This is a genomic window from Roseburia amylophila, from assembly GCF_025567465.1.
In the GTDB taxonomy this organism is placed as follows: Bacteria; Bacillota; Clostridia; order Lachnospirales; family Lachnospiraceae; genus Roseburia_C; species Roseburia_C amylophila.
Genome location: NZ_JAOQKI010000001.1, coordinates 1 through 57,671, shown reverse-complemented (window position 1 = coordinate 57,671; position 57,671 = coordinate 1). Strand labels below are relative to the sequence as shown.

The window sequence follows — 57,671 nt, the reverse complement described above, 5'->3', positions numbered from 1 at the left end:
TTAATCATACACTTGGACATTTCATAAGAAAGCTGTTCATAAGATTCCAACTCAAGCTCACTCAGGTAAACAAGAATCGGATAATATTTATAAGGAGTCAGTTTATCTTCATCAATAGCTCTTTCCAGAGGATATTCAATACATTTCTTTCCAAAGAAGCTATATAAAAGTGCTGTTCCTTCGTCATCTCTGTGTCTTTCAAGTGTTGCTGATAATGCCAGCCTGTAAGCAAATCTGTCATCCAAATGCTTGGCATAGCTTCTTGCTCCAAAATTATGAGCCTCGTCCACCACCAGTAAAATCGGACTCTTAATTTTATCTATTCTCTCCTGAAAGTCTGGACTTGCAAATGTAACATTCGTTGTCACCACACAGAGGAATCTTTTATCTCTTCTGATTTTCTGATCCGTTATTGCCTTGGAGAATTTCTTTCTCCAATCCTTGTGGGCTGGATCACCATAAGCAATAATAGGCTTCATGTTGAATTTGACAATATCCTCAACCCACTGCTCTACCAGATGCTTGTATGGAGCTACGATGATTACAGCAAGATCATCATTAAGATCTTCTGAAAGTTTTGAAATGGCACCAAGACCGGTATAGGTTTTGCCTGTACCTGTTGCCATATCAAAAATTCCTCGATAGTTTTCACCTACCCAAGCAGCAATGGCTTCCTTCTGATATTCATGTAGCTCAACATCTGCTGGTATTCTTGCTCCTACCTGAGCTCCAGAAGAATTACTCATCCCTTGCAATATACTTCCATAAGCAAGGATTCTTCTTTTGAACTGCTCATGATCAATATCAAAATTTGGATCCTTATTCCTGTATTTCTCAATAAGAACATCGGAAATATTTGGAAATTCCAAAACCTTAAGGCTTGGCTCAACATTATTCCACATGGAATAAAAGGCATTTTCCTTTAACTTAACTCTATCAGCTTCAGCCTCTCTCCAATCACAGAATACATCTATAGTCTCATAATTGATGGACATCGCTGTCATAGACTCATTCATGGATCCAGAAAAAGCAACATGATTTCCGTCTTTATCTTCCAGAATTCCCATCTTCTCATGGTACATTCCAATTTCATTGTCCTTATCAGTATAGGCAATGCGAATATCAAGGATTCCATCTGATATAAGATGTGCCAGAAGATTCAAGCGCTCCATAGAATAGTAATCCTCATGTTCATCAGACAACTGACGTATGAGCGCCCCCTCTATTATCTTCTGTCTATTCTCATATCCTTCCTTGATAGCCTGAATATCGTCATCAGACAAATACGGTGAGGCAACTATTTCAATCTTTCCACCATCTTTAGCCATATCAGCTATTCCCTTTGATATTTCGACAAGGGCTGAAGACGAAAAGAATCCCACTGCACGCTTATATGATGTTGACTCATGAAGCAGCGGAATATAAAAATCCTGCACCACATTATCAATCAAGGACCGGTATTCGCTTTTTATTATCTTGTCCTTTAAGCTCACAACACTCCTCCTACAACTCTGAATCTATATAATCCAAAGCTTGTTCTAACTCTGCAAAATCTTTATCTGTCGTAAAATAATTAACACTGAATCTGATCGTTCCCGCTGGAAATGTTCCCATGAACTGATGTGCCAGCGGTGCACACTGTAGCCCTGTTCTAACAGCAATTCCACACCTGTCAAACACTGGTCCTGCACTGTCGCTGCTTATTCCTTCTATGATGCAAGAAACTATTCCCACATAATTACATGAGTCATAATTTCCAATTATTTTAATATAGGAGTATCTGCTTAAAAGGTCTATCAGCTTCTTTCGATTCTCAGCTTCTTTTTTTCTTATGGCATCAATAGTAACTTGTGCTGACCATCCAAGAGCTGCATTTAATCCGGCTATACCAGCAATGTCCTGTGTCCCCATCTCATATTTCTGTGGTAAATCTTCCGGCATATCCTGATTTGCAGATTCATATCCGGTACCGCCAAATATTACTGCCGGAAATTTCACCGCTGGATTCATCACAAATCCAGATATTCCAGTTGGGCCATACAATGTTTTATGTCCTGCAAATACAGCAAAATCTATAGTGGTAAGGCCTACGTTCAAATCTACCAACCCAGCAGTCTGTGCCATATCCACAAGGGTTATGGCTTCATACTTCTTAGCCAGTGCGAAAATATCCTCTACCGGTGCAATAAGTCCAAACACATTGCTAGCATGACTAACAATAACAAAATCAGGTTTAACAGTATCAAACTGATATCTGATTTTTTCCAGGTCATACACCATACCCTTTGAAACAGTCAGCTGTGTGATCTTGATTTTCTCCTGCTCTTCAAAATGATGAAGTGTTCTGGTAACTGCATTATGCTCAAAGGGGCTGATATAAATATTAACAGCTCCTTTTTCAATAATGCCCTGAATAATAATATTCAATGCGATTGTTGCCGTTGGTTCAAATACAACCTGCTTTGCCTGACAATGCAAGAGCTCCTGAATCTTCTTTCGTGTATCTCCAATTAAAGCTCCTGCACTCTGCGCAAGCTTATAGTTTCCACGTCCAGCATTCGCTCCGCTGGAACGATAAAAGCTATCCATGAAGTCATAGACGCAATACGGCTTTGGGTATGTAGTTGAAGCATTATCAAAATATGCCACTTGTAACACCTCCCTTAGCACATTTTCTTTAATATATCCATGAGAATCTGCCTCTTCTCCTGTTCTGAAATAGAATATCCCATTGAATCTATCTCAAACAGAATCGAATTATACAGAAGCTTTCCTCTCTTACTTGTTTCAACTCTATCAAATCGTTTTACTTCTGATGAACCATCATCACTGCGGAATTTGATTTCATAAGTACTTTCAGCACTGTCTTCACATTCAGACTCACTGCTTTGGAATTCCTCAGCAGTCTTTTTGTACATTGCAAGATTCTCTTTGAAACGTTCTAAAGTATCATCATCCCAGTCTTCAACTCTGAGACCCGTTGCAGCCTTTGCTAATCTGGCAACAAATGTCTCTTCATCATTTGTTACTTCCTTAAAAAGTCCCAGGCATTTGTTTGTTCCATTTTCAAAAAGCTGCTCAAATACATGCAGATCCAGTGTTTCACACCAATCCTTTATTACAGATGATAATGATGTCCTTTTCAACTTGGCTCTGTTTGCAGCGATTGAGAAGATTTCTTTGGTCTGCTTTATCAGCTCAACCTTGAGCTCAGCTATTTTACCATCATAGTAGTTTTTAGCATTCTCAATATTCTCTGCAAGCCCTTCGTTGAAATCTCTATATCCAAAGGCTTCAGGAAGTTTCTCAAACAACAACTCATGACCGTTAAGATTCAGTTTAAGCAGCTTAACCATCTTAAGGTATCTCTTGCTTGATTCCTTGTCGCCAATTCCTTTTGACTCCTTAGCATATCTTGGCAGTGACAGGTACCAGCGCTTCATTGCAGATGCTACAAAATCATAAGCACTAAGATTCTTTTCTGCCTCAATAACATAATTGCTGAAAATCTCAGAAAGCTTACTTACAAATTCCTGTTTTTCAGGATTCCATTCTAGGAATACCAGTGTGTAATCTTCAGGACACGCGTTAATCATCTGCAAGGTATCAGCAGATAATGGCAACTGTCCCAAATCATTCTGCAGAATAATGTCCTCACTAAATTCATGAAAGACAGCTGCAATATATATTGGAATAACTCCACTCCTAATACCTATATGATATTCCGGAGCTGTAAGCACATTATAAAGTTGATCAAAGGATGCTGTACCCTTCTTTTTGGCATCCATGACAAAGGAAACAATTGCGTCAAGCACGCCCTTCATCAGCTTATCCGATGGAGCCAGGTTGATTCTGGTACCCTCCTGATCATCGAGAAGAACCTCTTTTCTTACAAGTGTGCTTCTCATAATAGAAACTTCCTGTCCAGTTCCGGTAAGCCCAAGATTTGACTCCAAAACATTTCTGAGAAGGCCTGAAAGGATCTTATTTCTGCTATTATTTGCGATTGAGGTAATCTCATCCTTATTGATTGCCTCATTGTTAATAACTGGTGTCTCAAAGAAAGTACTAAAGCAAATGTCCGATGCAAGCCCTGTCAAAGCAGCCTTACGTAATATGCTCTTCTCTTCGCCGTTGTAAATATATACAGACTTGTAATCTTCAGGATGGGTGTAACCACTGATAAATTCACTGATTACATCTCTTAAATCCTCATATATTACTTCATACTCTTCAAAAAGAACTGTATCCTCTTTTGCCTTATCCCTCAATGCGCTTGCTGCTTCAAACTCCTGCAGGATTTTTCTAATAGCAGTAGATTTCTTCGGCATTATGAAAATAAATCTATCGCATCCCCGGCTAGTCTTTAAGATTTTATTCTTTATTTCCTTAATAGACTCAGGGTTCTCACAGATAATAGCATATACCACACCATCTGCATTGATATCCCCAGCCTTTTTCACCCAGTCAATATCACCTTCAAGTTCCTGCTCTTCAATGAACTCAAACTCAAAGTAGCGAATCATCTCTTTCTCATCATTATATTTTGATGGATAGAGGTAGTTATCAATATTTAAAGCATTCAATGCGCTCTTCAAGGAGAATGAAGGAGTCAAAGCTGCGATAGTATCTGATATCTTCTGTTCTACGTCCACACCAGATGTCTGCTTCAATTTCAGATAGTCATTACTTCGCTTCAAATAAATCACATACTCATCCTTGATAAGATGCTCAATTGCAGCTTCAATCTCAGCAGGCTTGTATTCCATGCTGTAGATTCCGACAATCTCCTCTTTAATAGGCTTCAGCTTATCAAACTGTCCCAACAGATATATCAAAGAAATCGTCTTTACTATCTTGCTTTCAAGAATCTGATCTTCAATCTGACCAAGAATAGTCTTTGTCAAAACATAGTTCTTATGAAGTTCTCCTGCAAAAGGTTCCTTCTGTAGAACCGGATCAAAGTAATCAAAAATAAGATCGGGTGTAATGACTCTGAAGTCCTTATCCTTTAATCCCCTCAAGAATGCTGGTAGAGTCGATGTTCCATCAGCAGACAGGAAGGTAAATAATGTACGTTCATTCTGTGCTACACGTTCAGAAAGTCTTGGGAGAATGAATGTTGAAACCGGATGTAGCGGGTAGCATTCATATATTGTTGTCTCCAATTCCTTCTGATCTGTGTCACTGAATATTGCATGCTCAGCATATCTTGACATTAACTGATCAAATCTAGCTTTATTATTATCTTGGAAATCTTCCCATTTATCTCTGTCCTTAATGATAACAGTAGATATAATCTCATATGTCTGAGCAAAGTTATTGTTCAAATGAATGTGACGGAATCTTTCAGAAACGCCACGCCAACCATCAACCTTTGCCTTTGGCAACTGATCAATATAGTTAGATATCTCTTTGTGAGAAATCAACAATAAATGCAACTCATTCTCACTACTTCGATTACATTTCTCAGCGAAATCCTGCAACATCTTTGTGTCACTAACAGAGGCTGCTGTGATGTTAGACTCTAGGAACTTGCTGAATTCATCATAGACAACATATATTCCCAGATATCCACGCTGCTTGAGGCTCTTTACAACACTCTCATACAACTCCACAACATCAAATCCCACAAACGGATTAAATATACTTCCCGATGTAAGTTTAGGATAAACCTCTTCAAACTCGCTGTAGATTGCAGCATTGTAATCGTTTAGTTCAGAAATAAAAGCATCCACTGGAAGACTTATTTCTTTCTTGAATTTATCGTAAGTCTTCGGATAATCAGCTTTCCACTTCTGTATGGCATTAATAGCAGCCCTGTAATTGGTCTCTGGCATGATATCTAGACCATTCTCATCAAGCGTTCTCTGCAATGCAAGAAGAAAAGCCTGTGGTAAGCTGCCACTTGTTCCATTAATGATAACCGGCAGAATCCTATTTTTCTTATCTGAATAGTAATTATCAACCAGCTGCTTCAGCTCTGGATCCTCATTGATTTTCGGCATCAAATGTGTAAACAAAGAGCGGTCTCTTTGCATAAGCACCGAAAGAATGGTAAGTATAATGTGAGACTTACCTTTTCCATATGCTCCTACAAGAACTCGCGCTCTTTCCGTTGCATCAAGAGCTGTACTGCTAAGTATGTCCTTTAACAACATCAATGCCGATTTTGTCGGTATGAAATTCTTTAATTTGTCATCATTATTCAGGTCGTATCCTATATTTACTGAATACTGAAAGCCTGACGCAACAGAAATCATTTTGCTCATGAATTTGTTTCCTCTATATCGGCATAATATTTTTTAACGCAGTCAATAAAGCTACGTTTATGTAATACCCGAACAACATCCAATCCTGCTGTACGGATAATCTTAATCTCTCCAAGCTTCTCCACTTTATGGAGCAAGGAAAGCATACAAATCGAATCAAGGTTAAATACCTTACCAATATTCTTCTCAGCGGATAGAAGCTCATTTAATGCAATCTCTTCTCTACCATTTGACTGTTCTGCAATAACTGCCATAATTACCCACGGATTAAAGCTTCTTGCCATTGGTATGGACTTCTTGTATGTATAATTGCCTCGCTCTTTACTCAGAATATCAATAAGGCCAAGCTCTCCGAATGGACAATTAATATTATTCTCTGGAGAAACCTTATTGGGATCAGACTTATACCTTGGCACATATGTATTAACAATGCAGGCAAAGTCATCGGTCAATGATCTGATAGCTACCGTTGTACCATCCATCTTCAATTCATTCTGTATCTGAGCAACAAAATCATCCTTGTTGAATTCTTTCATAACAAATCTATTGAAGAAGTAATACCAGGATGGAGCCATCTCTTCATCAGTTACAAGCTTATAGTGGAGAAGATAAAGTGTCCCTAATTCCTCTGTATAAGGATCATTCTCATGTACCAGCTTTCCAAAATCAGTCAGGGATTGATTCTTCTTACCAGTCTTCGGTTCTTTCGTCAGGCCCACTGCCTGAAGCCAATATCTAAGGGATTTGACCATATTGGCACCGATTCCAAGAACATCCATCGGATTATCATCTTTGTCAGTAAAAACATCTGGCTTCTGCGATACATAGCGCATGCCTTTACTAAGCCATCCCTTTCTAATAAAGAATGTTTCATGGGCTCGAAACTTCGTAGCCATCCCTCTGTTCCTCCTAATCCTTTGTCCGTAAATATTTGTCCATCATGCAGCCACCTCTGAGATATTTGGCAGTCACGCACATTTTGCAATGAACACATTTTTCCGGATCAATATAATATCCGTCTGCTGAAATCGAAATCGCCCCTGCTTTGCAAAGGGATTCACATTTCAAGCATTTTCTACATGCATTAAACTTCCTAACTTGATATCCAACCATATGCTGTAAATCGTCATGATTCTTAACATTCATGGTTCTGATTTTTACAGCAAACTCATATCCGCCCTGTTCAAAAGGCTGCACTGACAGAATAGGAACATTCGTCCTTATATCGAGTACCAGCACCTCATGCAATAGCTTCTGACCCAGCTCGGGAGCCACTCTTCCAAATGGTGTGAGCATATTTAAAAACTCATCATCCATCGGACGTACCAAGCGATAAATCTTTGCATGATCTTCAGTTGTGCAGTTCGTAAAGCGAATTTTCACATCACCCGCTGCCGCAAGACCATTACCACCTTGTCTTGCCTTCCATGCGCCAGAATCCACGTACTCTTCTGCATCAGGCTTTCCTATCTTTCTTGCAAAATCTATGAGAAAATTCCTCCATGCCTTTGCTTGCTCTGGCATATAAATTCTTGAAAGAAACTGTGCTCTCTGGTTATTGTTAGGACAACACCAACATCCAACTCTGTCATAACCCAAACGGTAAGCATCATTGAAATCAATCTTTTCAGCCAAGATATATAGCCATATATCCATATCCTTCCAGAAGAATATTGGAGACGCTACTGTCTGCTGCTGAATTTTTACTGACTCAGCATCATCCTCAACCCTGTTATACTTACTTCTACTTACAGACTCCGATTTTCTAATTCCATAGAAGGTCAGAATGCGTTGATCCCTATATAAGGAATTAATTACTCTGGTAATCGGTCCTGTCTTAAACATAGAGCAACACCATCTCATCATTCTAGCTGGTGGTCCTATATCCTCACACACATCTCTGAATACCTGCTCATGATTTTCAGCAATCTTAAAAATAGACTGCGGATTATTCTTTCTATAGCGCTTGGCATACTCAATTGTGAGTGGAAACTCAAGCGTAGTATTTCCAAAAATGTGCACCAGTGATGGATCACTCAATGCTTTTATTGCCACATCTGCAGTTACAGTGGAGTCTTTTCCACCCGAGAACGATAGGACTATATTCTCCTCCGGAAACTTAGCCGCCGTTTTCCTGACAAATGTATGCGATTCGTCAATCAGATAGTTCAACCTTGTCCTATTCGCCTCGACAAAAGCATCTATGTAGCGATCAAAAGCTTCATAGGAATTATTGTCCTTATTTCTTTCAAGCTTCTCTATATATTCGTCAGCATTTGCTTTCTGAAATAACTTGTTAGGCAAAGCAACAGACTTGCCATTTATATAGTATCTGTTGTTGGATGCCCATACAGATTCATTTATCCACTGATGAGGTTTCTTCTTCAGCAAAATCTCAATCAGTAACCTTTCTTCGGGGAATACGGGTCTAATATCTGCAGCAAGATATTTCATCGGCTTGCCACATCTTTGGCAGATTCCTTTGTCCGCTTGATTCACTTCCTGCATTACCGGGACTCTGCAATTATCGCACCAGTAAACTTCAGTAGGATAATCTTCGACTGTCTTCTCACCGCAGATTGGGCACTTTTCTTCATTTGTCTCTATATTACAGTTCTTACACCACACAAAAATGCTCCTTGCAGTTATTTTTCTTGTACGTCGTCATCATCCGGTACGTAATCAACAATATCGTGAATCTGACAATCAAGCGTCTTACAAATCTTATCAAGAACCTTTGTCGACACATCGCCACCTTTTCCCATGGTAGCTATTGCATTTGTTGACACATGCGCTTGCTCATGTAGATCTGTCCTGTTCATTTTTTTATCAATAAGCAGTTTCCATAATTTATCGTAGCTCATTGCCATAGTCGTTTTTAACCTCTCAAAACGGGCTGTTTTCTTATAACATATATATAGCCTTATTATATCACGGCGGTCTTTTTTTTCAAGATTTTCTTGGAAATTTCAAGATTTTCAAGATTTTCTATCAGAAGCCATCTCAAGCCCGACTGTCATAGGTCTGTATTCTTTTCTTTTTGTCATAGTTTGCCTCCATTCATCATAACCAATATGTCATATGGTCAATCTGAAGCTGACACAGTACCTGACATCAGATTTTCAGTTATGAGATTTTAGAAGACGCCATCTTTCATCTCTATCCGTCCATTTTATGGTTAAACAAAAAGGACTATTCCACAAAAGCCTTTATTTCCTGGTTTTCTCGAATTAGTCCTTTTATCGCATAATCATCTATGATAATAAGTTCATCGTCTGTAACAGCCAACATATTTTCTCCATCATTATATAGAATACGCTTAACCATGCTCTGACTTTAGCTACCTGTATTCTGTTCTGATTGTGTCTTCTTTGTCTTTACTTATAATAAAATTCCATTCCTCGCCAATCTGATATCTATCTGTCCTATTCTCTTCAGTCGGAATATTCTCATTCTTTTTAACGTGATTAACATTCCATTCCTCAACATCTTTCACATAATCAGCATATTCACCTTTAGCCGCATAATAAGTACTATAAAAATCCCTTACATTATCATAACCATGTCGTTGCACAATAGATGACAAATAGCGTTTCATATTATCAATCTGTTTGTTCAGTTCATATATTTGATTCTGCAACCCTCCACGCTTTCGTGCCTTAAATGCACCATTACATTCTGACAATTCTATCTCCAGCTCGCTGCGTTTATGCTCCTGCGCAAATATTGCTTCATTTTGCTTTTGTAATTCATCATAAATATTCTGAAGACTTAGGTATTTTTTTGCAAGTGGTGACATTGTTGGCATTGTTGGATAAGTCTTCTCGAACACATCGAATCAGCCCTTTAAAACGTCTTAATAAAAATCCGTTTTAAAGGTATAAAGAAAGACCACTCACTTTCAATTTTTCTTGAAAATGAACGGTCTTTCACGCTTCTGTTATTTAGTTGAATGATAAAAATATTACTTTTCCTTTGATGTGTTTCCGAAGCCGCAGTCCAATACCACAGACACATTTACTCCATCAGAAATTGCCTTTCTGTATGTTTTTCGGTCACTCTGGTCAAACCTGAAAAACCTCTCAAAGTGCCTAAAATCAAGGATTCTTACAAATCTGTCCGATGTAGTGCAACTATTGTCTCTATATGTACCGTATGGCCGAACTGATCTACCGGCTGCACCTCCACGAGGTCATATCCATGGCTGCAAAGATATTTCAAATCCCGGGCCAGGGTTGCGGAATCACAGCTTACATAGACGATACGCTGTGGTGCCATCTCACACATCATGGCAAGGAGGGATTCCTCGCAGCCTTTGCGTGGCGGATCCACTACGATAACTTCTGCACGGGCTCCTTCGCCATGGGCGGCACAGTATGCCGGATAGACTTCCTCTGCTTTTCCAACAAAAAATTCTGCATTGGAGATGTGGTTTCGAAGAGCATTCTCTTTGGCATCTGCGATTGCCTGCGGTACAATTTCCACACCGTAAACCTTCTTCGCTTTCTGTGCCAGAAATAAGGAAATGGTTCCGATACCGCAATATAAATCCCAGACCGTCTCTTCGCCGGTGAGATTGGCATATTCCAAAGCTTTGTTATAAAGCACCTCTGTCTGCGCCGGATTTACCTGATAGAAAGACTGCGGAGAAATCTGAAAAGAAATCGTTCCGATATAATCTGTAATGTAACCCTGTCCATATAGGGTATAAGTTTCTTCTCCTAAAATCACGTTGCCCCGGGATTCATTGATATTTACAGTAATACTTGTCATTCCCGGCAAATCTTTTAATACTTCAATAAAACTTTCTGCATGCGGCAGCTTCTTTCCGTTGATGACAAAGCAGACCATCCACTCTCCGGTTTTCTCGCCGTAACGGATTAAGATGTGGCGGACGCAGCCTTTTCCGGTTTTCTCATCATAGGCACTGACGCCATAGGATTTCATGGTGTCTAAAATAAGGGACAGGATTCTTCCGTTGCCTTCCTTTCCCAAAAGGCAGTCCTGCACCGGAATAATGTTGTGGGTTCTGGACGCAAAAAAGCCTGCCACCAGGTTGCCTTCTTTATCATAACCCACCGGAAACTGTGCTTTGTTCCGGTAGCGGTAAGGCTCCTGCATGCCAAGTGTTGGTAAGACCTTTGGATTTTCAAATCCGCCGATATGCTTTAAGTTGTTGCGTACTTTATTTTCCTTAAACTTAAGCTGGCTCCCATAAGAAAGTGCCTGGATCTGGCAGCCACCACACCGCTTATGCTCCGGGCATGGCGGGGTTGTCCGCATGGTGGATTCCTTAAGAATTTCCATCAGGCGGGCATAGCCATAAGTTTTTTTCATCTTCATGATTTTGGCACGAACCATGTCTCCCGGCAGAGCATCCTTGATAAAAAGTGTGATGCCTTCCGTTCTTCCGATACCTTCGCCGTTAGTTCCGATATCGTCAATGGTCAGTGTAACAATGTCATCTTTTTTCATATTTCTTATATACTCGATCTGCGGATGTTCGATTCAAACAGACGGTTGAATCCCTGCCACTGAGTATCTCCTTCCGGTACGTTTGCCAAAAGCTCACGCATGGTCTCCATCTTTGCATCAATATTATCTGCATAGCTTAATGCTACAGCTTCCGGTAATGCCGGCTTCTTCGGGGAACCATACTCTAACTCTCCATGATGTGCCAGAATACAGTGTTCCATCTCATGTGCCAGTTTCACCGGGAAACCATCGATGGTCTTAATGCGCTCTGCAATTTCCATGGCACCAATCATGATATGTCCTAAAAGCTGTCCCTCGTCGGTGTAATCATTTTCCGGGAAAGTAGAAAGCTCTTCTAACTTTCCGATATCGTGAAACATGGCGGCACAAACCAGTAAATCTTTATTGAGAATCTTATAGTTGTCAGCAAAATAAGCAGAAAGCTTCGTTACGCTTAAAGTATGCTCTAAAAGTCCGCCCACAAAACCGTGATGTACGCTTTTTGCTGCAGAATGGAATTTAAAACGTTTTGCAAAATCTGCATCCTCGATAAAAAAACTGCCTGCCAGTTTCTTAAGATATGGATTCTTCATCTGCTTAATATATCCAAGTAACTGCTCATACATTTCATCTACATTATATTCGCTGACCGGAAGATATTCCTTTGGTTCATACTCTCCCTCGGCTGCTTTCCGGACCCTCTTTACATTTAACTGTAATGCGCCCTGAAAACTTGTGATATCTCCCACTACATTGATGTAATCAAAGCGGTCAAAATCATCAATTCCCACAGAGCCCGGCTCCCAGATTTTTGCATCCAGTGTGCCTGTTTTATCCTGTAAAATCAATGCTTCATAAGGCTTACCTGCCTTCGTCAGCGCTGACTGCTTATTTTTACAAAGATAGATTTCATTTACTCTTTCGCCTTCGCGTAATGTTTCAATATAATGCATAATTTTCCTCTTTCTATTTTAGTACACCAACGGTTGCAGAACATTCGATTTCTACATAGCCTGCTGCCCCCTGGCGTTTTATGGTAATCTTTACAACATCTCCCGGAGTCTGCCCGGATAACACATTCTTATATGCCTGCGCTGTCTCTACATTTTCTCCGGCAATCTTTACGATGACGTCACCGCTTTGCAAGCCTGCCACCATCGCCGGGGAATCAATTCTCACTGATTTAATATATACGCCCTTTGGTATGTCATATTCCTTTTCAATGTCAGATGTTACAGAAGTCAGTTTCAGTCCAAGATACGGAATATCCTGTCCATTGGAAAGCTTCTCGATAATGTCTTTCAACTGGGAAACGGAAATTGCGGTCAGCGTATTCTCATCGCCGCTGCTGTAATCCTGCATAACAATTCCAACCACTTCACCAGAGAGATTGACCAGTACACCACTTCCCTGACTACTGCCCACAATATCTGTTGTCAGTACATTGTAGTTTGCATCAAAGGTGGAAATGCTGTTAGAAGTCGATGTAATATTTCCTGTCAATATGGAGAAATTCGTTCCCAGCGGACTGCCCAGTGCCAGCACAACGCTGCCCCGTGTGGTCTGAAGTGAATTTCCAAGCACTGCCACTTTAATTCTGCCCAGAGTGCTTTCTTCGATGTCGGAACGTTTTACATTTAAAATCGCAATTCCGGTATTTCCGTCATAGTTTTTAAGCTCCGCTTCTACGGTGCTGTTATCAAGGAAGGTCACATGAATGGATTTTGCTCCGCTTATGACCTTGCGCTCTGTCATAATCAGAAGCTCCTGACCGGTATCCGCAATAATGACTCCACTTGCCTGTCCCTGTCTCTCATAAGGCGTGTTAAACCAGTCCACATCACTGGTCACACCTGTCACCGTAACAATGGACTTATTTGCTTCGCTTCCAATCGCATAAAGCTTACTCTGTAATTTCTGATATTCCTCCGGTGTAAGCTCTTTTAAGCCTTCTTCTACATCCGGCTCGTCTACACCTGTCTCCGTGGAATTTGTCTCTTCTTCCGTATCCGGCTGTACCTCTTCATCTTTCGGGATGCTCACCTTGATATCCTCCGGCTTATTCAGCCACTCTTCCATCACCGGGCGCATCCATGTAAATACAAAACAGGATACAAGTCCAAAGACAACCGCAAGCACAACCGTAAATGCCATTTTTAAAATAATACGTCTCTTATTTAACGGCTTGTTCTTGATTTTCTCTTTGATAAATGCAAATTCCTCTTTTTCATTTTCTGACATAGGGAATCCTCTTTTCTACTGTAAATACAACCATTTTTAATTATACTTTCTATCTGCCTATGTTGCAACATTTTTTAAAAAAGATGCCGGAATGTAAAAAACGTGCCAATTTCGTCATTTATCCGGAAACTTATTTTCAACCGCCCTTTTCACCACAATCGGTTTGGGGTATAATAGAAGCAGTGATTTTTAGTACATTTTATGGAGAATATTTATGAATCAAAAGGTTTTAAGAACATTAGAATATAATAAAATTGTAGAGCGGCTCGCGGAGTATGCTTTCGGTGCGGATACCAAGGAACGCTGTCTTTCCCTGCTTCCTTCCACCAGCCTCTCAGAGATTACCAATGCACAGCAGCAGACTAAGGATGCCATGAACCGCAGCCTGAAAAAGGGACGGCTTGACTGCTCCGGTATCAAACCGCTTTCTTCCGCCATCCGGCGTGTGGAAATCGGCGGAACCATGAATATCGAAGAGCTTCTCGGCCTCTGTAAATTATTAGAGACTGCCCGCCGGGTCAAAGCCTATGGCAGAAAGGAACGGGAAGATATTCCATCTGATTCCCTGAGCGAACTTTTTGATGGTTTAGAACCTCTTAGTCCTCTTTGTGATGAGATCCGCCGCTGCATCATTTCTGTGGATGAAATCAGTGATGATGCCAGCAGTAATTTAAAATCCATCCGCCGTTCTATCCGCTCAACCGGCGACCGTATCCATGCGCAGTTAAACCAGATGTTAAATAACCAGAATGTCAGAAACTGCCTGCAGGATTTTGTCATTACCATGCGTAACGGCCGCTACTGTCTTCCAGTAAAAGCCGAAGCCAAATCCCAGATTACCGGTATGGTGCATGACCAGTCCTCCAGCGGTTCTACTCTTTTCATTGAGCCAATGGCTGTGGTAAATCTGAACAACGAATTAAAAGAATTATCCATCAAAGAGCAGGACGAAATTGCCGTTATTCTTGCCACTTTATCGGCAAAAGCAGGGGAATATATTCCTGCCATTGAAACCGATTATCAGATTTTAACAGAGCTTGATTTTATATTTGCAAAAGCAGCTTATGCCTTGGAATACAATGGAATTACACCGCATTTTAATACAGAACGGAAAATTCGTATTTTAAAGGGCAGACACCCTCTGCTGGATGCAAAAAAAGTAGTTCCTATCGACATTTCCTTAGGCAGCGATTTTGACCAGCTTGTCATTACCGGACCGAATACCGGTGGTAAAACCGTTTCCTTAAAAACTGTGGGACTTCTCTCTCTGATGGGACAGGCGGGACTTCCGATTCCTTCCGGAGACCGCAGTGAGCTTGCTGTTTTTGACGATATTTTTGCAGATATTGGAGATGAACAAAGCATTGAGCAGAACTTAAGCACATTTTCTTCCCATATGACCAACATTATCCACATTTTAAAAGAAGCCAATGAACATTCCCTGGTTCTCTTTGATGAGTTATGTGCCGGAACCGACCCTACGGAGGGCGCTGCCCTGGCAGTTTCTATCTTATCTTATTTTCACAGTCGAGGCATCCGTACCATGGCGACCACCCACTACAGTGAGATTAAGATTTATGCCTTAACTACCAGTGGAATTGAAAATGCCTGCTGCGAATTTGATGTAGAGACCTTAAGTCCGACTTATCGTCTTCTCATCGGTATTCCGGGAAAAAGTAATGCCTTTGCAATTTCCAAAAAACTCGGTCTTTCCGATACTTTAATTGAGGATGCCAGAACCCGTATCAGCAGTAATGAACAGAATTTTGAAGATTTACTTTCCGACCTGGAAGCAAGCCGCATCACCATAGAGAAAGAACAGGCCGAAATCAACCGTTACAAATCAGAAATTGCTGCATTAAAACAGCAGTTAAAGAACAAGCAGGAAAAATTAGATGAAAGCCGGGATGCCATTCTTCGTAAAGCAAAAGAAGAAGCAAACCAGATTCTGCAGGAAGCCAAAGATACTGCAGATGAGGCAATCCGTAATTTCAATAAATATGGCACTACCAGACCTTCCATTCAGGAAATGGAAAAACAGCGTACCAATATCCGGGAGAAAATGGCTGCCAATGAGAAAAAGAGCTCAAAGGAAAAAGATACTGCCATCTACAATCCAAAGGTTCCAAAGAAGCTTCGTATCGGTGACAGCGTAAAAGTATTAAGTATGAATTTAACCGGAACGGTACACTCCCTGCCGAATGCAAAGGGTGACCTCTTTGTGCAGATGGGAATTCTCCGCTCCCAGGTAAACATCAAGGATTTAGTACTAATTGAAGATGCTGCTCCGGGCAGCAAGAAATATGCCAAGACCGGTGCCGGAAAGCTTAAGATGAGTAAATCCGCTTCTGTTTCCACAGAAATCAATCTGATTGGAAAAACAGTGGATGAAGCTATTGCTCTTTTGGATAAATACTTGGATGATGCTTATCTTGCACATCTTCCTTCCGTGCGCATCGTACACGGAAAAGGAACCGGTGCCCTGCGCAGTGCCGTACAGAGTCATTTGAAACGACAGTCTTATATCAAGTCCTTCCACTTAGGAGAATTTGGTGAAGGAGATGCCGGTGTTACCATTGCAGAATTTAAATAAATCAAGTATATGAACTACGTAAAACAGAAAGGAAGTTTCCTATGGCTGCAAAACAGAAAATTTTAATTGTAGATGATGATGTTAATATCGCAGAACTGATTTCCCTGTATCTCACGAAGGAATGCTTTGATACAAAGATGGTTCATGATGGGGAATCTGCTTTGAAAGAATTTGAAACCTATGCACCAAATCTGATTCTTCTTGATTTGATGCTTCCGGGCATTGATGGTTATCAGGTATGCCGTGAAATCCGGGCAAAAGCAAATGTTCCGATTATCATGTTATCTGCCAAAGGTGAAATCTTTGACAAGGTTCTCGGACTGGAGCTGGGGGCAGATGACTATATCATGAAGCCTTTTGATTCCAAAGAACTGGTTGCCAGAGTCAAGGCGGTGCTCCGCCGCTACCAGCCGGTGAAGCAGGAGCCTGTACAGCCGGATTTAAAATGTGTTACTTATCCGGATCTGGTGGTCAATCTTTCCAACTATTCCGTAGAATATTACGGCAAAACAATTGATATGCCGCCAAAGGAGTTAGAGCTTCTTTATTTTCTTGCATCCTCACCGAATCAGGTATTTACCAGAGAACAGCTTTTAGACCATATCTGGGGCTATGAATACGCAGGCGATACCAGAACCGTTGACGTTCATGTAAAAAGACTTCGTGAGAAAATTAACGATCATACCGCCTGGAGCATTTCTACGGTCTGGGGCATCGGATACAAATTCGAGGTTAAAGAATGAAGAAACGACTTTATCTGAAGCTGCTGATTGGATATGTGATTTTTGGCATTCTCGGCTTTATTCTCGTATCCACCTTCAGCTCCCACTATACTTATGAATATATTGAAGATACCGAAGTTGACCGGCTTTACAAGGAAGCCAATATGATTGCATCTACCTATGCTTCAAACTATTTCAATGAAGATATTACGGTAGATGACTTGCATGACAGTCTTACCACCCTTAGCACTTATCTTTCTTCAGAAATATGGGTCATGAATACAGATGGTGATATTCTGATTAACTCCAATGCATCTGTGGACATGGACCACCTGACACACATTGACGGATTTAATGTGGCAGATTTTGGCAGCAAATATTACACCACCGGTTCTTTTTATAATTATTATGACGATACGCATCTTACGGTATTTTCGCCGATTACGATTAATTACAAGGTGCGTGGATATGTGCTGATTCACCAGCCACTTTCCGTAATCACGCACCATCATGCACATTTACTGAATATTATGTACCTGACTCTGCTTCTGATTTTTATCTGTGCAACCCTGTTACTGATTATCATTGGCTTCGAGGTCTACATCCCAATCCGCAAAATGATTAAGGGTGCTGATGCTTTTGCCGAGGGCAATTTCAGTTATAAAATTCCGGTACATAAAAATGATGAAATCGGCTATCTTGCCGCTTCTCTAAATTATATGGCAAATGAGCTGAATACCCTGGAGGATGACCAGCGTAAATTTATTTCCAATGTCTCCCATGATTTTCGTTCTCCGCTTACTTCCATCAAAGGTTATGTGGAAGCCATGTTAGACGGAACGATTCCACCGGAGATGCAGGAAAAATATTTAAATATCATTGTTTTCGAGACAGACCGTTTGTCCAAGCTCACCCAGAGCCTCTTAGAGTTAAATAAATACGGCAGCCACGGCACAATGTTAGACGTCAGCGAATTTGACATTAACCAGTTAATTAAAATGACCTGTCTTACCTTTGAGGGAACCTGCAAAGCCAAACGGATTTCCTTCCACCTGATTCTTGCCGGTAAAACACTTTATGTAAAAGCGGATATGAGCAAGATTCAGCAGGTGGTTTATAATCTGATTGACAATGCCATCAAGTTCAGCCACCATGATTCTGAAATCACCATTGAGACCACCAAGAAAAGCGAAAAAGTATTTGTTTCTGTCAAGGATACCGGCATCGGAATTCCAAAAGACAGCCAGAACAAAATTTTTGAGCGTTTCTACAAAACCGACCTGTCCCGTGGAAAGGACAAGAAGGGTTCCGGTCTTGGACTCTCTATCGTAAAAGAAATTATTCAGGCACATGATGAAAATATCAACGTCATCAGTACCGAAGGAGTCGGCACAGAATTTATCTTCACCCTGCCGGCAGCCCAGCGTGAAGAGTTATAAGGCAGTTTTATAAACCATCTATATAGGCTTTCCTGCTGCTTATTTGAATTATTTTACAAAGCTTTTAATCTTTGCATAAATGTTATCTGCATCCAGCCCATATTTTTTAAGCAGTTCCACTGCCGGTCCGGACTCGCCGAACGTATCGTTGATTCCGATTTTTAAAACCTGAGTCGGAGCCTTCACCGCAAGTGCATCACATACCGCGCTTCCAAGTCCGCCAATCACGGAATGCTCCTCTACCGTGACAATTTTGCCGGTCTCTTTTGCTGCTTTAACAATCAGGCCCTCATCGAGTGGCTTGATTGTATGAATGTTAATCACCTTTGCCTCGATACCGTCTTCTTTCAGTTTTTTGGCAGCCTCAAGGCTATTGCTCACCATTGCACCGGTTGCAACAATTGTCAGATCCTTTCCCTCGCGAAGAATTTCGCCTTTTCCAATCTCAAATGTATAATCTGACTCATTGTGGATGACTGGAAGTGCCAGTCTGCCAAATCGTAAGTAGACCGGTCCTTCATACTTATAGGCCGCCTTCACGGCTACACGTGCTTCCACATCGTCCGCCGGGCTAATCACAACCATACCTGGAATCGTCCGCATCAAAGCAATATCCTCGTTGCACTGATGTGTTGCTCCGTCCTCGCCGACGGTAATTCCTGCATGCGTCGCACCAATCTTCACATTCAGATGCGGATATCCGATAGAATTGCGTATCTGCTCAAATGCTCTTCCTGCTACAAACATCGCAAAAGAACTGATAAATGGAACCTTTCCACATGTAGAAAGTCCTGCTGCAACACCAGTCATATTTGCTTCTGCGATCCCACAGTCAATAAAACGTTCCGGATATGCTTTCTTAAATACAACAGTCTTGGTGGCAGCTGCCAGGTCTGCATCTAAAACAACAAGATTTTCATGCTCCCTACCCAATTCGACCAATGCATTGCCGTAACTGTCACGTGTCGCAATCTTCTTTACTTCTGACATAATGCTTCACCTGCTTTCTCTAATTCTTCCATTGCTGTCTCATATTCCTCTTTGTTCGGTGCCTTGCCATGCCAGCCTACCTGGTTCTCCATGAAGGAAACACCTTTTCCTTTGATCGTCCTGGCAATAATCGCAGTAGGCTGTCCCTTGTGCTCACGGGCTTTCTTGAAAGCTGCTGCAATCTCGTCAAAGTCGTTTCCGTTGATGCTGATCACATGGAATTTGAATGCTTTAAATTTCTCGTCGATTGGATATGGGGAATTGACCTCTTCTACCGTTCCGTCAATCTGTAAGTTATTGTTGTCCACAATTACAACCAGATTGTCAAGCTTGTGGTTGGCAGCCAGCATGGAAGCCTCCCAAGCCTGACCTTCCTGAATCTCTCCGTCACCGAGCAATGTGTACACACGGTAATCCGCATGATCCATCTTACCCGCCAGAGCCATACCTACGGCTGCGGAAATGCCCTGTCCAAGTGAACCGGATGACATATCCACGCCCGGTATATGCTTCATATCCGGATGTCCCTGCAGGAAACAGCCTACATGACGAAGGCCTTTTAATTCTTCTTTATCAATATAGCCACGCTCCGCAAGGGCAGAATATAATCCCGGCGCTGCGTGTCCCTTGGATAATACAAAACGATCTCGATCCGCTTTCCCAGGATCCTTCGGTTCAACATTCATCTCCTCAAAATAGAGATAAGTCAATATATCCGCTGCGGATAATGATCCACCTGGATGACCGGAATGTGCATGATACACAGCGGTCACAATATTTTTACGCACCTCATTTGCTGTCTTTTTTAATTCGAGTTCTGTCATGCTGACTCCTTTCTACCTTCTACTTTTCACCCGTTGCCAGACAATCTGCAATCAGTCCGGCAAAACGCTTTGCATCCCATGCAACCCTTCCTACATATAAGCCATCAATATCCGGCTGTACAAAAAGCCTAGTAGCATTCTCAAGATTCACACTTCCGCCATACAGTGCCGGAACAACATCTGCGGCTTCGCCGTACAGTTCTCTTAATGTCTCTCGGATCACATGATGCTTTTCCTGTGCATACTCCACTGGTGCTGGTATACCATTGACACCAATCGCCCATACCGGCTCATATGCAATCCATACTTTATCCAGATCCTCTGCCGCAATTCCATGCAGACCAACCTTGATCTGTGTACGCAGTACCTCATCTGCGATACCGTACCCTTTCTCTTCTTTCGTCTCGCCGATGCATAGAAGACCGGTAAAGCCGTGCTTCATCGCGGCGAGCATCTTCTTGTTTTCCTCAATGTTGCTCTCTCCAAAGACATGTCGGCGCTCGGAATGACCTACCATTACAAGGTGAAGGTCAAGTTCCTCTAACATAACCGGAGAAATCTCACCGGTAAACTGACCTTCATCCTCCCAGCACATATTCTGTGCACCAAGATGGATTTCGGACTGATCCGTACTTTTTGACGCTGTTTCCAAAGACGTGTAAGACGGCAGAATGAACAATTCCATATCCGGATTCTGCATGCAAAGCTCTCTCGTTCTGTCTGCCAGCTCCTTCAGATAGCTTTCCGTCTGTGCGACATTCTTATACATTTTTAAATTACTGCCAAAATATTTCTTTCGTTTCATATGCTTTACCTGCTTATCTATTCTGATCGTACTCCACAAACGCATCAACTTTCGGCTGTGAAGCACATCCCTTTACAAATTCGTTCTCGAAAAACGCCTCAACTAACAGTTCTCTTACTTTGCTTCCAGTTGTAAAAGCTCCCATGCAGATGATGTTTGCATCATTACTCAAACGCGCTCTTTGTGCGGAATAAACATCCGAAACCAGTGCCGCGTATGCACCTTTTACTTTATTTGCGGATATGGACATTCCGATTCCGGTTCCGCAGATTAAAATTCCTCTGTCGTACCCACCGGAAGCGACTGCTTCGCTGACCTTAATGGCCACGTTTGCATAGATTGAATCTTCACTTCCGAAATCCTCTACAGTTCCGTATCCCTTCTTCTCAATAAATGCTATAACCTCTTCTTTTTCCTTCTGTGCGTTTGGGTCGCATCCGATTGCTATCTTCATATTACTTATTCTCCTTTCACAAATTCTCTCATGCTCTGGAAGATCAACCATGTTGAGGTTGCACCTGCATCCTGGAATCCCAATGCTCTCTCGCCGAGTGATTTTGCTCTGCCAAATCTGGCGATACAATCCTTCGTATTTTCCACTCCGCGCAATGCGCCTGCCTCTGCCTCTTCGAGCATTTTCTCCAAACCTTCGGTGTAATGCTGCTGCATTGCTTCTACCGCTGGTGCCAGCGCATCAACCATTGTTTTGTCTCCGACGCTTGCCTTGCCACGCTCCTGGATGGCTTTCAGACTCTTCTCTTCCATTGCCTTTAAGTCCTCAGCAGTAAGGTAGTCTTTGCTCTCCGTACCAAGAGCACCTTCCAGATAAAGGCTTCCGAAGATAACACCGGAAGCACCGCCCATGCTAAGAAGCATTGCTTTACCGGCTTCCTCAAAGATACTGTATACATTTTTCTCGCCTTCCATATCAAGAAGCACTTCCTTCACATTTTTCATGCCAGTCGCCATACCGATTCCATGATCGCCATCTCCAATTGCACTGTCCACCTCGGTCAGATACGGCTCATTCGCCAGAATCTTATCCGCGATATACAAAAGCATCTGTCTGCAGTCCTCTGCATTTAACTTCTCGTAATGCTTTCCTCTCACATAAGTGCTTGCTATCCGCTGCTTCTTTTCTTTCTTCTCTTTCTTTGGTGCTGTATCTTCAATCTCATCCGCCACTTCTCCAACAGGCTCAACCGCTCCCTTTGCGTAGAATGGACAATAGCATGGCATATCGTAATATTTCCTGAGTTCATCGTCCAGTTTCATCAATGTGATAGAAAATCCACCCATTTCCTGACTGGTACAGTAGTTATTTAAATCCGTGTCATAAATCCCGATTCCATCTTCTTTTAACAGTTCGTTTAACTTACGGAACACGATTGATAGTTCTAAAATTGTTGTGGAACCTAAGCCGTTGACCAAAACACATACTTTGTCACCACGTTTCAAGTCTGAATCTTCCATAATCTGACGGTACATTTTCTCTACCAGAACATCTGCCGGTTCCCATTTGGTTCTCTCTACACCTTTTTCACCGTGAAGTCCCATTCCGTATTCAATCTCGTCCTCACCTAATTCAAAGATGGGCTTGTCCGCTCCCGGAAGCTGAGCCGGTGCTGTGGCTACTCCGATTGTACGGGTATTGTCTCTTGCCTTCTCCGTAATTCTTGTTACTTCTTCAAGTTCTAATCCTGCATCACATGCGGCTCCGGCAATCTTAATCACAAAGACATCACCTGCGATGCCTCTTCGGTCTCCCCTTCGCTCCTTTGGTGCACTCGCCACATCGTCCTGTACACGCACATGTGCGGTCTTGATTCCTTTAGCATTCAGGAACTCTTCACCCATATCAAAATTCAGATTATCGCCTGCATAACAGCCATATACAAACAAAATTCCTTTGCCTTCATCAATGCTTTTTCCAGTTTCGTAAATATTCTTCGGATCCGGTGAAGCAAAAATGTTTCCACAGCATGCAGCATCGGCAAGTCCTGCTCCTACAAAACCGGAAAACATCGGTTCATGTCCACTTCCACCGCCGATAATCAACGACACTTTGTTTTTTCTTCTGCATCGGCTGATCACACTGTTTACTTCAGGATGTTTGTAATACATATGATGATACGCCGCAATAAAGCCTTCCATCATCTCCTCTACAATGTTATCAGGATCGTTTATAATCTTTCTCATTTCTACCTCCATACCAGATTTTAATAGCTGGGGGAGTATCCCGGATACTCCCCCAGTTTTTTAGAACCACCAGTTTGTACAGTGCAATGTCATTGTGTTTGCGCAACCAATCACTGTAAACAGGATTGTATTCATGAGTGCTCCAATATAAACCTTTCCAGTCTTCTTATAGAATCTTCTGGAAATGATGGTGCACACAGTCAGGTTAATGAATAATGGCCATGTAAGCATTACGCGTGCACTATCGAGTCTTACAACTCCTTTTGAGATCAGTCCTGAGTACTGGTAGACCCAGATGCATACAAGACCAATAATGTTTGCAAGGCACATCAGTAATGTATTTAACCACTCTTTTCTTCCTGCCACCATATTGCAAAGGTTCTGACACAGTGCATTTGCAAAGTAGAATACTGCAACTAATGGGATAAATCTTAATGCAATCAGGAGCGATCCACTTGAAGGCCACTTGATCACATAGCTGATAAAACGGAAATCTACTCCGAAGAAGTACTTCGCAAAGCCTGCAACACCATATCCAAATCCAATTGATGCAAGTACGATTAAAATAGTCTTACCTACATTGGACCTGCTCATCTTTAAGTTCCAGTCAGCAGGTTTTACACCATTCTTCTTACTAACCAGGAAATAACCGATTGCGAAGAATGCTAATCCAAGGAGTCCTGCCGCACCTGTCCACATACCCTGTTCTAATGTTAATCCCTGTGGCCAGATCTTCGTTCCGAAGAGTGATCGTGTCGCGAAATCTGCTCCCTTGTGGGCACCAATCCACTGCTCTAATGGAATCATGAATGTTGCCGGAAGTAATCCGCCTAATGCTAAGAATACCCAGTAAATTACATTTCCTTTGACACCCTTTGGTGCTGTCGGAACGTAGATGTCGCTTTCCTTCTTGGCAAGTAATGTACCAAAGAAACCGGTTGTTAATAAAATACTTGCAAATGCATATACCGAGAGGAAGAATCCGATTACACCAATGGTATTAAAGAACCACTTGTACTGGATTGTAAGGCTTCCTGCATCAATGTAATTCGGTGCTTCAAAAGCATTCTGGAAGAAGTCAACCAGATTTGATGTTGTTGCCAATGAGTAATGGTTTAAAATATGTGTCTCATAAGGCTGATATAAAGCACGGATATATTTCTCCTCAGAACCCTGTACAGTTCCTTCGTAGATCTTACCAACTTCAACATCATCGCCTTCCTGCAAATCATAATTATCAAGCTCGTTAATGAGAACTCTTGCATTGGCTGACTTATAGAAGTTTTGCGGTCCACCGGCTTCTGTCTGATAGTTGTTCTCATCTAACTGTCCGGCATCAATACCATAATCGACATCGTAGTATAACGGAATCTCGTCGCCGCTGTCCGGTGTGTCATCCGGATCATAATTTAAATGATCCTGCCATACACCATCAATGTTTAGCTGCTGATTTCCCATAAGGAATACTGCTGCTACCTGATTTACACCACCGTTTGCTTCCTGAATCTTGTTGTAAGCAAGGCAGGCATTCGCCATCTTACCGCCAAGAGAATGTCCTGTGATACCGATCTGATCCTTATCTACAAATGAAAGGCTGTTGTAAGCGTAATTTACAACATCACACATTCCTGATCCAGGAGATGTAGAAATATCCTCAAATGCAGAACCCGGGTTCGCGGTTACTGTAAAGAAAGCATCCATTGGGTTGTCTTTGTAGTTATCGGAATCTCCATGTCCGTCACAGTCCATGGACAATACAACAAATCCTCTCTTTGCAAGTTCCAGACAGGTGTAATCCTGTGTCTCTTTTGCATCGAAACTACCATGTAATGTTACAACACACGGTGCAGGCGTCTCAGCCGTTGCATTTTCCGGTTTGTACATTACGAGTGCTATCTTGTGTCCGTTTGCATCCTCAATACTAAAGTTCTGTACTTTGATGTGTCCAAAGTTCGTATTGACGAGACTTGCGCCGATCATACTGATCAAACAGATGATAAGTGCTACGACAAGCAGTCTCACATACTTTTTTCTGCTTAAATTTACCATATCGTTCTCCTTTACTTTTGTATATTGTAGTGCACTTCATACGTTGTAATTATTTTTTACCACGAATTTTTATGTACATCAAATCCAAATTTGTTAGTTTTTGAACAATTTCTAACATTTTTATATTTTTTGTTACTTCGCACATTTTCTCAATATTTCTTTATTTTCCAATATTTTCTTAATATTTTCATTTTATCAGTATAACTATTTTCCACAATCCAAATATTGTTTTTTTGTATATTTTTCATGAATCAAACATTTTTGAACATTTTCTAACATTTTCAAGTTGTATTATGTTATACTTTATACAAATAACTTGTGATTTTTTTAATGAGAGGTGAACATATTGAAGAAAAAGGAGCAACGAATCAATGAAATCTATTCCTTTTTGCAGGAATCACCTTCCCTATCGGTCAAAGATCTCTCGGAAATGTTAAATGTATCCGAGATGACGATACGGCGGGATCTGAAATATTTAAAAGAGAATAACCTGCTTGTGCGCAGTCACGGAATCCAGTTGCCGGTCAACGACAAGTCTATGATTACAAATATTGAAAGCGAATACACGCTTCACTCGGAACAGACGAAGTTTGCGAAGGAAAAGCAGATGATAGGACAGTTTGCCGCGTCACTAATTCAACCGAACGACACCATCATCCTCGATTCCGGTACAACGATTGCAGCTATGGCATATTTTATTCCGGAACATATTAATCTGAATATTACATGTTATAACTACTATACATTAACGCAGCTTTTCCCAAAGGAAGGCATCCAGCTCACGTTAGCAGGCGGTCTGCTGCACAAGGCAGATCAGATGTTTGAATCTTCCTATGCCAATGAACTGATCAGAAGCCGCCGCGCCAGCAAGTTCTTCCTTGCTGCATCCGGTATTCACGAAGCACTCGGCATCACCTGTGCGCACAACTATGAAGTTCTGACGAAAAAGGCGGCAATGAGCTCTTCTCTTTCCACAATTCTCGTAGCAGACTCCAGCAAGTTTGGACTGGTACGTTCTGCTTTTGTTGCACCGCTCAATTCCGTCGATGCAATTGTCACAGACAGCGGCATTACGGATGAATGGAAAAACATTATTCAGGATATGGGTATCAAACTTTATATCGTATAGGAGGAGGATTTTTACCATGACACAGCATATAAATTTACCTAATTGCATCGTTGCGCAATCCGGCGGTCCGACCGTTGCAATCAATGCCAGTCTTGTGGGCGTCATCTGCGCATCTATTGGACATTATGGAACAGTCTACGGTTCGATCAATGGTATTCTCGGTATTCTGAACCAGCATTACTTAAATCTTACGGAGCTGGCGGCTTCCGGCAAAGATACATTACAGCGGCTTGCAACTACACCGGCCATGTATCTGGGCTCGTGCCGCTACAAATTAAAGGATTACCATGAAGATGCATCTGATTATGAGAAGATTTTTGCACAATTTAAGGCTTTAAACATTAAGGCATTTTTCTATATCGGTGGAAATGATTCAATGGATACCGTGTTAAAACTTTCCTCTTATGCTGACTCAATCGGCAGCAATATTCAGATTATAGGCATCCCAAAGACCATCGACAACGATCTTATGATTACCGATCACACTCCGGGCTTTGGCTCTGCTGCAAAATACATCGCATCTACACTCCTTGAGATTGCGCATGACACGATTATTTATCCAGTTAAAAGCGTTACGATTATCGAGATTATGGGACGCGACGCCGGCTGGCTGACGGCTGCATCCGCACTCGCTCGCAATTCATATTGCAGCGCGCCGCACCTGATCTATCTTCCGGAGAGTGATTTTAACACCGAAAGTTTTGTTGAAGATGTGCGTGATCTTCTCACCGTGCAAAACAATGTGATTGTCGCCGTCTCAGAGGGAATTCATGACAGTAACGGCAACTACATCAGCGCTGGAGAAAACTCTTCCGACACATTCGGTCACAGCCAGTTGAGTGGCGCCGGAAAAGCTTTGGAACTTCTGATCAGGGCAAGCCTTCCTGTCAAGGTCCGCTCCGTTGAAATTAACATCCTGCAGCGCTGCGCAGTGCATCTCTCCTCTGCCACCGATTTAAAGGAAGCATTCTTATCCGGAGAGAAAGCCGTATCGTTGGCTCTGCAGGGTGTCACCGCTTCGATGGTCATTATGAAACGAACCTCTGATGCACCCTATACCATTACATACGACTACGCAGAGATCAAAAATATAGCAAACGAAGCGAAATCCGTTCCGCGCGAATGGATTAATGCCAGAGGCAACAATGTCACGTATGAGATGCTTACTTATCTCACCCCGCTGATACAGGGCGAAGTTCCGATTGCATATCACAACGGACTTCCAAACTATATGGATGTATCACATCTTTCGTCTCAAGCATAAATTTCCCAGTAAACGATTGGATGCGCTCACCCTTATTTTTGATTTAGATATAGAAAATGCTCCCTCCTAAGTAGTAAGTGATTTTATTATTTCACTTATCTACCCAGAAGGGAGCATATCTATCTACTGTTAATTTAAATTCATCTCTTATTTTCCGCTCGGAAGATATGGGCGCAGACATCCTGCCATCTGTGAGATTGGCATGGACTGTAAGAATACACGACCCGGTCCGGTTACTACGGTATTGAATACTCCCTCTCCACCAAACATGATATTCTTAAGGCCAGGTACGGTCTGTATGTCGATAGAACAGGAAGAATCCATTGCTGCAAGATATCCTGTGTCTACGATAATTGACTGGCCAGGCTGAAGCATATACTCTTTGATATAGCCGTCAAATTCAACAAATGCCATTCCCTGTCCAGAAAGTCTCTGCATAATAAATCCTTCTCCGCCAAAGAAACCAGCTCCTACTCTCTTCTGGAAAAATACGGACAATTCAACTCCTGAAGTAGATGCTAAAAATGCTGACTTCTGACATACAATATCTGAACCTGGCTGAATCTCAAATGCCCGGATACATCCCGGAAAACTGGATGCAAATGCAATGGTTCCCTGACCATTCATTGCAGTGTATGTATTTACAAACATGCTCTCTCCACTAACCATTCTTCCAAATATTTTTCCAATTCCGCCGCCCACCGTATTCATCTGCATATTCGGAGACATCCAGGACATTGCTCCCTTTTCGGTAATCATCATTTCGCCTGACTCTAATTCACAGACTACAACCGGCATTGGTTCGCCTTCAATATTAAATCTCATTTCTAAACCCTCCTGCTGATTTGCATAACATTTTCATGAACCTTTTTCATTATAACAATATAGGAGTGGTCTGCCAATATATTCTATTAATTTTTTATCCGTTTTCTGCATCCAAAATAAATAGCTCCTATGCCACTGCACAGTGCCAGTAAAAACCAGATGCCAACCGGAGTCATGTCTCCTGTTTTCACGGTTGCGGTCTGTGATGTGTTTCCTGCGGTGGTATTTCCTGTTGTACTACTTCCTGCAGTACCGCTTCCTGCTGTGCCGTTGCCATTTCCTGTTGTTCCGCTTCCCGGCGTTGTTGTACCTGATGAAGTTCCGGCTTCAAATACCAGTGCATATGCCGAAAATTTATCAGTTGCAAAGGTTATGGTTCCACTTGCTGCATCATACGTTGCAGGAAGTTTTTCATAGGCACCATCATGCTCTCGAATCACATAATAAGTTCCCTGCTGGTTCTTCATCTCATCTTTTACCTGAAGGGTTACATTTAATTTTGCATTTAAATCGGTCAACTGCGTTTCCCATGCATCGTTGGAATTTCCTTTGTTTACGACCTGGAATAAATCCATGGAAAGATAGCTTTGAATCTCTCCATTTCCTGCCTGTTCCTGCATGCCACCCTGTATCTGATTCAGTTCTGTTCCACTGATATCTGCAATATTTAACTGAAGATTTCCGGAACCAATAATGTTTTCTGCATTTCCAAGGGTTGCACCGTCTACTTTTGTACTTGCCGTATTTACTTTATCCTCTGACTTTGTAAATAATGCACTCAGATGTAAATCTGTTGCAGGCATATCCAATACAAAGGTACCTACCTGTGAATCTACTGCTGTCAGCTTTCCACCATTTAAAGATGCGCTTAATAACTGATAACCATAATCCGATGTAAACTTAATGGTTACTTTGGTGCCTGCTTTAAATTCTGCATAGCCAAAGTCTCCATCCAGTCTTGTGGATGCATCTGCTATATTTCCACCTGCCAGTTCTGCTGCATTTACCACAGTTCCATCCTCTAACTGTGCACTGATTATTTCCACGCTTCCATGTTCAATAACGCAGTCATTTCCAAATCCATGCTGTTCTGCTACTGTAAGGGATGGTGTCCATACGATATTATAATTACGGCTGCTGTTCGTAGTCAGTGCCACTTCAATCTGATAAGAATCTGCCGGAGCCACTTCAAATTCCAGATTGTCTGTCGTTCCACCTAATGGAATTGCTGTTCCATTTACCATAATGGATGCAAATGCATAACCAAAATCTGCTGCAATTGCCACTCTGTGTTGCTGCGTCTTATCTCCGGCAAAGCTGCCTGATATATTCGTTCCCATTCCGGAACCAATCCTCATGCCATCTATCTGTAAGTCTCCAATTGCTCCTCCCACTGCAGTTGCTGTAACTGCAATTGTTTCTCCAGATGCCGGACCCATTGTGGAACCACTGCCTCCGGATGCTGCAGTACGAAATTCCAGAATCAGTTCCACCTGCTCTGAGGTGCTTACAGAAAATGCCTGTCCGCTCTCTGATGTAAGTATATTCTTGTCAAGGCTTGCATCCTGTGCACCATTTTTATTCACCTGACAGTGATTGATTATTGTATCCGTTCCACATACTACTTTAAAATGTACCGTATGGTCAAGACTGTCATCCGGTCTGTTTATTTCTATTGGTGTATCATTATATACAGTCTGGTTTACTTCTGTCCATTCAGCCGCCGTATCCCATTTATAATACACGGTTCCGGTTGCTGTGCTGTCCTGTCTTGCAATTCTGACCACTGCTTTCTGTCCATCAGCTTTTACAATCATGCCGGCACTTCCCATAAATAATGAAAATATCATAAAAAAGCTTAACAACCAGGAAATTTTCTTTCGCATCTTCATATTTTTTCTCCTTTACTTTCTTCTATAAACTGCCACTTCCACCGCACACGTTGCAGGCTCCGTAGCCTCCCAGTACCACCAGCATAAGCAGACAAAGCAATCCTCTAATGGATTTTTTTCTCACGTTTTTCCTCCTTCCTTTTCTGTCCTTTTACTATATGAATATACGCTTTTCCCACCTGTTTTGATAAGTTTACATTTGTCTCATTTTAGGGATTTTCCACGATTTATGGCTGTTTCCAGCTATAATAGAACTGAAGAAGCCCAATTCTCGACTTCGTCTCTGTCTTTTCATTTAAAGATGCCATATAACGGTACAATGCTGCTCTTGAAATATATAGCTGCTCTGCTATTACCTGTACACTTTCATCAGAAGAAAGCAATAACCTTAACACATCCTGCTCCCTGTTTGTAAGTACATAATTCTTTACAAACGCCTGAAATTTATCCTCCCCAAATTTTTCACGTTCTTTTTCCAACATTTTCGCCATATTTTCTTCCTGTATATCCATACGAAACTGTACCATATACAAATATACCAGCATACTGATAACTGCAAATAAAATCAATGCTATGATGCTGATGCGCATACCATCCCCGGTCTCTATCAGCATCAGGGAAATAGTTCCTGTAATCCCGGCACAGATATTATTTGTTGCCCTTCCAAGTCCAGCCCATAACTCCGGTACTTTCATATAATAGGAAAGGTCCATAAAACTGGTGGTAAAATATACCACAAAGAAGCCTGCGGACAAATAGAACACAATAAGACCTGCCATAAATGGTCCGCCCCAGACTATTATCACTACACACATTGTTGAAAGCAGTGTCACACAGTACATCATAATCTGCATAAATCTATGCTCTTTTATATCAAAAAGCACTCCTGCCAACAGTCCGCTTACCGCAAGCAATAATCTCGGCCACTGACCAATATCTACACTTCCACCTGCATGTACTAAAGTTACTGCATTGTCCAGACTGGAAAAAATGCATGTCATCAGAACCACTATTGAAATCAAAAGCAGTGCCGCAAGCATCGGATGTCTGAGGCTTCGCCTGTTATTCTTCCGGATATCAGTATCTGAATCTGTCCCTGAAGCCTCTGCTCCTACTACCCCCCGGCTACATTCCAGACTCAGTCTGCGAACCAGCAATACCATTGCTGCCAGAAAAACGGAAAGTGCAACAGACTCTACAGTGCTGTTATGTATCAGATTATTGCTGATAAACTGAAGCAATAATCCAAAGGCATATCCAAATCCAACGGTTTGTGCAAGTCCTTTTTCTGTCGAAAAGCTTACCACAGCATAATAATGTACAGCACTTCCAATCATGCCATATAAAATATAAAGCAGGAATCCGGATAAAAGCATACTTCGATAGGACAAATGCTCCTGAATTACGAAAATGCAGATGATTCCTGCTATCGGCAATAAATATAAACCTATCTCCCGCATCTTCTGGTTAAAATAACGGTTAATGCATGGGAATAACAGGAATCCTATTACGCTGATTCCCAGCACATAGTTCTGTGCCCTTACTACTCCTGCGGAATCTGTTGCATAGCGTATCATATTGTCAAACAGATACTCCGAGCCTAAAAATATATAATTGAAAATAGCCAGCACTGCTATGATTCGAATTCTTTCTGGTTTCATAAATTGTCTCATCATCTGTTCTCTGCTCCATTCTTTTGTCTTAATTTCATTATATACAATTGTCTCTTTCCATCAAGTTGACAAATGTCTCATTTCCTGTAAACAATCAAAAAAGAGCCAGGACACGAATGTCCTGACTCTTTTTTGATTCATATAAAACGATGTTAATTATACTAACTCGATAAGAACTTCTAAAGCTCCGTCACCTTTACGCTGACCAATCTTTACGATTCTTGTGTAACCACCGTTACGGTCTGCATACTTAGGTGCGATTTCGTCGAATAATTTTGCAACTAAATCAACTTTCTTTGTATTTTTCTTCTTTCCTGCTGCTTCTGTAGGAACTTCAGTTACAGGATAAAGAACTTTTAACATCTCTCTTCTTGCATGAAGACGGGAAGGATTATCCTTCTTGATTGTTTTTTCCACTTCGTCATATACAGTAACTTTCTTACCATCTACAACTTCTTTTACTCTCTTGCCGTCTTTGTCTTTTCTTGCAACTTTAGCTTTTACAGTAACTTCTTCAAAGTTATCTTTCTCGCGAACTGCCATTGCAATAAGGCCTTCTGCAATTTTACGGATTTCTTTTGCTTTTGCTTCTGTGGTAACAATTTTACCATTGTTTAATAATGCTGTTACCTGATTTCTCAGTAATGCTTTTCTCTGGGAAGATGTTCTTCCTAATTTTCTATACTTTGCCATTTTTATTCCTCCATTTGTGGTACATCCGGCCATGCTCATCGGACTTACTTACCGAATGCTTGTTTTGTGCCACTCATGAACCAACATCACCACGCTCTTCGGACTTACTGGTGCTGCTGCACTGAGTTATCTTAAACCTCGTCGCCCTGATTGAGCTGAAGGCCTAATTCTTTTAATTTTGCTAATACTTCTTCCAAAGACTTACGTCCAAGGTTACGAACTTTCATCATATCTTCCGGTGTACGGTTTGTAAGTTCTTCAACAGTATTGATACCTGCTCTCTTCAAGCAGTTGTAAGAACGTACGGATAACTCCAGTTCGTCAATGTTCATCTCAAGAACTTTTTCCTTCGCATTGTCTTCTTTCTCAATCATGACTTCTGCTGTCTTAGCATTCTCGGAAAGGTCAATGAAAAGACTTAAGTGCTCGCTTAATACCTTTGCAGCTAAGCTGACTGCTTCATCTGGAGCAAGTGTTCCATTGGTATATACATCAAGTGTCAGTTTATCGTAATCGGTAATCTGACCCACACGGGTATTCTGAATGGATAAGTTCACACGCTCTACCGGTGTATAGATAGAATCTACTGCGATTACACCAATTGGTAAATCTGCATCTTTATTCTTATCTGCGCTGACATAACCTCTACCTTTGGTAATGGTTAATTCCATGTATAATTTGGAATCAGCACCGCCGTTTAAGTGTGCAATTACTAAATCCGGATTCATGATCTGAATATCCTGATCTACCTGAATATCTGCTGCTGTAACAACGCCTTCACCACTGAACTCAATGTAAGCTACCTTAGGCTCATCATCAGCGCTGTTATTACGGATTGCAAGCTCTTTGATGTTCATAATGATTTCAGTAACATCTTCCTTTACGCCAGGAATAGAACTGAACTCATGAAGTACACCATCGATTTTAACCTGACTTACTGCTGCACCTGGCAGGGATGACAACATAATTCTTCTTAAAGAATTACCAAGTGTTGTACCATATCCTCTTTCCAAAGGTTCGCATACGAATCTTCCATATCTTTTGTCTTCAGAAATTTCAGCAATTTCAATTGTTGGTTTTTGAAAATCGAACACTACAAAGCCCCTCCTTCTTTCGGGTAATTTGTTTCTTCTTTCAGCCCGCTAGTTTATGATTATTTAGAATACAACTCGACGATAAGCATCTCGTCTACTGGTACATCAATCATTTCTCTGGAAGGTAACTCTTTTACGGTTCCCTGCATTTTCTCTGCATCAACATCAAGCCATTCCGGAACTAATCTGCCGCCAGCTACTTCTACGACATCTTTCATTCTCTGGGAATTTTTACGGCTCTCTTTGATTTCGATTACATCGCCAGCTTTTACCAGGTAAGAAGGAATGTTAACTAACTTTCCGTTAACTGTAACGAATTTGTGGTCAACAATCTGTCTTGCTTCTCTTCTGGTTCTTGCAAATCCAAGACGGAAGATAACATTATCAAGACGGCTCTCTAAGATAGTCATCAGGTTTGTACCTGTCATACCTTTCATCTGGTCTGCTTTATCATAATAGTTACGGAATGGTTTCTCTAATACTCCGTAAATGAATTTTGCTTTCTGTTTTTCGCGAAGCTGAAGGCCATACTCAGATACCTTCTTGTTCGCTCTCTTTAATTCTCTGTTAGATTTTTTATCATATCCCAAATAACTTGGCTCTAAACCAAGAGATCTGCATCTTTTCAGAACAGGAACTTTATTTACTGCCATTTTAGATATCCCTCCTAATTATACTCTACGACGTTTTGGTGGACGACATCCATTATGAGGAACTGGAGTTACGTCACGAATAGAAAGAACTTCAAGTCCGGCTGCCTGAAGGGCACGGATTGCTGCTTCTCTTCCTGATCCTGGTCCTTTAACCATAACATCAACTGTTTTTAATCCATGTATAAGAGCTGCTTTTGTAGCAGTTTCTGCTGCCATCTGTGCAGCATATGGAGTAGATTTCTTTGAACCTCTAAATCCAAGACCACCGGCACTTGCCCATGATAATGCATTACCTTCAGCATCTGTTAATGTAACGATGGTGTTATTGAAGGATGCCTGAATATGTGCCTGTCCATGTTCAACGTTTTTTCTTACACGCTTTTTTGTCACTTTTTTTGTAACTTTAGCCATATCTAAACTAACCTACTTTCTTAAATTTAAAATTATAAAGTTGCCAAGAATTATTTCTTCTTGTTTGCAACAGTTCTCTTAGGACCTTTTCTTGTTCTTGCATTGGTCTTTGTTTTCTGACCACGAACCGGAAGTCCTTTTCTATGACGGATTCCACGATAGCATCCGATTTCCTGTAATCTCTTGATATCAAGAGCTGTCTGACGTCTTAAGTCACCTTCTACAACCTGAGTCTCATCGATTACTGCACTAATTCTTTTTACCTCGTCGTCAGTTAAGTCTCTGCAACGGGTATCAGGATTAACGTTTGCCTCAGCAAGGATACGGTCAGCACTAACTCTGCCGATTCCATAGATATAAGTCAAACCAATCTCAACACGTTTTTCTCTTGGTAAATCTACACCTGCAATACGAGCCATGTGTGTTTACACCTCCATATAGATTTCTTTGTTAATAGTAAGGAATTCCAAAGACCCATGCAGCTGCGGTTTCCCGCCCTGAAATGTGTGCATACACCTTTTTCTTCCTATAGTAATGATTGCTTAGCAATCCCAGCCACAATCTGCTGCATCCTCTCGGTATGTAAGGACTGCGCAACAGACCACGCGCGTTCGCGTTATATTATGAACAGCACATTCTCATGCGCTGCAGCCGCACATAATTTTTCAAACAAAGTGGAAATTAACCCTGTCTCTGTTTGTGCTTAGGGTTTTCACAGATGATTCTGATGCTTCCCTTTCTTTTGATAACTTTGCACTTCTCGCAAATAGGTTTAACTGATGATCTTACCTTCACAGCATAATCCTCCTTTCTACTTGCCTGCGCCCCGGAAAACCTGTTTCCATGGGTATTTCTCTTTTCTTTCTGCTAAACAGCATAATATGCCCTTGTTTTCACAAAAGCGTCCATTTAGCATTTTAGCATAGAGAATCCGAAAAATCAACTACTTTTCTCGAATTTTCTCCTTATTTATCTCTCCAGATAATTCTGCCCTTTGTCAGATCATATGGAGACATCTCAATCGTAACCTTATCACCTGGTAAGATACGAATGAAATTCATTCTTAATTTGCCGCTGATATGTGCCAGTACCTGATGGCCATTCTCAAGCTGCACCTGAAACATTGCGTTTGGAAGCTTTTCCAAAATTGTTCCTTCTACTTCAATTACATCTGCCTTTGACATTTTCTTTCCTCCTGCTAAATCAATCTTTTCTGGTTAATATATATTGCCCATAAGCCTTAATCAGCTTTGCTGCTTTTGCATTTTCTGTAAGCCCCGGTTTATTTACTGCTTCTAAGACTTCCTGTGGAAGCTTTTTTACAAGCTGTACATGTTTGTAGCTTTTCTTTCTCGGCCGGTCACAGGTTCTTGTGGTTCCATTTACAAGATAGACGAATTTTTCATCCTGTGACTGCACTACATAGTACTGATTCCGGTCGTGACCTGCCTTTACTCTTGCCAGATACATTCTCTTTCCTCCTCTGTCAATGTAAGGATTTCCGGTCTTCCTTCTGTAATCAGAATGGTGTTTTCATAATGTGCAGATAAGGAACCATCGTAGGTTACTACTGTCCATTCATCATCCATCCATTCCACATCCGGGCTTCCGGCATTTATCATCGGCTCAACTGCCAATGTCATTCCTGCCTTCAGCTTCAGTCCTCTTCTCCACTGACGGAAATTCGGAATCTCCGGTTCCTCATGAAGATGGGTTCCAATGCCATGCCCTACCAGATCATATACAACTCCGTAGCCGTAGCTTTCTGCATAATCTCCGATTGCTCCTGAGATTTCATAAAGCCTTCTTCCGGCTCTTGCATACTGCATTCCCTGGAAAAAGCTTTCCCGGGTTCTTTCTATTAAAAGAGCAGCCTCTTTACTGATTTCACCAACTCCATGGGTTCTTGCCGCATCGGAATGATATCCCTTATAGATAAGACCGGTATCAAGGCTTACGATATCGCCTTCCTTAATAATATGGTCTTTTCTTGGAATTCCATGAACAACTTCGTCGTTGACCGATACACAGACGGATGCCGGATAGCCCTGATAATTCAGGAAATTCGGTTCGCAGCCAAGGCTGCGGATGGTCTCTTCTCCGATTTTATCAATCTCCCATGTGCTGATTCCAGGTTTGATTGCACGTTCCAGTTCCTGATGTACTTTAGCAAGATACTTTCCTGCCTGACGCATCAGCTCTATTTCTTCTGCTGATTTAATCGTAACCGACATTATTTACGCTCCTAAGATTGTAACGATGGCTTTGAATACTTCATCCATCGGCTGTGTTCCGTCTACAGATTTTAAAATGCCCTGATTCTTATAATAATCAATCAATGGCTGTGTCTGCTCATGATATACTTTTAATCTCTTCTGAACTGTCTCTGGCTTATCATCTTCACGCAATACGATTTCGCTGCCACAACGGTCACAGATTCCTTCTACCTTTGGTGGAATGGAAATAAGATGATAGGTTGCTCCACAATTTAAGCAGGCTCTTCTGCCGCTCATACGATTTACGATATTTTCGTCTGGAACATCTACATCAATTGCATAGTCCATCTTCTCGTTTATTTTACCAAGTGCTGCATCCAATGCTTCTGCCTGAGGAATGGTTCTTGGAAAACCGTCCAGTACGAAGCCGTTCTTGCAGTCATCCTGCTGTATTCTGTCCATTACCAGATCACAGGTTAATTCATCCGGAACCAAAGCTCCCTGGTCCATATACTGTTTTGCTTTCTTTCCTAATTCTGTTCCGTTTTTGATATTTGCACGGAAAATATCACCTGTTGAGATGTGTGGAATAGAATATTTATCTGCAATCTGTTTTGCCTGTGTACCTTTACCAGCACCCGGCGCTCCTAACATAATAATTTTCATATAAAGAAAACCTCCTGTTTACCTTCTTCTTTGCAAGCTAATCTGCTTTTTCTTCTATAAACAACTTTAGTGCACCACAGGAGACGCTGCATTTGCAGCACCCCCTTCTGGTACACATTAGTCATTCAAAAATCCTTTATAGTAACGAACTAACATCTGGGATTCGATCTGTTTAATTGTCTCGATAACAACACCTACGATAATGATGATAGATGTTCCACCGAAAGATACGTTTGCCTTAAATACTCCATTGAAAAAGATTGGAATAACTGCAACAATGGATAAGCCTGCCGCACCGATAAAGACAATGTAATTTAAAATCCGATTCAGATAATCGCTGGTTGGTTTTCCAGGTCTGATACCCGGGATAAATCCACCCTGTCTCTTCATGTTGTTCGCAATCTCCAGCGGATTGAATGTAATGGATGTATAGAAGTATGCAAATGCAATAATCAATACAAGATATACAGCCAAACCAATGCTGTAGATTGGCTCCTGTGGGTTACACCAGTTAGACTGGGATAATCCCTTTAAAATCTTACTGCCAATTCCTGTTCCATTGCCCTTTCCTAAGAGAGACGCAATAACAACCGGGAACTGCATTAAAGACTGTGCGAAGATAACCGGGATAACTCCACCGGTATTTACTTTCAGAGGAATATGCGTAGACTGACCGCCTACCTGTTTTCTTCCCTGAATTTTCTTCGAATATTGTACCGGAATCTTTCTCTGAGCTGCCTGAAGGACAACGACAAAGACAACGGTTACTAAAATGATTGCTGCGATAATTACTACTGCAAGAACTGCTTTTGCAGGAATCTTTCCTTTTACAAACTGCTCATACAGTGTTCCAAAATCGTTAGGAATTCGTGAAATAATGTTGATTACAAGTACGATAGAAATACCGTTTCCAACACCCTTTTCCGTAATTCTCTCACCAATCCACATAAGTACTGCAGAACCTGCTGTCAAGGTTACAATTACCTGAATAATCGTAAGCCATCCTTTATCGGTCAGATAACCGCTTCTGGAGAATCCGATTGCCATTGCAATTGCTTCGATTAAAGCCAGAGCAACCGTCACATAACGTGTAATCTCTGCAATTTTCTTTCTTCCTTCTTCGCCGTCACGCTGCATCTCTTCCAGCTTTGGAATTGCAATCGTCAACAGCTGCATGATGATGGAAGATGTGATATATGGTGTGATATTCAATGCAAAGACGGACATCTGTAAGAATGAACCGCCTGTTACTGCATCGAAAAAGTTAAACGCATCACTACTCTGATTAGCAAACCAGTCTGCAAACACATTCCGGTCAACACCCGGAATCGGTAACTGTGAACCGATTCGGATGATAATCAGCATAAAAAAGGTAAATAAAATTCTATTTCTAATATCTTTTACTTTAAATGCGTTACGAACTGTATCAAACATTAGATCACCTCAGCTTTTCCACCAAGAGCCTCGATTTTTTCTTTTGCACTTGCGCTGAATGCATTAGCCTGAACTGTGAGCTTCTTAGTAAGTTCGCCGTTTCCAAGGATCTTAACTCCATCTCTTGGATTCTTTACGATACCTTTTTCCAGTAAAGTTTCAACAGATACTACTGCATCGTTGTCGAATACTTCAAGAGCAGATACATTGATTCCAACGATAGTCTTGGAATTAATACATTTGAAACCTCTCTTCGGTAATCTTCTGTATAAAGGCATCTGGCCACCTTCAAAGCCTGGTCTTGGAGCTCCGGAACGAGCTTTCTGTCCCTTGTGTCCTTTACCAGCGGTCTTACCGTTTCCTGAACCGTGACCACGGCCTCTTCTGAAATTATCACTATGCTTAGAACCTAATGCCGGCTGTAAATTGGATAAATCCATTTCTGGCACCTCCTTATCTCTATAATTAGATTTCTTCTACTTTCACTAAATGTCTTACCTGCTGAATCATTCCTCTAACAGCTTTGTTATCCGGACGTTCAACTGATGCACCAATTTTCTTAAGACCTAATGCTTCTACTGTCTTTTTATTCTTTGGCACTGCACCGATAGTAGATTTTACGAGTGTAATTTTTAAATTTGCCATTTCTTATTCCTCCTTAACCTACTACTTCTTCTACAGATAATCCACGAAGTTTTGCAACTTCTTCCGGGGATTTCAGTTTGCTTAAAGCATCGATAGTAGCAAGTACTACGTTCTGCTTATTGTTGGAACCAAGAGATTTTGTACGAATATTCTCGATTCCTGCCAGCTCACATACGTTACGAGCCGGACCGCCTGCGATAACACCGGTACCTTCTGGAGCTCTCTTTAATAAAACAGATGCACCAGTATGCTTTCCGCTGATATCATGAGTAATACTATTGTTCTCATCTAATTTTACAGTGATAAGTTTTTTCATAGCATCTTCTTTTCCTTTGCGGATTGCTTCAGGAATTTCAGTTGCTTTTCCAAGTCCTGCGCCCACATGACCATTGCCGTCACCAACAACAACAAGAGCTGTGAAACGCATGTTACGTCCACCTTTTACAACTTTCGTAACGCGCTTGATTGATACCACTTTTTCTGTTAATTCTAATTGACTAGCATCAATAATTGTACGTTTCATGTACTGTTTTCCTCCTTATTAGAATTCTAATCCAGCTTCTCTTGCTGCGTCAGCTAATGCTTTTACTTTTCCGGAATATATGAAACCGCCTCTGTCAAAGACAACTGTTGTAATACCTTTTTCTAATGCTTTCTTTGCAATTGCAGTACCAACCTGTGCTGCTGCATCAACGTTATTAGTCTTCTCGCAAGCTGCTTTTACATCTTTATCCATTGTAGATGCTGCTACGAGGGTATTGCCAACTGTATCGTCAATAATCTGAGCGTACATATGATTATTACTTCTAAACACAGCTAAACGTGGTCTCTCTGCTGTTCCAACCAGGCGATTACGCAGTCTTCTATGTTTATTTTCACGAGCTGCTGTTCTTGATTCTTTATTAACCATCTCTCGTCACTCCTTTAATTATTTCTTACCAGTTTTACCAACTTTACGTCTAATAACTTCATCAGCATATTTGATACCTTTTCCTTTATAAGGTTCAGGTCTTCTCTTATCTCTGATTTCAGCTGCGTACTGGCCAACTTTTTCTTTATCGATACCTTTGATGATAATCTTGTTACCATCTACTGTAGACTCTAATCCTTCTGGATCTTCCATCTCTACCGGATGAGAATATCCAAGGTTTAATGTAAGTTTCTTTCCTGCTTTAGATGCTCTGTAACCTACACCATTTACTTCAAGTTCTTTGGTAAATCCATCTGTTACACCAACAACCATGTTGTGAATCAGTGTTCTTGTTAATCCGTGTAAGGATTTCATTTTCTTCAAATCATTTGGTCTTGTAACGGTTACTTCAGAACCTTCTACTTTGATTTCCATCTCGGATGGTAATACTCTGCTTAATGTTCCTTTTGGACCCTTTACAGTCACCTGATTATTTTCTGCTAATTCCACAGTAACACCTGCTGGAATTGCGATTGGCATTCTTCCAATTCGTGACATGCCCGTACCTCCTGTATAATTTGTGGTTTATTGTTACCTGCGCTATGCCTTAAGAATATACTCTTAAGGTAGTTCTGCTCGCTAACTTCGCGCTGCACCCCAAAGGGCTTGCGCTCAGTAATCTCACAGAACGGCTTTCACACTAGCCTCAATCTTCACCTGCGGCTCGATTTCATCAAGTGTTCAATGCCTACCAAACAAATGCTAATACTTCGCCACCAACCTGAAGCTTTCTAGCCTCTTTGTCAGTGATGATTCCCTGGTTTGTGGAAAGAATTGCGACTCCAAGTCCACCAAGTACCTTAGGAAGATTATCTTTACCAGCGTATACACGAAGTCCTGGTTTAGAAATTCTCTTCAGTCCGGTAATAATCTTTTCATTCTTATCTGCACCATATTTTAAGGTTACACGAATGGTCTTAAAGATTCCATCTTCAATGATGTCATATTTTGCAATGTATCCTTCTCTTACTAAAATGTCTGCGATTGCCACTTTGATTTTAGAAGCCGGGATATCAACTGTATCATGTTTTGCAGTGTTTGCATTACGGATTCTTGTAAGCATATCTGCAATTGGATCACTTGTCATTGTCATGATGTGTCTGCCTCCTATTATTCTTCTCTTTCTTTATTGTAGATGTTCTCTGTCAAGTTCGACCTACGCCACAAGGGCTTCGGTCTCACTCAATCTAAGAGAATGGCTTTACAGCCTACCAGCTTGCTTTCTTTACGCCCGGAATCTGACCTTTGTAAGCCAGTTCACGGAAGCAAACTCTACAGATTCCATATTTTCTTAAATATGCATGTGGACGACCACAGATTCTGCAACGATTGTATTCTCTAGAAGAGAATTTCTGTTTACGCTGCTGTTTTACTTTCATAGAAGTCTTTGCCATTTAAATTCCCTCCTGTCTTATTTAGCGAATGGCATATTGAATAATGTCAATAATTCGCGTGCTTCTTCGTCTGTCTTTGCAGTTGTTACGAAAATAATATCCATTCCTCTTACTTTATCAACCTTATCGAATTCAATTTCAGGGAAAATGATCTGCTCTTTGATACCAAGAGCGTAGTTACCTCTACCGTCGAAAGCGTTCGGATTAACTCCTCTAAAGTCACGTACTCGTGGTAAAGCTAAGTTTACCAGACGGTCTACGAACTCATACATCTTCTCGCCTCTTAAAGTAACTTTACATCCGATCGGCATTCCTTCTCTTAACTTGAAGTTAGCGATGGAATTCTTTGCCTTTGTAGTAACTGGTTTCTGACCGGAAATTGTTTCCATATCTTTCATAGCTGACTCTAAGATTTTAGCGTTTTCTTTTGCTTCACCAACACCCATGTTGATAACAATCTTAGAAAGCTTTGGTACTTCCATAATGTTTTTATAGCCGAACTTTTTGGTCATTGCATCAATGATCTCGTTCTGGTACTGATCTTTAAGTCTACTCAACTTGCTGCTCCTCCTCTCTTACGATTAATCGATTACATCACCTGTAGATTTTGCATAACGTACTTTCTTATCTCCATCCATTTTGAAACCTACACGGGTAGCTTTTCCTTTGTGAAGATACATTACGTTAGAAGCATCAATAGGTCCTTCCTGATGGATGATTCCACCCTGCTGGTTAGCCATGCTTGGTTTTGCATGTTTTGTTACCATATTGATACCTTCAACAAGTAAAGTATTGTTTTTCTTATTTACAGCAATTACTTTGCCTTCTTTGTCTTTGTCTTTTCCAGCGATTACCTTTACAGTATCACCTTTTTTAATTTTCAAGCTTGCCATTTTCGGGTACCTCCTACAATACTTCCGGAGCCAGAGAAACAATTTTCATAAACTGTTTTTCACGAAGCTCTCTTGCTACTGGTCCAAAAATACGAGTTCCTCTTGGGGTTTTATCATCTTTGATAATAACTGCAGCGTTTTCATCGAATTTGATATAAGAGCCATCTTTACGACGAGCACCTTTTACTGTACGAACAACGACTGCCTTTACAACGTCACCTTTTTTAACAACGCCGCCTGGTGTTGCATCTTTAACAGTAGCTGTAATTACATCACCAATATTTGCATATCTTCTGGTTGAACCGCCCATAACACGGATGCACAGCAATTCTTTTGCTCCAGTGTTATCAGCAACCTTAAGTCTGGTTTCCTGTTGTACCATGCCGGTAGCCTCCTTCTATTATTTTGCTCTTTCCATAATCTCTACAAGTCTCCATCTCTTATCTTTAGAGAGTGGTCTTGTTTCCATTACTCTGACGGTATCACCGATTTTACACTCGTTGTTCTCATCATGAGCTTTTAATTTGTATGTCTTCTTTACGATCTTGTTATATAATGCATGTCTTACGTTATCTTTAACAGCAACAACAATGGTCTTATCCATTTTATCACTTACAACAACGCCTACACGTGTTTTTCTAAGATTTCTTTCTTCCACGACGAATCTCCTTTCATTTATGATTGCCTGTTTGCCTGCTTAAGCAGGTATGATTCTTTTGAAATTATTCAGCAACTTTTTCTTTCTGAGTAATAACGGTCTGGATTCTGGCAATATTCTTTCTAACTTCTTTGATTCTGCTCGTGTTATCCAGCTGATTTGTTGCGTTCTGGAATCTCAAATTGAAAAGTTCTTTTTTAGCTTCAACCAACTGCATTTTTAAATCAGCAGCGGACTGTGTGTTTAATTCTTCTAAATATTTACTAGTTTTCATTTGATTCACCGCCTTCTAAGTCTGCACGAGAAACCACTTTGCATTTACAAGGTAATTTGTGTGTAGCAAGACGTAATGCCTCTTTTGCAACCTCATCAGATACATCAGAGATTTCAAATAATACACGTCCTGGTTTTACTACAGCTACCCAGTACTCTAAAGTTCCTTTTCCGGAACCCATACGGGTTTCTGCTGGTTTTGCAGTTACTGGTTTGTCTGGGAAAATTTTAATCCAGACACGGCCACCACGCTTGATATATCTTGTCATAGCAATACGGGCTGCCTCAATCTGATTGGAACGAATCCAGCATGGTTCAAGTGCTACGATACCGTAGGAACCATTTGTAATTTTATTTCCTCTCATCGCTTTTCCGGCCATAGAACCACGGAACTGTTTACGATGTTTTACTCTCTTAGGCATTAACATTACTGAACTCCTCCTTCCTTATTTCCTTTTGTAGGAAGTACTTCTCCTTTATAAATCCAAACTTTAACACCAACTTTACCGTATGTGGTGTCTGCTTCAGCAAATCCATAATCGATATCTGCTCTTAATGTCTGAAGTGGAATAGTTCCTTCTGAATAGAACTCGGTACGAGCCATATCAGCTCCGCCAAGACGTCCGGATACGGATGCCTTAATACCCTTTGCTCCAGCTTTCATACATCTTCCCATGCAGGATTTCATTGCTCTACGGAAAGAAACACGATTCTCTAACTGAAGTGCAATGTTCTCAGCTACTAACTGAGCATCTCTGTCTGGTCTCTTTACTTCTTTGATATCTACAACAAGTTTCTTGTCTGTAAATTTCTGTAATTCAGCTTTTACTTTCTCGATTTCAGCTCCGCCTTTACCGATTACAACGCCTGGCTTAGCTGTGTAAAGGATAACCTTTACTCTGTCGGATGCTCTTTCGATTTCAATCTTAGAAACACCTGCAGCATATAATTTCTTTTTCAGAAATCTTCTGATGTTATAGTCTTCTACTAAGAAATCAGCAAAATCAGATTCTGCGTACCATTTGGAATCCCAGTCTTTGATAACGCCGACTCTTAAGCCATGAGGATTAACCTTCTGTCCCATGTTTGCCCTCCTATCTTTCATTCAGCACAATTGTTAAGTGGCTTGTTCTCTTCTCGATTCTGTAAGCTCTACCCTGTGCTCTTGGTCTGATTCTCTTCATTGTTGGTCCTTTGTTTGCGTAGCACTCCTCAACATAAAGGTTTTCTGTGCTCATTCCGTTATTGTTCTCTGCATTTGCAATAGCAGATTTTAATAACTTCTCTATTACGCTTGATGCGTATCTTGGATTGTAAGTTACAATCGCAAGTGCCGTCTCAACATCTTTACCGCGGATAGCATCTAATACGAAACAAGCTTTCTGAACTGACATTCTTGCATAAGACAACTTTGCGGAAGGTCTAGTATCTTTTACTGCATTTCTTTCTCTCTTAATCTGACTTCTATGTCCTTTTGCCATGAGTGAAACCTCCTTTCAAAATTCTATTTATCTAACGCCTGATTTCTTCTCGTCTTTTCCATGGCCTCTGTAAGTTCTTGTTGCTACGAACTCACCGAGTTTGTGTCCAACCATATCCTCTGTGACATATACAGGAACATGTTTTCTTCCGTCATGAACAGCAATTGTATGTCCAACGAAGGATGGGAAAATTGTGGAACGACGTGACCATGTCTTGATAACTGATTTATCATTTGCTGCGTTCATAGCATCTACTTTTTTCAGTAAGCTTTCGTCTGCAAATGGTCCTTTTTTAAGTGATCTTGCCATTTTATTTCCTCCTATCTACTATTTAATAGCTCTGCCGTCTCTTCTTCTTACGATTAACTTGTTAGAAGCTTTTTTCTTCTTACGTGTCTTAAGTCCAAGAGCAGGTTTGCCCCAAGGTGTACATGGACCTGGACGTCCAACTGGTGCCTTACCTTCTCCACCACCGTGTGGATGGTCATTCGGGTTCATAACAGAACCGCGGACTGTCGGGCGGATACCCATGTGACGTTTACGTCCTGCTTTACCGATATTTACAAGGTTGTGGTCACCGTTACCGATTACACCAATGGATGCACGGCAGTTCAGAGGAACCATTCTCATTTCTCCTGAAGGAAGACGAAGTGTTGCGTATTTTCCTTCTTTAGCCATCAGCTGTGCGCTGTTACCTGCAGAACGTACTAACTGTCCGCCCTTGCCAGCGTATAACTCAATGTTGTGTACCTGGGTACCTACCGGGATGTTCTCCAGTGGTAAGCAGTTTCCAACTCTTACTTCCGCTTCTGCTCCGTTCATAACAGTCATTCCGTCTGTTAATCCTTCTGGAGCAAGGATATATGCTTTCTCGCCATCTGCATAACTGATTAAAGCGATGTTAGCTGTTCTGTTTGGATCGTACTCGATTCCGATTACAGTTGCCGGGATACCATCTTTTCTTCTCTTGAAGTCGATGATTCTGTATTTTCTTCTGTTTCCACCACCCTGGTGTCTTACTGTAATTTTACCCTGATTGTTACGACCGGAGTTCTTCTTTAAAGAAGTTGTAAGGGATTTCTCAGGAGTCTTCTTTGTGATTTCAGAGAAATCAGATCCAGTCATATTTCTTCTGGAAGGTGTATATGGGTTGTATGTCTTAATTCCCATTGTTTTTCTCCTTTCAATAAATAAGTTTATTATCGCACTTTTCTGTGCCTAGCTGAGTTTCCCGGATTTTACAGTCCGGAGAAAATCTCGATATCTGCACTATCTTCTGTTAACTGAACGATAGCTTTCTTTGTTTTCGCAGTTTTTCCAACTACAGCACCACGTCTTTTGTTCTTGCCTTCCTGGTTCATTGTGTTAACCTTGGCAACCTTAGCGCCTTCGAACATTTTCTCAACTGCTTCTTTGATCATGGTTTTGTTAGCTTCCGGATGTACTAAGAAAGTATATTTCTTTTCTCCCATAGCTGCCATACTCTTCTCAGTTACTACTGGTTTGAGGATTACATCATAATACTGTACGTTTGCCATTATGCATACACCTCCTCGATTTTTTCAACAGCAGCCTTTGTTGCTACTACTGTGTCATATTTCAATACATCAAATACATTCATTTCGCTGGTCTGTGTTGTCTTAACAGTTGCAATGTTTGCAGCGGATTTGATTACGTTTGTATCCATATCGCCTAAAATAACTAATGCTTTGTCTGCTTTCAGATTGTTCATAACCTCTGCGAATTTCTTTGTTTTGATTTCGTCTAATTTCAGCTCATCAACAACGATGAATTTATTTTCCTGAACTTTAGATGTTAAAACAGATTTTAAAGCTGCTCTCTTTTCTTTCTTGTTTAATTTGAAAGAATAGTCTCTTGGTACTGGAGCGAATACTGTGCCACCGCCAGTCCACTGTGGAGATCTTGTTGAACCCTGTCTTGCATGACCAGTTCCTTTCTGTCTCCAAGGTTTTCTTCCGCCACCGGATACTTCAGAACGTGTCTTAGCTTTCTGAGTTCCCTGACGATTGTTAGCTAACTGCTGAACTACTGCCATGTGTACCAGATGTTCGTTAATTTCTACACCGAATACAGCATCGTTTAAGTCCATATTGCCAACTTCTTTGCCTTCCATATTATAAACAGATACTTTAGCCATCTGTGTGTTCCTCCTTTCTTAAATGCACTATTTTGCTGCTTTTACTGATTCTTTGATTGTTACTAAAGCTTTCTTAGGTCCTGGAACAGCACCTTTGATTAAAAGCAGGTTGTTCTCTGCGTCTACTCTTACAACTTCAAGGTTCTGAGTTGTAATCTTAACGCTTCCCATATGTCCCGGCATTCCTTTGCCCTTGAATACACGGCTAGGTGTAGAACAGGAACCATTGGAACCCTGATGACGATGGAATTTAGAACCGTGAGCCATAGGTCCTCTATGCTGACCAAGTCTCTTAATAGCGCCCTGGAATCCTTTACCTTTAGAAATTGCAGTTGCGTCTACATGATCGCCTTCTGCAAAGATATCTGCTTTGATTTCATCTGCAAGATTATAATCAGCTGCATTTTCAAGCTTGAACTCTCTTACAAATCTCTTTCCAGACACACCAGCTTTTTTGAAATGTCCCATTTCAGCTTTGTTTACGCCATGTCTGTTTCTGATTTCTTTCTTACCGTTGGCATCTTTGTTTACAACTTTTTCTTTCTTGTCAACAAAACCAACCTGTACTGCACTGTATCCGTCGTTTTCAACAGTTTTAATCTGTGTTACTACACAAGGACCAGCCTGTAATACAGTTACCGGCACTAATACGCCGTCTGCATTGAAGATTTGAGTCATTCCGACTTTTGTTGCTAAAATTGCTTTCTTCATTATCTTTCCTCCTGTTTTTTCTACAGCGGAACGGTTTCCCGTTCATCCTAGAAAGCCTTGCGGCCCCTCAGGATTTACTACTTGTTTTGACTTTATTTCATTTTGATATCGATGTAGACACCAGCCGGCATTTCTAATCTTGATAATGCATCAACTGTTTTCTGTGTCGGAGCAATGATATCAATCAGTCTCTTATGAGTTCTCTGCTCGAACTGTTCTCTGGAATCTTTGTACTTGTGTACTGCTCTAAGAATAGTAACTACCTCTTTCTTAGTTGGCAGCGGCACCGGTCCGCTCACCTGTGATCCGTTTTTCTTTACAGTCTCGATGATTTTTTTTGCTGATGAATCTACTAATTTGTGATCATAAGCTTTCAATGTGATTCTCATTACTTGACTTGCCATAAAAAAAGTCGCCTCCTTTTCGCACTTTAATTCAGTACGACAAGCGGTGACTGTACACTTCTCCGTGTGTGTCATAAGCTTTACACACGTTGTTTCTACCTCTGTAGACCATATTCGTGATACAGTGACTTGTCGCCAGTTTCCTAACTTGACATTCGCTCCACGGAAAACCTGCCACAGCGGGCAGCAACCTCACGCTTCTACGCTATCAATGTCACAGCAAGGATTAGTATACACGACAGGTTTCGCTTTTGCAATACTTTTTTCAGAAAAATTGTATTTTTTTGTATACAATCCATTTTCTATCTTTTTTGCGGTATTTTCACTTCTGCCTTGTTTTTTCATTATAAAAAGCTGTTTACTTGCCGGCACCCTTTTGCCCCTTGCAAATAAACAGCTTTTCTTTTCTATTATAATTCTATGTTCTTGTCAGCAACGTCTGCAAATTCTTTCTGCATTTCTTCGTTTGGAGCTTTGGTACAAAGACTCACAATTACGATACAGATTAAACTTAAGAAGAATCCTACCAGAAGGGAATAGATTCCGGTTCCGGTTCCAAGTGTTACCATGGCACCGTCTGCGTTTTTCATCAAAGGAATATAATCCCAGATGATAACTGCCACACCACCGGATACAATTCCTGCAATTGCTCCCGGTTTGTTCGTACGCTTCCAGAATAGTGACAATACTACCAGTGGTCCAAATGCAGCGCCAAAGCCTGCCCATGCATTGGATACCAGTCCCATAATGGAGTTGTTCGGATTCAGTGCAATGATATAAGCAATAATCGCAACTACCACTACGGTAATACGACTGACCATAAGAACCTTTTTATCACTTGCTTCTTTATTTACTACACCTTTGTATATATCTTCTGATACGGAAGATGCAGTTACTAAAAGCTGTGAATCTGCAGTAGACATAATTGCTGCAAGGATTCCGCACAGGAAGATTCCTGCAACAAACGGCAATGCATACTGCTTCGTAAACAAATGTGTAATCATATTAATGAATACATTTTCCGCAGAATCTGCCCCGGCGCTTCCAAGCACTTCCGGATACAGGTACGCTCTTCCAACCACACCGATGATGCAGGCAAAGGTTAAGGATAATGCTACCCAGACAATTGCAATACCTTTGGATTTATTTAATTCTTTCTGGCTCTTTACCGCCATAAATCTGGTCAGGATATGAGGCATTCCGCAATATCCCAATCCCCATGCGAGCTGCGAAATAATATCGATGGCACGATATGGCTCTCCACCATTCTGCCAGAGGCTCATATAGGAATCGCTTCCTCCTGCTACTCCGCTGGCATCTAAAAGTTCTCTTAATCCGCCATTGCCACTTACCACCGCATATGCCATCAGAGGCACCGCAAGAAGTGCAACCAGCATCAGCATTCCCTGAATAAAGTCTGTTACACATACTGCCATAAAACCTCCCATGAAGGTATACAGTAAAATAACAACTGCACCGATGGTTAAAGCTACGGTATAATCAACACCGGTTACTGCATGGAACAATTTTCCGCCTGCTGCAAATGCAGATGCAGTATATACCAGAAAGAATACGACTATTACTATAGAAGAAATACACAACAACACATTCTTCTTATCATGGAAACGATTCTGGAAATACTCCGGTAAAGTCAGGGAGTTATTGGCACGGATGGTATATCTGCGCAGTCTTCCGGAAATAAATATCCAGTTGCAGACCGTTCCAATAAACAGTCCAATAGCAATCCATGCCTGACCGGTTCCAAATGCATATACCGCACCCGGAAGTCCCATCAGAAGCCATCCGCTCATATCAGATGCCTGTGCGCTTAATGCTGCCACCCAGCCGCTTAAGCCTCTTCCTCCAAGAAAATAATCTTCTGAATTCTTTGTACTTTTCATATATTTCGCACCTATGGCAATCATCACACCCATATATACCACAAATGCCGCAAGAATCCACAGCACGTTACTGTTAAACATAAAATGTCCTCCTCTTAAATTACTTAATATTTAGAATAGCAATTGTTTGTTTTGTTGTAAAGTCTTATTTTATTTTGCCGATATTATTTATATAGTAGATTCTCATAAACGGCATATGTGAAAATGGATTTTCACAGAACTTTTCAAGGAGGAAAAGATATGAATCTCAAACTCGAAAACTCACTTGTGGTTCTTTCCCAACGCAAGAAGGAACAGGGGCTCCCGCAGCGTCCCACCAAAAAAGAACGGAACCAGGAGCTGACCCAGGAGGAACGCCTGTTACAGCATTATCAGGAACAGATTTCCCAGATGCATGAAAGTAATTTCCAGCAGGAGCTTCAGGCAAAATTAGATTCCGGTCAGGAATTAACTCCGGAGGAAGAACAGTATTTAGAAAAAGTCAATCCGGATGCCCTAAAAGAACATGAAAAGTTGAAGGAAGAAGTGGCAGCTTACCGTAAACAGCTTCAAAACTGCCGTACCAAAAAGGACGTTGAGAAGCTAAAACTCTATAAAATGGGACAGTTTATGTCTGAGGTTAAGACGGTTTCCAATGACCCACACATTCCAAAAGCCAAGAAAAAGGCTATGTTAGAGCAGATTTTAAAGCGTACCTATGCCATTGAAAAAGAACACAATGATTATACCAAGACGCCGGAATATCAGACAAAACCGGACAAAGAGCCTTACGAAGATGTAAGTCCAGCCGATAAGGATAAAAGTTCTGCCGATTCAACCGATGCAACGACATCCGATTCTACCGATAATGCAGAAATCTCTTCCGGTTCAGATTCTGCCGAAGAGTCTGTGGGTGCAGCGGATGATGGCTCAGATAAGCACACTGCCGATTTGGTCAAAGCAGAGCATGACGATAAGTCTGGTGAAGAACCTGTCACTGCTCAGTCTGTACGACGCGAAATTAATATCCATCTTTCCGGGCTCCGCAAAAAAGCAGCTCATATTGATGCCAGCGTGTAAGGCAGATGGGGATTTCTTCTTATTTTATTGTTTACAGATATCAGGAAAACAGATAGAATAATATGATATAGGTGATTCGATGATATTTTTAAGGTTTTTGAGAGAAAGATGATTTCATTCTGTCAACGACCTGAATACAATACATCTGCATTACCTTATATAATATAATATAATGAATACAAAAGGGGGAGACATTTTATGCAATGTCAATCATGCGGAACACAATATCCGGATAACTTTCGAACCTGCCCGAACTGCGGTGCACCGGCTCCAATGCCAAACCAGCGTCCATACAACGGACAGCCAAATCCTTATAATGGACAGCCCCAATTTAATAACGCTCAGCAGAACCCTTATAATGGACAGCCTCAGTTTAACAATGCTCAGCAGAACCCTTATAATGGACAGCCTCAGTTTAACAATGCTCAGCAATATCCTTATGGCAATCCATACGCTGCACCGAATCAGGTTCCACAGGGAATGAGTAAACACGATTTCTATCATTCTCCACTCTGCAAGAAATACAGAGGAAATATTATTGCTTCTTCTGTTATCATTTATATATGTGTAGGAATTAATCTGCTTCTTATTGCTTTTTTACATACTTATACCTCACTGATTGATGTTGCAATTATGCTCGGACTCGGACTTGCTATTCATCTTGCGCAGAGCCGTGTATGCTCTATTTTACTTTGTGTCTATGGCGTCATTAATACCATTTACGTATTCCTTTCGTCAGGAACGTTTGGCGGATGGCTGATTCTTGTGGCAGCAATTTATGCTATTGTGGCAACTTTCCAGTATCAGAGTGTTTGGAATAAATATAGCAAGAGCGGTCAGATTCCTTATTAAAATATATCAATATAAGTGATTAAATTTAATCATACACAAACGCACTTTTTTGTGTTAGTATTACCAAAGACATTTGAAAAAGGCTATGAAAAGGAATAGTAACTGTCAGGAATTCTCTCAGAAAGCCGCCGGTTGATGCAAGACGGCAGAAGGAATACAGTGAACTCGCCTTGAAGCTGCCGGCTGAACCCTATAGTAGGTCGCGACGGACTCCCACCGTTACCCGGGAATGGCATGATAGTGCCAATGAGTGCATGTAACAACATGAAATAGAGTGGTACCGCGAAAGTTTTCTTTCGTCTCTATGATTCATCTTCGAATGATAGAGACGGAAGATTTTTTTTACGCGAGTAACACTGCAACATAATCAGAATATTTTTTTGGAGGTTCAATATGAAAGGATATGAAAAATATCAGCGTGCATATTTTATGCCGCCTGAATGTACTTATGACTGGGTAAAGAAGGATTATATCGACAAGCCGCCTATCTGGTGCTCCGTTGATTTACGTGATGGCAACCAGGCTCTGATTGAGCCGATGAGCTTAGAGGAAAAGCTGCAGTTCTTTGAAATGCTGGTTAAAATCGGTTTCAAAGAAATTGAAGTTGGTTTCCCTGCTGCTTCCGAGACAGAATACAACTTTATGCGCGCCTTAATCGACCGCAATATGATTCCGGACGATGTTACCGTCCAGGTTCTGACCCAGGCAAGAGAGCATATCATCAAGAAAACCTTTGAAGCGGTAAAAGGTGCTCCGCACGCAGTCATTCATCTTTACAATTCTACCTCTGTTGCACAGCGTGAGCAGGTATTTAAAAAGAGTAAAGAGGAAGTAAAACAGATCGCCATTGACGGGGCAAAGCTTTTGAATAAACTGGCTTCTGAGACTGAAGGTAACTTCTCCTTCGAATACAGCCCGGAAAGCTTTCCGGGAACTGAAGTGGACTATGCCGTGGAAGTCTGCAACGCAGTACTTGATGTATGGCAGCCAAAGGCTTCTAATAAAGCAATCATTAATATTCCAACCACTGTCGAAAATGCAATGCCGCATGTATTTGCCACTCAGGTAGAATACATTCACAAACATTTGAAATATCGTGATGCCGTAACACTTTCCCTGCATCCACACAATGACCGTGGCTGCGGTGTCTGTGACGCAGAGCTTGGTATTCTTGCCGGAGCCGACCGTATCGAAGGAACTCTTTTCGGTAATGGTGAGCGTACCGGTAATGTAGATATCATCACACTTGCCATGAATATGTTCTCACACGGCGTTGATCCGAAACTTAACTTCTCTAACCTGCCTGCAATCCGTGAGAAATATGAAAGTTTTACCAGAATGCACGTTTACGAACGTCAGCCATATGCCGGTGATCTGGTATTTACCGCTTTCTCCGGTTCCCATCAGGATGCCATTGCCAAAGGTATGGCATGGCGTGAAGAGAAAAAACTCAACGAGTGGTCTGTCCCTTATCTTCCGGTTGACCCAATGGATGTGGGCAGAACTTACGATTCTGACGTTATCCGTATCAACAGCCAGTCCGGTAAAGGTGGCGTAAACTACATTTTGAAACAGAACTTTGGCATTTCTCTGCCAGAGAAAATGCGTGAGGAAGTCGGTTATCTGGTAAAACATGTTTCCGATGAAGAGCACAAAGAGCTGTCTCCACAGTGGGTATATGAAATCTTTGAAGATAAGTATGTAAAACGCCAGCCTTACTTCCAGATTGAAGAATGCCACTTCAAACAGGTGGATGGTATTATGGCAGAAGCTACTATTGTTCATGGTGGACAGAACCACCTGGTAAGTGCCAACGGAAATGGCCGTCTGGATGCTGTCAGCAACATTATCAAACAGTACTTCGGCATCAGCTATGAGCTGTCCGTATACGAAGAGCACGCTTTGAGCCATGGTTCTTCTTCCAAAGCTATGTCCTATGTAGGAATCACCTGCTATGGTCAGATGTACTGGGGTGTTGGCATCGACGACGATATCATCAGATCCTCTATCAGCGCACTGGTTGTTGCAGTAAACCAGGTTCCTTCCATAAAATCCAGTGTTGAGATTCAGGATAAGCGCTTAATGGAAATGAAGAATTACATTCAGACAAACTACCAGACCGTTACCTTAGAGGATATGGCAAAACAGTTCCATCTCTCTGAGCCGTACATTTCCAAATATATTAAGGAAAAATCCGGTCAAACATTCGTTGAACTGGTTCAGGGTGTCCGCATGAAAAAAGCAAGAACTCTTTTAAAGAACGGAAATATGACTGTTGAAAACATTGCATACTCCGTGGGTTATCAGAATGTAGAACATTTCAACCGCCTCTTTAAAAAGAAATACGAGATGACACCGGTACAGTACCGCAATTCCTGTAGTAAATAAATCTTGATTTAAGAATTCAATCAAAGGAATACTACTTGCAAGTTTCCCGCAAAAAAAGGTATACCGGCAGCAGCCGATATACCTTTCTTATTTATAATAACTTATACCATACAATACCAGAAATTGCAGCGGATATGCCGCATAAAACAGCCATTTAAGGCTTTTGCCACGCTTTCCGTTGCACGCCAGCATAATTGGCAATGCGCCTATCATCATCCATTGATAGAACTCCGTAAGCAGGGATAAATCCGATGTTCCAAGGGGAATGCCCGTGCTCCAGCTTCCCACATATATGATATCCGCTAATTTATGATAGCCCCAGAAAGAAAATCGATTCATTATCCGATACAGGATATCTCCTTCGCACATCAACAGATATGTTCCGCAAAATAGAATATAATACAGTGTAAGCTTCCACCTGTCCTCTACTGCACAATACAAACAGACTCCCAATGCAATAAAGAATACGCCTCCTTCCACATCCCAGATTCCGCCCAGAAGAGGAAAAATATAATCTGTCTGCAAAACAGTTTGCAATAGCGTATTACTGCGCCATACGTAATCAAACGCCTCTGCCAGAACTGCAAGTCCCATTACCATAGCCTGCCAGAAGATATATATTCCAATGTATGTAAAAAACTTTTTCTTCTCTTTCCGACTTTCCCATATACAGATAAGCACGCCAGCACAAAACAGGGTTGTAAATATATTATGATTCGTCGGTTCATATGCCACATAATCCAGTTTTCTCTGTAGCATACGCATAATCTGATTAAAAAACACCATTCCGACATTTGCCAGATATAGGCGCAGCAGATATTTCTTTCGATTTCTTGTATGATGGAACCCCACCGCCAGTGCATAGAAAAACAGCGGTGCCGCTAATCTTCCCAGCCACCGAAACCATATAGGCGAGTCCGGAAAGAACTCGCCTATATGGTCCATCAGCATCAGGATTAATGCTATGATTTTGATTGTGAATATGTTCATTTTTCATCCTCTGATATACCGATTTTACCGTCGATATAAATATTGCTCATGCCTCTCGTGCTTTTCTCTCGTATTTTTTGCTCATTCTTATATCTCGAAATAACTTTCTCCCTTTACTGCTAATAGGCAACTGTACTGCTATATGTTGTTATTGTTTCACCATTCACAGTATAAACTGCACGTACACGATAATTTCCTCTTGTGCCAGCGACATAATTCTTAGTCAAATCCAAGCTATAGCCTGTTGTAGAATCAAACCAGCTTGTTACATCCGACCAGCTCTTACCTGACTGTCTCTGCAATGTCATAGTAGTTGATATAGATGCTTTTACTTTGGCATTAACCAATGCACGTGCTGCAAATGTAGAACCATTCAGCTTTAGCCCTGTACTATAGGCTGCAATATTGGCATATCTTGCTTCTACTATTCTGTCCACACAACTATCAACACCTGCGCCATACACTACGGTGCTACCACCAGTCATACACATGCAAAGACATAATGTACAAACAATACTCAGGATTTTCTTTTTTAATATTTTTCTTTTCATTACAAAACCTCCTTTCCACCTGTTCTACTTATGTAACAACCGAAAAAGAGGTTTTATGACAATTTTTTCCAATTTTTTAATATTATTTTATTTCACTTACTATTTTATTGTTTCTGCCATCCTGATTAATTCTTCTTTTGTTAAATCTCCTGCAATCATGTAAAGATACTTTCCATCTTCCCAAACGAAATTTCCTCTTTCTTCATCCAATGTATCATCCGGAATAAAATATCCTTTAAGATTCTCAATCATAACTTCCTGCTGTTCACTTCCATTAGAACTGATTCCTAGATTATCTACTATATCGTTGCGCATCTGCCAATACATCATGCCTTGTTCCTTATCGTTTGTATAACATTGTTCATATGTTCCCCATTCTTCTTCATGAACCTCTTTCACCAAGGTATACCCTTCCGGCACCCACTGCGGTTTCTTGCAGACAAATTCGAAGTCTTCCTCCGAATCCGGTTCAGCACCAATCTCCATTGTGTTCTTCTCGTTGTCCTCTATTGCCACCATTTCCAGATTCTCCGGTTCGCCCAGATTCAGTTGCACATGGTCGGTATACCCGGTCAGAATATATTTTCCGAGCGGACTCTGGAAAAAGCCTCTGCCCATTACGGTTGTTCCGAGAATCAATATAAGTACTGCCACAACCATAATGACACGCCGTCTGCCATGCACCGGATAAAGTGCCGGTATCATATGTTTTGAGTTATAGGACAAAATGTGTTGATGAAAACCGCTTTCAAGCCTTGAAAATAAAGGGCTGAAGGCGGTTTAA

General features: G+C 41.2%; 64 protein-coding genes and 1 other annotated feature (1 of these 65 running past the window's edge). Of the genes, 8 read left to right on the top strand and 56 right to left on the bottom strand.

Features of this window, described 5'->3' with window-relative positions:
* The 10 genes from OCV43_RS00320 to OCV43_RS00275 all read right to left on the bottom strand — a co-directional run.
* Positions 1–1,493, bottom strand: partial view of a DEAD/DEAH box helicase family protein gene (locus OCV43_RS00320; RefSeq protein ID WP_262623119.1) — the 5' portion only. Its footprint begins 718 nt before the window's first position; 1,493 of the gene's 2,211 nt are visible here — the first part of the coding sequence; it begins with the start codon at positions 1,491–1,493; the stop codon falls past the left edge of the window.
* A 10-nt stretch (positions 1,494–1,503) separates the two neighbouring features.
* Positions 1,504–2,649, bottom strand: a complete 1,146-nt coding sequence (locus OCV43_RS00315) for an aminotransferase class V-fold PLP-dependent enzyme (RefSeq protein ID WP_262623118.1) — start codon at positions 2,647–2,649, stop codon at positions 1,504–1,506.
* 14 nt (positions 2,650–2,663) lie between these two features.
* A complete protein-coding gene (locus OCV43_RS00310) occupies positions 2,664–6,272 on the bottom strand; it encodes a restriction endonuclease subunit S (protein ID WP_262623117.1) in 3,609 nt (1,202 codons plus the stop codon).
* Positions 6,269–7,168, bottom strand: coding sequence for a DUF4007 family protein (locus OCV43_RS00305; RefSeq protein ID WP_262623116.1), 900 nt, complete (start codon positions 7,166–7,168; stop codon positions 6,269–6,271). Before OCV43_RS00305 ends, OCV43_RS00310 begins: the two co-directional genes overlap by 4 nt.
* Positions 7,169–7,181: 13 nt before the next feature.
* A complete protein-coding gene (locus OCV43_RS00300; RefSeq protein WP_262623115.1) occupies positions 7,182–8,900 on the bottom strand; it encodes a phosphoadenosine phosphosulfate reductase domain-containing protein in 1,719 nt (572 codons plus the stop codon).
* 17 nt (positions 8,901–8,917) lie between these two features.
* Complete coding sequence (locus OCV43_RS00295) at positions 8,918–9,142, bottom strand: helix-turn-helix domain-containing protein (protein ID WP_262623114.1); 225 nt, start codon at positions 9,140–9,142, stop codon at positions 8,918–8,920.
* A 470-nt stretch (positions 9,143–9,612) separates the two neighbouring features.
* The gene (locus OCV43_RS00290; RefSeq protein ID WP_262623113.1) at positions 9,613–10,080 is read right to left on the bottom strand and encodes a hypothetical protein; all 468 of its coding nucleotides are present in this window, start codon (positions 10,078–10,080) and stop codon (positions 9,613–9,615) included.
* Between the two features lie 299 nt (positions 10,081–10,379).
* Positions 10,380–11,747, bottom strand: coding sequence for a 23S rRNA (uracil(1939)-C(5))-methyltransferase RlmD (gene rlmD / locus OCV43_RS00285; protein WP_262623112.1), 1,368 nt, complete (start codon positions 11,745–11,747; stop codon positions 10,380–10,382).
* A gap of 5 nt (positions 11,748–11,752) precedes the next feature.
* Positions 11,753–12,700: a 3'-5' exoribonuclease YhaM family protein gene (locus OCV43_RS00280; protein WP_262623111.1), complete on the bottom strand. Its 948-nt coding sequence runs from the start codon at positions 12,698–12,700 to the stop codon at positions 11,753–11,755.
* A 13-nt stretch (positions 12,701–12,713) separates the two neighbouring features.
* A complete protein-coding gene (locus OCV43_RS00275; protein WP_262623110.1) occupies positions 12,714–13,988 on the bottom strand; it encodes a S1C family serine protease in 1,275 nt (424 codons plus the stop codon).
* 214 nt (positions 13,989–14,202) lie between these two features.
* Here OCV43_RS00275 and OCV43_RS00270 point away from each other — a divergent pair, with 214 nt between their 5' ends.
* From OCV43_RS00270 to OCV43_RS00260, 3 genes are read left to right on the top strand one after another with little or no spacing between them, the layout of a single operon-like run.
* Positions 14,203–16,581: an endonuclease MutS2 gene (locus tag OCV43_RS00270; protein WP_262623109.1), complete on the top strand. Its 2,379-nt coding sequence runs from the start codon at positions 14,203–14,205 to the stop codon at positions 16,579–16,581.
* 41 nt (positions 16,582–16,622) lie between these two features.
* Positions 16,623–17,324 (top strand): response regulator transcription factor, encoded by a 702-nt coding sequence (locus tag OCV43_RS00265; RefSeq protein ID WP_022242749.1) that lies wholly within the window; start codon positions 16,623–16,625, stop codon positions 17,322–17,324.
* Positions 17,321–18,742 carry a HAMP domain-containing sensor histidine kinase gene (locus OCV43_RS00260; RefSeq protein ID WP_262623108.1) on the top strand — a complete coding sequence of 474 codons (1,422 nt, stop codon included), beginning with the start codon at positions 17,321–17,323 and terminating at the stop codon, positions 18,740–18,742. Before OCV43_RS00265 ends, OCV43_RS00260 begins: the two co-directional genes overlap by 4 nt.
* Before the next feature lie 48 nt (positions 18,743–18,790).
* Here OCV43_RS00260 and OCV43_RS00255 read toward each other — a convergent pair whose 3' ends face one another.
* Genes OCV43_RS00255 through OCV43_RS00230 form a run of 6 tightly spaced genes read right to left on the bottom strand, consistent with a single transcriptional unit; the run spans position 18,791 to position 25,609 of the window.
* Positions 18,791–19,732: a transketolase family protein gene (locus tag OCV43_RS00255; RefSeq protein WP_022242751.1), complete on the bottom strand. Its 942-nt coding sequence runs from the start codon at positions 19,730–19,732 to the stop codon at positions 18,791–18,793.
* Positions 19,720–20,556, bottom strand: coding sequence for a transketolase (locus tag OCV43_RS00250; RefSeq protein WP_022242752.1), 837 nt, complete (start codon positions 20,554–20,556; stop codon positions 19,720–19,722). Before OCV43_RS00250 ends, OCV43_RS00255 begins: the two co-directional genes overlap by 13 nt.
* A gap of 19 nt (positions 20,557–20,575) precedes the next feature.
* Positions 20,576–21,361 (bottom strand): triose-phosphate isomerase, encoded by a 786-nt coding sequence (gene tpiA / locus OCV43_RS00245; RefSeq protein WP_022242753.1) that lies wholly within the window; start codon positions 21,359–21,361, stop codon positions 20,576–20,578.
* 13 nt (positions 21,362–21,374) lie between these two features.
* Positions 21,375–21,815, bottom strand: coding sequence for an RpiB/LacA/LacB family sugar-phosphate isomerase (locus OCV43_RS00240; protein ID WP_022242754.1), 441 nt, complete (start codon positions 21,813–21,815; stop codon positions 21,375–21,377).
* A 5-nt stretch (positions 21,816–21,820) separates the two neighbouring features.
* Positions 21,821–23,560 (bottom strand): dihydroxyacetone kinase subunit DhaL, encoded by a 1,740-nt coding sequence (gene dhaL / locus OCV43_RS00235; RefSeq protein WP_262623107.1) that lies wholly within the window; start codon positions 23,558–23,560, stop codon positions 21,821–21,823.
* A 60-nt stretch (positions 23,561–23,620) separates the two neighbouring features.
* A complete protein-coding gene (locus OCV43_RS00230) occupies positions 23,621–25,609 on the bottom strand; it encodes an alpha/beta hydrolase family protein (protein ID WP_262623106.1) in 1,989 nt (662 codons plus the stop codon).
* Positions 25,610–25,955: 346 nt separating this feature from the next.
* Between OCV43_RS00230 and OCV43_RS00225 the strand changes: the two genes are divergently transcribed.
* On the top strand, positions 25,956–26,738 hold the full coding sequence (locus tag OCV43_RS00225; RefSeq protein WP_262623105.1) for a DeoR/GlpR family DNA-binding transcription regulator: 783 nt from the start codon (positions 25,956–25,958) through the stop codon (positions 26,736–26,738).
* Positions 26,739–26,766: 28 nt separating this feature from the next.
* On the top strand, positions 26,767–28,002 hold the full coding sequence (locus tag OCV43_RS00220) for a 6-phosphofructokinase (RefSeq protein ID WP_262623216.1): 1,236 nt from the start codon (positions 26,767–26,769) through the stop codon (positions 28,000–28,002).
* A gap of 147 nt (positions 28,003–28,149) precedes the next feature.
* On the opposite strand, the gene OCV43_RS00215 is transcribed toward OCV43_RS00220, so the two are convergent.
* The 37 genes from OCV43_RS00215 to putP all read right to left on the bottom strand — a co-directional run bounded on the left by OCV43_RS00215 (position 28,150) and on the right by putP (position 51,128).
* Positions 28,150–28,827: a TIGR00266 family protein gene (locus tag OCV43_RS00215; protein WP_022242759.1), complete on the bottom strand. Its 678-nt coding sequence runs from the start codon at positions 28,825–28,827 to the stop codon at positions 28,150–28,152.
* Between the two features lie 86 nt (positions 28,828–28,913).
* A complete protein-coding gene (locus OCV43_RS00210) occupies positions 28,914–30,719 on the bottom strand; it encodes a hypothetical protein (protein ID WP_262623104.1) in 1,806 nt (601 codons plus the stop codon).
* A 227-nt stretch (positions 30,720–30,946) separates the two neighbouring features.
* Positions 30,947–32,380: a LuxR C-terminal-related transcriptional regulator gene (locus tag OCV43_RS00205; RefSeq protein ID WP_262623103.1), complete on the bottom strand. Its 1,434-nt coding sequence runs from the start codon at positions 32,378–32,380 to the stop codon at positions 30,947–30,949.
* Positions 32,381–32,548: 168 nt separating this feature from the next.
* Positions 32,549–33,085, bottom strand: a complete 537-nt coding sequence (locus OCV43_RS00200; RefSeq protein WP_022242762.1) for a bL17 family ribosomal protein — start codon at positions 33,083–33,085, stop codon at positions 32,549–32,551.
* A gap of 131 nt (positions 33,086–33,216) precedes the next feature.
* Positions 33,217–34,179: a DNA-directed RNA polymerase subunit alpha gene (locus OCV43_RS00195; RefSeq protein WP_022242763.1), complete on the bottom strand. Its 963-nt coding sequence runs from the start codon at positions 34,177–34,179 to the stop codon at positions 33,217–33,219.
* 59 nt (positions 34,180–34,238) lie between these two features.
* Positions 34,239–34,832, bottom strand: a complete 594-nt coding sequence (rpsD, locus tag OCV43_RS00190) for a 30S ribosomal protein S4 (protein ID WP_022242764.1) — start codon at positions 34,830–34,832, stop codon at positions 34,239–34,241.
* An 18-nt stretch (positions 34,833–34,850) separates the two neighbouring features.
* Positions 34,851–35,243, bottom strand: coding sequence for a 30S ribosomal protein S11 (gene rpsK / locus OCV43_RS00185; RefSeq protein WP_022242765.1), 393 nt, complete (start codon positions 35,241–35,243; stop codon positions 34,851–34,853).
* Positions 35,244–35,293: 50 nt separating this feature from the next.
* The gene (rpsM, locus tag OCV43_RS00180) at positions 35,294–35,662 is read right to left on the bottom strand and encodes a 30S ribosomal protein S13 (RefSeq protein WP_022242766.1); all 369 of its coding nucleotides are present in this window, start codon (positions 35,660–35,662) and stop codon (positions 35,294–35,296) included.
* A gap of 262 nt (positions 35,663–35,924) precedes the next feature.
* Positions 35,925–36,038 carry a 50S ribosomal protein L36 gene (gene rpmJ, locus OCV43_RS00175; RefSeq protein ID WP_003022746.1) on the bottom strand — a complete coding sequence of 38 codons (114 nt, stop codon included), beginning with the start codon at positions 36,036–36,038 and terminating at the stop codon, positions 35,925–35,927.
* Between the two features lie 170 nt (positions 36,039–36,208).
* The gene (gene infA / locus OCV43_RS00170; RefSeq protein ID WP_022242767.1) at positions 36,209–36,427 is read right to left on the bottom strand and encodes a translation initiation factor IF-1; all 219 of its coding nucleotides are present in this window, start codon (positions 36,425–36,427) and stop codon (positions 36,209–36,211) included.
* A gap of 19 nt (positions 36,428–36,446) precedes the next feature.
* Positions 36,447–36,713: a KOW domain-containing RNA-binding protein gene (locus OCV43_RS00165; RefSeq protein WP_262623102.1), complete on the bottom strand. Its 267-nt coding sequence runs from the start codon at positions 36,711–36,713 to the stop codon at positions 36,447–36,449.
* Positions 36,695–37,477 carry a type I methionyl aminopeptidase gene (gene map, locus OCV43_RS00160; RefSeq protein WP_022242769.1) on the bottom strand — a complete coding sequence of 261 codons (783 nt, stop codon included), beginning with the start codon at positions 37,475–37,477 and terminating at the stop codon, positions 36,695–36,697. Before map ends, OCV43_RS00165 begins: the two co-directional genes overlap by 19 nt.
* A gap of 3 nt (positions 37,478–37,480) precedes the next feature.
* Positions 37,481–38,125 (bottom strand): adenylate kinase, encoded by a 645-nt coding sequence (locus OCV43_RS00155; RefSeq protein ID WP_022242770.1) that lies wholly within the window; start codon positions 38,123–38,125, stop codon positions 37,481–37,483.
* A gap of 117 nt (positions 38,126–38,242) precedes the next feature.
* Complete coding sequence (gene secY / locus OCV43_RS00150; RefSeq protein ID WP_022242771.1) at positions 38,243–39,559, bottom strand: preprotein translocase subunit SecY; 1,317 nt, start codon at positions 39,557–39,559, stop codon at positions 38,243–38,245.
* Positions 39,559–39,999 (bottom strand): 50S ribosomal protein L15, encoded by a 441-nt coding sequence (rplO, locus tag OCV43_RS00145; protein WP_022242772.1) that lies wholly within the window; start codon positions 39,997–39,999, stop codon positions 39,559–39,561. The genes secY and rplO overlap by 1 nt, the downstream gene beginning before the upstream one ends.
* Positions 40,000–40,024: 25 nt before the next feature.
* Positions 40,025–40,204 carry a 50S ribosomal protein L30 gene (rpmD, locus tag OCV43_RS00140; protein WP_022242773.1) on the bottom strand — a complete coding sequence of 60 codons (180 nt, stop codon included), beginning with the start codon at positions 40,202–40,204 and terminating at the stop codon, positions 40,025–40,027.
* A gap of 13 nt (positions 40,205–40,217) precedes the next feature.
* Positions 40,218–40,727, bottom strand: coding sequence for a 30S ribosomal protein S5 (rpsE, locus tag OCV43_RS00135; RefSeq protein WP_022242774.1), 510 nt, complete (start codon positions 40,725–40,727; stop codon positions 40,218–40,220).
* 18 nt (positions 40,728–40,745) lie between these two features.
* On the bottom strand, positions 40,746–41,114 hold the full coding sequence (rplR, locus tag OCV43_RS00130) for a 50S ribosomal protein L18 (protein WP_022242775.1): 369 nt from the start codon (positions 41,112–41,114) through the stop codon (positions 40,746–40,748).
* Between the two features lie 18 nt (positions 41,115–41,132).
* Positions 41,133–41,672 carry a 50S ribosomal protein L6 gene (gene rplF, locus OCV43_RS00125; protein ID WP_022242776.1) on the bottom strand — a complete coding sequence of 180 codons (540 nt, stop codon included), beginning with the start codon at positions 41,670–41,672 and terminating at the stop codon, positions 41,133–41,135.
* A gap of 190 nt (positions 41,673–41,862) precedes the next feature.
* The gene (gene rpsH / locus OCV43_RS00120) at positions 41,863–42,267 is read right to left on the bottom strand and encodes a 30S ribosomal protein S8 (RefSeq protein WP_022242777.1); all 405 of its coding nucleotides are present in this window, start codon (positions 42,265–42,267) and stop codon (positions 41,863–41,865) included.
* A gap of 115 nt (positions 42,268–42,382) precedes the next feature.
* Entirely contained in the window at positions 42,383–42,568 is a 186-nt protein-coding gene (locus tag OCV43_RS00115) for a type Z 30S ribosomal protein S14 (protein ID WP_022242778.1), read from the bottom strand.
* Between the two features lie 17 nt (positions 42,569–42,585).
* Entirely contained in the window at positions 42,586–43,125 is a 540-nt protein-coding gene (gene rplE / locus OCV43_RS00110) for a 50S ribosomal protein L5 (RefSeq protein WP_022242779.1), read from the bottom strand.
* A gap of 24 nt (positions 43,126–43,149) precedes the next feature.
* A complete protein-coding gene (rplX, locus tag OCV43_RS00105) occupies positions 43,150–43,461 on the bottom strand; it encodes a 50S ribosomal protein L24 (RefSeq protein WP_022242780.1) in 312 nt (103 codons plus the stop codon).
* Positions 43,462–43,474: 13 nt separating this feature from the next.
* Entirely contained in the window at positions 43,475–43,843 is a 369-nt protein-coding gene (gene rplN / locus OCV43_RS00100) for a 50S ribosomal protein L14 (RefSeq protein ID WP_022242781.1), read from the bottom strand.
* 18 nt (positions 43,844–43,861) lie between these two features.
* Positions 43,862–44,119: a 30S ribosomal protein S17 gene (gene rpsQ, locus OCV43_RS00095; protein WP_022242782.1), complete on the bottom strand. Its 258-nt coding sequence runs from the start codon at positions 44,117–44,119 to the stop codon at positions 43,862–43,864.
* Positions 44,120–44,183: 64 nt separating this feature from the next.
* On the bottom strand, positions 44,184–44,393 hold the full coding sequence (gene rpmC, locus OCV43_RS00090) for a 50S ribosomal protein L29 (protein WP_022242783.1): 210 nt from the start codon (positions 44,391–44,393) through the stop codon (positions 44,184–44,186).
* A complete protein-coding gene (gene rplP, locus OCV43_RS00085; protein WP_022242784.1) occupies positions 44,383–44,820 on the bottom strand; it encodes a 50S ribosomal protein L16 in 438 nt (145 codons plus the stop codon). The genes rpmC and rplP overlap by 11 nt, the downstream gene beginning before the upstream one ends.
* Positions 44,820–45,476: a 30S ribosomal protein S3 gene (gene rpsC, locus OCV43_RS00080; RefSeq protein ID WP_022242785.1), complete on the bottom strand. Its 657-nt coding sequence runs from the start codon at positions 45,474–45,476 to the stop codon at positions 44,820–44,822. Before rpsC ends, rplP begins: the two co-directional genes overlap by 1 nt.
* Positions 45,477–45,486: 10 nt before the next feature.
* Positions 45,487–45,873, bottom strand: coding sequence for a 50S ribosomal protein L22 (gene rplV / locus OCV43_RS00075; RefSeq protein ID WP_022242786.1), 387 nt, complete (start codon positions 45,871–45,873; stop codon positions 45,487–45,489).
* 27 nt (positions 45,874–45,900) lie between these two features.
* Positions 45,901–46,182: a 30S ribosomal protein S19 gene (rpsS, locus tag OCV43_RS00070; RefSeq protein WP_022242787.1), complete on the bottom strand. Its 282-nt coding sequence runs from the start codon at positions 46,180–46,182 to the stop codon at positions 45,901–45,903.
* 18 nt (positions 46,183–46,200) lie between these two features.
* The gene (gene rplB, locus OCV43_RS00065; protein ID WP_022242788.1) at positions 46,201–47,043 is read right to left on the bottom strand and encodes a 50S ribosomal protein L2; all 843 of its coding nucleotides are present in this window, start codon (positions 47,041–47,043) and stop codon (positions 46,201–46,203) included.
* 68 nt (positions 47,044–47,111) lie between these two features.
* Entirely contained in the window at positions 47,112–47,411 is a 300-nt protein-coding gene (gene rplW / locus OCV43_RS00060; RefSeq protein ID WP_022242789.1) for a 50S ribosomal protein L23, read from the bottom strand.
* Positions 47,411–48,031 carry a 50S ribosomal protein L4 gene (gene rplD, locus OCV43_RS00055; RefSeq protein ID WP_022242790.1) on the bottom strand — a complete coding sequence of 207 codons (621 nt, stop codon included), beginning with the start codon at positions 48,029–48,031 and terminating at the stop codon, positions 47,411–47,413. The genes rplW and rplD overlap by 1 nt, the downstream gene beginning before the upstream one ends.
* Before the next feature lie 27 nt (positions 48,032–48,058).
* The gene (rplC, locus tag OCV43_RS00050) at positions 48,059–48,742 is read right to left on the bottom strand and encodes a 50S ribosomal protein L3 (RefSeq protein WP_022242791.1); all 684 of its coding nucleotides are present in this window, start codon (positions 48,740–48,742) and stop codon (positions 48,059–48,061) included.
* A 92-nt stretch (positions 48,743–48,834) separates the two neighbouring features.
* Entirely contained in the window at positions 48,835–49,146 is a 312-nt protein-coding gene (gene rpsJ, locus OCV43_RS00045; protein ID WP_022242792.1) for a 30S ribosomal protein S10, read from the bottom strand.
* 192 nt (positions 49,147–49,338) lie between these two features.
* Positions 49,339–49,518: a hypothetical protein gene (locus tag OCV43_RS00040; RefSeq protein ID WP_262623101.1), complete on the bottom strand. Its 180-nt coding sequence runs from the start codon at positions 49,516–49,518 to the stop codon at positions 49,339–49,341.
* Between the two features lie 38 nt (positions 49,519–49,556).
* Positions 49,557–51,128 carry a sodium/proline symporter PutP gene (gene putP, locus OCV43_RS00035; protein ID WP_227700831.1) on the bottom strand — a complete coding sequence of 524 codons (1,572 nt, stop codon included), beginning with the start codon at positions 51,126–51,128 and terminating at the stop codon, positions 49,557–49,559.
* A 159-nt stretch (positions 51,129–51,287) separates the two neighbouring features.
* Here putP and OCV43_RS00030 point away from each other — a divergent pair, with 159 nt between their 5' ends.
* The 3 genes from OCV43_RS00030 (at position 51,288) to OCV43_RS00020 (ending at position 55,346) form a co-directional block, all read left to right on the top strand.
* The gene (locus OCV43_RS00030; protein WP_022242794.1) at positions 51,288–52,106 is read left to right on the top strand and encodes a hypothetical protein; all 819 of its coding nucleotides are present in this window, start codon (positions 51,288–51,290) and stop codon (positions 52,104–52,106) included.
* A gap of 198 nt (positions 52,107–52,304) precedes the next feature.
* Positions 52,305–52,958, top strand: a complete 654-nt coding sequence (locus OCV43_RS00025; RefSeq protein ID WP_227700832.1) for a zinc ribbon domain-containing protein — start codon at positions 52,305–52,307, stop codon at positions 52,956–52,958.
* A 76-nt stretch (positions 52,959–53,034) separates the two neighbouring features.
* Positions 53,035–53,265: a binding site (T-box leader), on the top strand.
* An 86-nt stretch (positions 53,266–53,351) separates the two neighbouring features.
* A complete protein-coding gene (locus OCV43_RS00020) occupies positions 53,352–55,346 on the top strand; it encodes a 2-isopropylmalate synthase (protein WP_227700833.1) in 1,995 nt (664 codons plus the stop codon).
* Positions 55,347–55,433: 87 nt separating this feature from the next.
* On the opposite strand, the gene OCV43_RS00015 is transcribed toward OCV43_RS00020, so the two are convergent.
* From OCV43_RS00015 to OCV43_RS00005, 3 genes are all read right to left on the bottom strand, one after another.
* Positions 55,434–56,336: a conjugal transfer protein TraX gene (locus tag OCV43_RS00015; RefSeq protein WP_262623100.1), complete on the bottom strand. Its 903-nt coding sequence runs from the start codon at positions 56,334–56,336 to the stop codon at positions 55,434–55,436.
* A 119-nt stretch (positions 56,337–56,455) separates the two neighbouring features.
* On the bottom strand, positions 56,456–56,773 hold the full coding sequence (locus OCV43_RS00010) for a hypothetical protein (RefSeq protein WP_262623099.1): 318 nt from the start codon (positions 56,771–56,773) through the stop codon (positions 56,456–56,458).
* A 213-nt stretch (positions 56,774–56,986) separates the two neighbouring features.
* Positions 56,987–57,613, bottom strand: a complete 627-nt coding sequence (locus tag OCV43_RS00005; protein ID WP_262623098.1) for a DUF4367 domain-containing protein — start codon at positions 57,611–57,613, stop codon at positions 56,987–56,989.
* Positions 57,614–57,671: the final 58 nt, after the last annotated feature.

Excerpts from the sequence above, each read along its gene's own strand:
- OCV43_RS00310 (WP_262623117.1), bottom strand. The coding sequence starts at position 6,272 with ATGAGCAAAATGATTTCTGTTGCGTCAGGCTTTCAGTATTCAGTAAAT.
- OCV43_RS00305 (WP_262623116.1), bottom strand. The coding sequence starts at position 7,168 with ATGGCTACGAAGTTTCGAGCCCATGAAACATTCTTTATTAGAAAGGGA.
- OCV43_RS00295 (WP_262623114.1), bottom strand. The coding sequence starts at position 9,142 with ATGGCAATGAGCTACGATAAATTATGGAAACTGCTTATTGATAAAAAA.
- OCV43_RS00290 (WP_262623113.1), bottom strand. The coding sequence starts at position 10,080 with ATGCCAACAATGTCACCACTTGCAAAAAAATACCTAAGTCTTCAGAAT.
- rlmD (WP_262623112.1), bottom strand. The coding sequence starts at position 11,747 with ATGAAAAAAGATGACATTGTTACACTGACCATTGACGATATCGGAACT.
- OCV43_RS00280 (WP_262623111.1), bottom strand. The coding sequence starts at position 12,700 with ATGCATTATATTGAAACATTACGCGAAGGCGAAAGAGTAAATGAAATC.
- OCV43_RS00275 (WP_262623110.1), bottom strand. The coding sequence starts at position 13,988 with ATGTCAGAAAATGAAAAAGAGGAATTTGCATTTATCAAAGAGAAAATC.
- OCV43_RS00270 (WP_262623109.1), top strand. The coding sequence starts at position 14,203 with ATGAATCAAAAGGTTTTAAGAACATTAGAATATAATAAAATTGTAGAG.
- OCV43_RS00265 (WP_022242749.1), top strand. The coding sequence starts at position 16,623 with ATGGCTGCAAAACAGAAAATTTTAATTGTAGATGATGATGTTAATATC.
- OCV43_RS00260 (WP_262623108.1), top strand. The coding sequence starts at position 17,321 with ATGAAGAAACGACTTTATCTGAAGCTGCTGATTGGATATGTGATTTTT.
- OCV43_RS00255 (WP_022242751.1), bottom strand. The coding sequence starts at position 19,732 with ATGTCAGAAGTAAAGAAGATTGCGACACGTGACAGTTACGGCAATGCA.
- OCV43_RS00250 (WP_022242752.1), bottom strand. The coding sequence starts at position 20,556 with ATGACAGAACTCGAATTAAAAAAGACAGCAAATGAGGTGCGTAAAAAT.
- tpiA (WP_022242753.1), bottom strand. The coding sequence starts at position 21,361 with ATGAAACGAAAGAAATATTTTGGCAGTAATTTAAAAATGTATAAGAAT.
- OCV43_RS00240 (WP_022242754.1), bottom strand. The coding sequence starts at position 21,815 with ATGAAGATAGCAATCGGATGCGACCCAAACGCACAGAAGGAAAAAGAA.
- dhaL (WP_262623107.1), bottom strand. The coding sequence starts at position 23,560 with ATGAGAAAGATTATAAACGATCCTGATAACATTGTAGAGGAGATGATG.
- OCV43_RS00230 (WP_262623106.1), bottom strand. The coding sequence starts at position 25,609 with ATGGTAAATTTAAGCAGAAAAAAGTATGTGAGACTGCTTGTCGTAGCA.
- OCV43_RS00215 (WP_022242759.1), bottom strand. The coding sequence starts at position 28,827 with ATGAGATTTAATATTGAAGGCGAACCAATGCCGGTTGTAGTCTGTGAA.
- OCV43_RS00210 (WP_262623104.1), bottom strand. The coding sequence starts at position 30,719 with ATGAAGATGCGAAAGAAAATTTCCTGGTTGTTAAGCTTTTTTATGATA.
- OCV43_RS00205 (WP_262623103.1), bottom strand. The coding sequence starts at position 32,380 with ATGAAACCAGAAAGAATTCGAATCATAGCAGTGCTGGCTATTTTCAAT.
- OCV43_RS00200 (WP_022242762.1), bottom strand. The coding sequence starts at position 33,085 with ATGGCAAAGTATAGAAAATTAGGAAGAACATCTTCCCAGAGAAAAGCA.
- rpsD (WP_022242764.1), bottom strand. The coding sequence starts at position 34,832 with ATGGCAGTAAATAAAGTTCCTGTTCTGAAAAGATGCAGATCTCTTGGT.
- rpsK (WP_022242765.1), bottom strand. The coding sequence starts at position 35,243 with ATGGCTAAAGTTACAAAAAAAGTGACAAAAAAGCGTGTAAGAAAAAAC.
- rpsM (WP_022242766.1), bottom strand. The coding sequence starts at position 35,662 with ATGGCTCGTATTGCAGGTGTAGATTTACCAAGAGAAAAACGTGTTGAG.
- infA (WP_022242767.1), bottom strand. The coding sequence starts at position 36,427 with ATGTCAAAGGCAGATGTAATTGAAGTAGAAGGAACAATTTTGGAAAAG.
- OCV43_RS00165 (WP_262623102.1), bottom strand. The coding sequence starts at position 36,713 with ATGTATCTGGCAAGAGTAAAGGCAGGTCACGACCGGAATCAGTACTAT.
- map (WP_022242769.1), bottom strand. The coding sequence starts at position 37,477 with ATGTCGGTTACGATTAAATCAGCAGAAGAAATAGAGCTGATGCGTCAG.
- OCV43_RS00155 (WP_022242770.1), bottom strand. The coding sequence starts at position 38,125 with ATGAAAATTATTATGTTAGGAGCGCCGGGTGCTGGTAAAGGTACACAG.
- secY (WP_022242771.1), bottom strand. The coding sequence starts at position 39,559 with ATGTTTGATACAGTTCGTAACGCATTTAAAGTAAAAGATATTAGAAAT.
- rplO (WP_022242772.1), bottom strand. The coding sequence starts at position 39,999 with ATGGATTTATCCAATTTACAGCCGGCATTAGGTTCTAAGCATAGTGAT.
- rpmD (WP_022242773.1), bottom strand. The coding sequence starts at position 40,204 with ATGGCAAATTTAAAAATTACACTCGTAAAATCTACTATCGGTGCAGTG.
- rpsE (WP_022242774.1), bottom strand. The coding sequence starts at position 40,727 with ATGAAACGTACAATTATTGATGCTAGTCAATTAGAATTAACAGAAAAA.
- rplR (WP_022242775.1), bottom strand. The coding sequence starts at position 41,114 with ATGGTTAATAAAGAATCAAGAACAGCAGCTCGTGAAAATAAACATAGA.
- rplF (WP_022242776.1), bottom strand. The coding sequence starts at position 41,672 with ATGTCACGAATTGGAAGAATGCCAATCGCAATTCCAGCAGGTGTTACT.
- rpsH (WP_022242777.1), bottom strand. The coding sequence starts at position 42,267 with ATGACAATGACAAGTGATCCAATTGCAGATATGCTTACAAGAATCCGT.
- OCV43_RS00115 (WP_022242778.1), bottom strand. The coding sequence starts at position 42,568 with ATGGCAAAGACTTCTATGAAAGTAAAACAGCAGCGTAAACAGAAATTC.
- rplX (WP_022242780.1), bottom strand. The coding sequence starts at position 43,461 with ATGGCAAGCTTGAAAATTAAAAAAGGTGATACTGTAAAGGTAATCGCT.
- rplN (WP_022242781.1), bottom strand. The coding sequence starts at position 43,843 with ATGGTACAACAGGAAACCAGACTTAAGGTTGCTGATAACACTGGAGCA.
- rpmC (WP_022242783.1), bottom strand. The coding sequence starts at position 44,393 with ATGAAAACTAGTAAATATTTAGAAGAATTAAACACACAGTCCGCTGCT.
- rplP (WP_022242784.1), bottom strand. The coding sequence starts at position 44,820 with ATGTTAATGCCTAAGAGAGTAAAACATCGTAAACAGTTCCGTGGTTCT.
- rpsC (WP_022242785.1), bottom strand. The coding sequence starts at position 45,476 with ATGGGACAGAAGGTTAATCCTCATGGCTTAAGAGTCGGCGTTATCAAA.
- rplV (WP_022242786.1), bottom strand. The coding sequence starts at position 45,873 with ATGGCAAAAGGACATAGAAGTCAGATTAAGAGAGAAAGAAATGCAGTA.
- rpsS (WP_022242787.1), bottom strand. The coding sequence starts at position 46,182 with ATGGCAAGATCACTTAAAAAAGGACCATTTGCAGACGAAAGCTTACTG.
- rplB (WP_022242788.1), bottom strand. The coding sequence starts at position 47,043 with ATGGGAATTAAGACATACAACCCATATACACCTTCCAGAAGAAATATG.
- rplW (WP_022242789.1), bottom strand. The coding sequence starts at position 47,411 with ATGGCAAACGTACAGTATTATGATGTAATCCTCAAACCAGTAGTAACT.
- rplD (WP_022242790.1), bottom strand. The coding sequence starts at position 48,031 with ATGGCTAAAGTATCTGTTTATAATATGGAAGGCAAAGAAGTTGGCAAT.
- rplC (WP_022242791.1), bottom strand. The coding sequence starts at position 48,742 with ATGAAGAAAGCAATTTTAGCAACAAAAGTCGGAATGACTCAAATCTTC.
- rpsJ (WP_022242792.1), bottom strand. The coding sequence starts at position 49,146 with ATGGCAAGTCAAGTAATGAGAATCACATTGAAAGCTTATGATCACAAA.
- putP (WP_227700831.1), bottom strand. The coding sequence starts at position 51,128 with ATGTTTAACAGTAACGTGCTGTGGATTCTTGCGGCATTTGTGGTATAT.
- OCV43_RS00030 (WP_022242794.1), top strand. The coding sequence starts at position 51,288 with ATGAATCTCAAACTCGAAAACTCACTTGTGGTTCTTTCCCAACGCAAG.
- OCV43_RS00025 (WP_227700832.1), top strand. The coding sequence starts at position 52,305 with ATGCAATGTCAATCATGCGGAACACAATATCCGGATAACTTTCGAACC.
- OCV43_RS00020 (WP_227700833.1), top strand. The coding sequence starts at position 53,352 with ATGAAAGGATATGAAAAATATCAGCGTGCATATTTTATGCCGCCTGAA.
- OCV43_RS00015 (WP_262623100.1), bottom strand. The coding sequence starts at position 56,336 with ATGAACATATTCACAATCAAAATCATAGCATTAATCCTGATGCTGATG.